Origin of the sequence: Streptomyces sp. P17, assembly GCF_032436805.1 — a bacterium.
Lineage (GTDB): Bacteria > Actinomycetota > Actinomycetes > Streptomycetales > Streptomycetaceae > Streptomyces.
Genome location: NZ_JAVRBF010000036.1, coordinates 1 through 54700, shown reverse-complemented (window position 1 = coordinate 54700; position 54700 = coordinate 1). Strand labels below are relative to the sequence as shown.

Genomic DNA, 54700 nt, shown 5'->3' with positions numbered 1-54700 from the left:
AGCTCGACATCCTCGGCCACGTCCGGCGAGGTGAGCAGCGGCTCCGGCAGCCAGGGGCCCACGTACGCCTCCTTGCGGCGCTTCATGCTGCGCAGGCGGTTGAGCGCCTGCCGGGTGGTCATCCGGACCAGGTAGGCCCGGGGGTCACGCACCTGGTCCAGGTCGAGTTCGACCCACCGCAGCCAGGTCTCCTGGAGAACGTCCTCGGCGTCGGCCGCCGAGCCGAGCATCTCGTAGGCGACGGTGAACAGGAGGCTGCGGCGGGCGACGAAGATCTCGGTCGCCTGGTCGGTGGCGTGATCACTCATGGTCGTTTCTCTCCCCAGTACGGGCGCGGACTAGGCCACGTGTTCGGCGGTGGCCTCGGTGCGCCTGGCCTCCAGGAGCTGGGCCCGCTTGGGGCCTCCCGAGACCTTGTGCAGGCGGTACGAGCCCGGCTTGTCCGCCTCGCCGGACAGATGCCCGACGATGCCCTTGCACACGAACTCCTTGAGCTTCGCGCCGGGGCGGCCGCCGATGTGGAACCACACCGCCAGGTCGTACCGGTGGGCGAACTGGAAGATGCCGGCCCGTCGGCCGATGCTGATGCACTGCCCCGCGAAGGCCTGGTTGAGGGTCGACGGCTCCTCCCCCGCGATCCGGCTGAGCACGGTGTCCGCGGCCCGCGCGCCGAGCGGTATCGCGGCCTGGCAGCTCATCCGCAGCGGCAGGTCCGACGGGGCCGCGGAGTCGCCGGCCGCGACGATACGTACGTCGTCCACGCTGGTCAGCGTCTCGTCCGTGAGCAGGCGGCCCACGGCGTCGGTGCTCAGACCGCTGCGCGCGGCCAGATCCGGTACACCGAACCCGGCGGCCCAGATGGTCACCGCGCTCGGCACCTCACGGCCGTCGTCCAGCCGTACGGCATCCCGCGTCACGGCGGTCGCCCTGCTGCCGGGCCCGTCGAGGACGATCACGCCGAGCCCGGCCATCCGCTTGCCGACGGAACGCCGGCCGCGCGCGTGCAGATACGGCCCGAGCTCCCCGCCGCACACGAGGGTGACGGCGCGCCCCTCCTCCGCCAGCTCGGCGGCGACCTCGATACCGAGCGGCCCGGCGCCGACGACCGTGACCGGGGCGGAGACGGGCGTGTCGAACAGGACCGTCCGCAGCCGCTCCGCCTCCTCGAGTGTGGCGACGGGACGGGCGAACTCGGCGGCACCGGGGACACCCGGATCGGCGCTGCCGCTCCCCACGGCGTAGACGAGACAGTCGTACGAGACCGTGCCCCCGGAAGCCAGGACCACCCCGCGCCCGGCGGCGTCGATCCGGCTCACGGAGTCGACGACGAGCCGCACCCCGTCGGCCAGCACCTCCCGGTACTCGGCCACGGCGTCATGGGACCCGCCCACCAGCTGATGCAGCCGCACCCGCTCGACGAAACTCGCCCGCGGATTGACGACGGTCACCCGCACGTCCTCGCGCTGCGTCAGCCGATTGGCCGCCATCACCCCGGCGTACCCGCCCCCCACGACAACGACCTCGATGCTCTCCGTCACGGTGCCTCCTCCGATTGCAGGGATTCGGCCTTCAGACACCGGCCGGGGAGCGGATGTGACAGGACGTGATCCAGATCACTCCGCTAGGACTCCTTCGCCTCCGGCCTTCGCGCCCTGTTCCACTCCCGCATCACCGCCCACGCGTCCGCCACCGGGCCCACATGCGTCAGCTTCTCGGGGTTGATGACCGAGCGGATCGTCTGGACGCGGCCGTCCGCGATGTCGATCGCCATGATGTTGATGACCTTGCCGTCCCGGTCCCGGAAGATCACGCCCGGCTGGCCGTTCACCTCGTGGGGCTCGGCCTGGACGCCGATCAGGCCGAAGGGCTGCGACAGCGAGACCAGCAGCCGGGACACGTTCTCGGCGCCCACGATGGCCCTGGCCCACTGCGGAGCCTTGCCGCCGCCGTCGCCGACCATCTGGACGTCCCCGGCGAGCAGTTCCCGCAGTCCGTCCACGTCCCCCTCGCGGAACGCGTCGAAGAACCGCTCCGCCAGCTCGTCCCGCTCCTTGCGGTCCGCCTCGAACCTCGGCCGCCCCTCGTCCATGTGCCGCCGCGCCCGTACCGCCAGCTGACGGCACGCCGCCTCCGAGCGGTCCACCGCCGAGGCGATCTCCGGGAAACCGAACCCGAACACCTCGCGCAGCACGAACACCGCCCGCTCCAACGGCGTCAGCCGCTCCAGCAGGACCAGCGCCGCCATCGACAAGGAGTCCGCGAGCTCCGCCGAGCGTTCCGGGTCCTCGTAGGGGTCGTTCAGCAGGGGCTCGGGGAACCAGGGGCCGACGTACGCCTCCCTGCGTACCCGTGCCGACCGCAGGACGTCGATGGAGATCCGGGTGACCACGGCCGACAGATACGCCTTTGTGGACGCCGGCCGCGTCTGCACGGCCTCCCAGCGCAGCCAGGCTTCCTGCACCGCGTCCTCGGCCTCACTGACGCTGCCGAGAATCCGGTACGCGATCGCGAACAGCAGCGTCCGCAGCTCCTCGAACTCCTCTGTACGGGTCACGCCGAGAACTCCTCTGATCGCCTCGAAGCACGTCGCCTCACGCCAACTCCTCCCTGAACCCCTGCCGCCACGACGGATACCGCAGCGTCCACCCCAGCTCCCGCTTCGCCTTGGCGTTGGAGAAGCCGCGGCCCTCCGTCATCATCACCACGGCGACCTCCCCCGCCAGCAGCCGCGCCAGCCACACCGGCACCCGCATCGGCGGCTTGGCACCCGCGCAGGCGGCCAGGTGCGGCAGCCACTCGGCCGCCGGGGCGGGTTCGTCGTCGACGATGTCGTACACGCCCGTCGCCCGCTGCTCCACCGCCAGCACGGTGGCGTCGGCCGCGTCGTCGAGGTGGATCCAGGAGCAGTACCCGGTACCCCGGCCGACCAACGGGAACTGCCGCTTCCGGACGAGCGCCACCTGGTCGTCGGTCGCGCCCGCGCCGTAGAACGCGCCGTACCGCAGGGCCGCGCCGCCCGCCTTCACGACCGACTCCTCGACATGCCGGATCGCCGCCATGACCGGCTCGGCCGGGGTGCCGGTCAGGGGGTCGGTCGGATCGTCCTCGGTCTTGATCCAGCCGCCCTCGCGGATGCCGTTCCAGGCGCCGTAGCTCTGCGCGACGACATGCGGCACGCCGGTCGCCTCGGCGGCGGCCAGCAGGTGGTCGGTGCCCTCGGTGCGCAGCCGGTTGGTGGTGGCGAACCAGCGGTCCATGTGCTTGATGTCGGGCTTCCCGGCGATCGCGGTCATCTGGTGCACGACCGCATCCGGCCGGGCGGTACCCACCGCCTCCCCGACCGACATCGCGTCGAGCCCGTCCATCACGACGGCCCGGGCGCCCAGCGCCTCCAGCGCGCCCAGCTTGGCCGCGTCGGTCGTCGTAGCCGTCACCTCATGCCCCCGCGCCACCAGCCGCGGCACCAGCCTCCGCCCCAGCATCCCGGCCCCGCCTGCCACGAACACCCGCATGACCCTCACCTGCCCCTGTTCCGAGAACGGCCTCTCACCCCTGGGACGAGACAGCCCCGCCGCCTGTGACATGCCCTCCGCAGCCTGGCCCTCATACCAGGCGACCAGCGCGTTCTCGACCTGCTGCACAGCCTGGACCGCCTGCCGGGACCGGCCCATCGGGAGTTTCCCGACGGCTACGACCGGGCGGCGGCCAGGGCCCGTGCCGTGCGCTGGCGGAGCGGCTCGGGCCGCGGTTCCTGCTGGACGACCAGGTGCAGGACGCCTCTCTCGGCTTCACCGTGGACGGCCCGGGGTGCGGGGCCGGCTGAGCAACTACGGCAGCCTCGCCGCGGTCACCGAGCCCGCGGTCACCGCCCTCTCGCGCAGCGCGGGTACGTCGGAATCGGCGGCAAGGACTCCGATGGCGCCCTCCGTCGCGAGGGCGTGCCGTACTGCCGTCGCGACCGCTTCGGGCACGTCCCCGGCCCGCGTCTCGCGCCGGCGCAACTCGCCGTCCCGGCGCAGGGAACGGGCCGCCGGGACCTCCACGTCGAGGCGGGCCAGCAGCCGGTTCGCCAGGTCCGCCACCGCCGCCGGCATACGGAAACCGGTGGTCAGCGGCACCAACTCCGCGTCCGGCTTGCCCAGATGCCCGAGTAGTTCCGTCCAGGACCGTGCCGCCCACGGCGTCGTCCCCTGCGCCAGATCCCCGAGCACCGTGAGCGAGCCGAAGGGTGCCCGGCGGGCGATCGCCCGGCACTCCATGGCGGACAGGTCCTGCGCCTCGTCGACGACGACATGGCCGTAGCCCGGGGGATGTTCGATCTGCCCGGCCAGTTCGTCGAGGAGGACCAGGTCCGCGGACGACCAGCGTGCCGACTTCCACGACCGCGGCGGCTTCTCCCACAGCCGCGCCTTCTGCTCCTCGGTGTCGAGGAGGCCGCCCGCCGCCGTCGCCAACGCCTCCGGCTCCGTAAGGAGTTCGGCGAGCACCTCCTCCGGCCGCACCCGCGGCCACACCGCGTCGACATACGGCCCGGCGCCCCGCCTCCCCGACATCCCGCGCACCCAGGCGTTCGGCCGCGGCCCCGACCGCCGCTCGGCCTGCCGCCGCAGGGCCCCCACGATCCGTGTCCGCACCCGCTCCCGGCCGACGTCGTACGGCAGCTCCTCGCCCCGCACCTCCCTGACGATCCGCGCCAGTTCGCCCTCGCCGACCCGCCAGCGGTACGAGCCGTCCGGCACGACCAGCGCACCCGCCCCCTCCTCGGCCCCCCGCGCGTACAGCGCCCGGCGCAGCACCTCCGCCATCCGGGCATCGTGCTTGAGAGCCGCCGCCCGCTCCTCGTCGGCGCCCCTGACCGGATGCCGGGCGATCTCCTCCAGGAGCGTCGACTGACGTACGCCCGTCTCGCCGAGGGCCGGGAGCACCTCGGAGATATAGGCGAGGAAGGTCCGGTTGGGGCCGAGGATCAGCAGGCCGGAGCGCTGGATGCGCTGGGGGTTCATTGAGACCGGTGACCGGATCGCACCGCTCAAGCCCGTCGAGAAAGTGCCGCCGCAGCGCGTCGACCGGCGATCCCGCCGTCTCGGCGGCCACGCGCGCCGCCTCGTCCTCGTGATCGGAGATCCGGTGCAGGACGAGATCCTCCTTGGCCGGGAAGTACCGGAAGAGCGTCGGCTTCGAGATCTCCGCCGCGGCGGCGACCTCCGCGACCGACACCGCGTCGAAGCCCTTCTCCAGGAAGAGCCGGATCGCCACCTCCGACACGGCCTCGTACATCCGCCGCTTCTTGCGCTCCCGCAGGCCGATCTCGCTCATGGGCCGAGCCTACGCAGGCGGGCGCGGCGTCAGGCGAGGGCGCGGGCCAGGAAGGGGTTCGCCGTGAGGCGGGTGCGCAGCCCGAGAGATCCGGTGGCGGTCGCCAGGGTCATCGCGTACGCGTCGACGGCACGGCGGACGTTGGGGGCGTCCAGACTCGCTCCGGTCACCAGGCGGTCCAGGTCGATGTACGCGGACCGCATGATCTCGATCCGGCGGTAGGCCCGCCAGTCGGCTCGCCAGTGGGCGGTGTACTCCGGTTCCAGCAGACGCACCCAGCGTTGCTGCATGCGCTCGCGGATCTCCGACCGGGTCGGGGTCAGGTGTATGTGCCGTACCAGGTCGTAGAGCGGGTCACCGACGACCGCCATCTCCCAGTCGATGATGGTCAACGGCGGGCCGTCGCCGCGGCGCACCAGGTTCCACGGGTTCAGATCGCCGTGCAGGAGGGCGGGCTTGCGCTCTCGCACTTGATGCCGGGCCAGGATCTGCCCGAGCCGCGGGCCGTCAGGCAGCCCGAGGAGCCGGGCGAACTGCTGCGACTCCCTCGGCAGCTCACCGACAAGCTCCACCAGCTGCTCGCTCAGCCAGGTGTAGAAGGGGACATGACCGGCGGTCGGGTCGACCTTCGTGTAGTCCACCTTCGTGAGCGCGCGCAACTGGTCCACGAGGCAGTCCGCCTCGTGCGGCCGCAGTCCGTCCACCGGATGCTCGGGGGGCAGCCCGCTGCTGAGGGGCGGCCCCGCGTAGGTGTGGATGGCGAACGGCTCACCCTGATAGCTCCGGCCCAGCGCCAGGGCCCTCGGCGCCGACACCTCGCACCGCGACTCCTCGATGACGCCGAGCACCGCGTGCTCGCTCAGATAGCCGCGCTCGCGTCGGCAGATGTTCGCGACCTTGCGGCGCACCACGACCGGAAAGCCCACGCCGGACACCTCGATCACGGAGTTGAGGTGCCCGGTCCCCTTGAAGACCCGGCTGGCCGGGGCCGCGCCCTCCGCGTGCAGCGCCTTGCGCACCGCGGAGTGGGGAAAGTCCGGGCGCTCCGGAACACGGCTGTCCGACATCCACACCAGGCGCTTGTTCCGCAGCGGCGAACCGTCGGCCCTGGCCTCTCGCCACCGGAAGAGGATCCCCTCGATCTCCGGCTCCCCCGGCAGGTTCCGGAGTTCGAGCGGACCGGCCGCCGCCGTCAGCGCCTCGTGCACCCGCGCGGTCGCCTCGTCCAGGCTCTTCTGGTCGGACGAGTCCCGCAGGGATTCCGCCGCGCGCATGACGTCCGGGTAGACCGACTGCGCCCGCTCGAAGGCGACGTAGTGGCGCAGGTCCTTGGCCAGACCGTCGACCGCCGCGGGCCGCATCCTCTCCATGGCCGCCGCCCAGGCGTCGATCACCTCGTCCCACTGGTGGGCGGGGTAGCGCGAGCGCACCAGGTGGGTCGCGAGGTCGTGCAGGGGATCGCCGTAGGTCGCCAGTTCCAGGTCGACGCAGATGAGGGGCGGGTCACCCGCGTACGACATGATCAGGTTCTCGCGGTGGAGATCGGTGTGCAGGAAGCTGTACGGCCGCCGGATCATCGCCGGGACCCGCTCGGCGAAGCGGGTCAGGGCCTCCTGGGGGATGCCGAGCGCCGCGAACAGTCCGCCGAAGGCATCCCAGTTGGGCTGCCGGATCTGCTGGTCGGCCAGGTGCGCCAGCGTCCGCAGAAAGCCTCGGCTGTCCCGGTCGTCGCGCGGCCAGCAGCCAGGCAGGGCCGGCATCGCCCGTCGGGGTACCTCGGTCGCCCTGGCCAGCAGGTCGGCCAGGGCCTTCACGAGCAGGGTGTCGAGGGGTTTGCCGTTACCGCACACGCTGGACAGCGGAACGCCCTCCACATAGCTGTGGATCGAGAACTCGCGTGCCCGGTAAAGGCACTTCGGGGACGGCAGGACGCCGTTCACGGCGTCGAGGATCGCCGCCTCGTCCTGCCAGGTCCTGATCACCACCGGCAGTGCGTCGGTACGGCGCATCCGAACCGTCACCGGCGTCTCGGAGTCGAGACCCAGGGCGTGCGCCACGTCGTCCGTGACCGGCAGGACGTAATTCTGGTTGTGGTGTCCGCGCGTCGGCCGGCCCTGCTGCGTGGCCCGCAGCACAAAGCTCCAGATCGTCTGCGAGACGGCGCGTTCCCCCAAGTGGGGAAAGGGAGAGGGTGGTGCGCCCACAGGTCGCTCCGGTGCATCGCGGGAGACGGAAGGTAAGGCCGAACATTAATCACGGGTTGTACCAGGCACGCCCTGATCCGGACTCGAACAGCCACGACGGGTGGTGGGCTGTACTGCCTCGACACGCACGCAGCGGAGCGCTGGCTCAGACGGTGCGGGAATGCTAGCGCACGGTGCCGGGGCTACCGGCGAGCTACCCGTCCGCCTCCGAGAGCCGGTGCCACACCGAGTCGAACCACGAGCGCATGGTGTCCACGAAGACGGATCCCGGGGAGTCCGGGTCGTCGTCCTTGACGTGGTGGGTCAGGGTGGCGCCGAGGCCCAGTACGTCGAGGGCCTCGATCACCTCGCCGGTGTCCAGCTCCATCCGGCGCTCGATGACCTCGTACATGCCGTGCAGGGCCTCGACGCCGCCCAGCAGATAGAGCTTGAAGGCGGGGACCAGCGGGACGCGCCGGATCTCCACCTGGGCCGACGGCACCAGCTCCTCGGTCTGCAGGTCCCTGAGCAGGCGCCGCAACGATGCCGAGGTCCTGCGGCTGGTCTCGCGCATCCGCTCGGCCGGTCTCGGATCGACCGGGTCGGACTTGGACCGGGGGTAGGGCATGGCCAGGCTCTCGTCGGGCAGCAGCATGCGCAGCGTGATGCTCTGGGGCCGCAGCTCGCGGCGTCGGATGCGCTCCGCCTGGAGACGGACGTGGGCCTCCAGTGACTCCGAGGTCAACGTGTAGACGTCCAGGGCGACATCGGGTCGCTGGAAGGCCTCGCTGATGAGCGGGCCGAGCGTCACGGGGGAGCTGCCGGAGGTGGCCGTCGAGGACTGTATGCGCTGGGTCTTGATCACCCGCGAGCCGCTGCCCCGGCGTGACTCGATCCAGCCTTCGCCGGCCAGCTCCCGCAGGGCGCGCTGAACCGTGTCGCGGGAGACGACGAATTCGTCGGCGAGATCACGCTGGGACGGCAGGGAGGCCCCCAACAGGTACGTCCCGTCGGTGATCCGGCTTCTGAGCACGCCAGCGAGCCTCTCGAACTCCTTGTCCACAACTGGACCGTACCGCCTGCCGTCCACTGCCGCGCCGGTTTCCGGCCAACTGGACTGCAGCTCAGGCAGATTGGTTAAGGGATCACTGGGGCAGGGCAGACCAACCTCAAGTCAACCAGTCCAATTGGACTGCAAGTTGAAGGCCTCAATCCGGATTGGCAGGAAGGTGGAGGGTTATGTCAGTCACGGCACCGCACCACCCGCAGCACCGGCTCGAGCGAGCCGACGATCACCGTCGCCCCGGCCGCGCGCAGCAGCCCCGCCTTGTGTTCGTCACGCGCGTAGCCCAGGAACGGAACCCCGGCGGCCCGCGCGGCGAGGCAGTCCGTGGGGGCGTCGCCGATCATCAGCGCGTCCTTCGGGGCCGCGCCCACCGCGTTCAGGGCGCGGTTGAGGCAGTGCGGGTCGGGCTTGAGGTGGTTGAGCTGCTGGGTGCGGCCGTAGATGTGTGGGCTGAAGCACGCCGTGAGGCTGCGGATCGCGAGATACGTGTGCACCACCAGCGGGGAGTTGTTGGTGGTGACGGCCAGGCGGACGCCGACCGCGGTCCAGGTCCGTATCAGGGGGTCGGCGTACGGGGTCGGCAGCGCGGAGGAGGTGGCCTTCAGCTCCTCTTTGGTCAAACGTTCCTCCAACTCGGCGGCCAGGTCACTGCCCGGATGCCGGCGGTCCACGGCGCGCAACACGACCTGCGAGTCGAGGGACTTGCGCTCGTCCTCCGTCAGCAGACCGTGCAGGCCGCGGCCCTCCAGCCACTCCACCAGCTCCATCGCCACCTTCTCCGCCTTGTGCCCGGCGAACAGACGGCAGACGGGCCCGTCGAAGTCCCAGAGCACCACTCGGGCTTTCTTGATCAGGCCCCTCAGCTCGGCGGGGTCGGGCTCGGTCCGGTCCGTCACGGCTTCAGTCTGGGTCTCAGAGGTCACTAGGAGAGTGTCAGGTCCGTCGTGATGGTTTCCCAGAGGGCGTCGAACCACTTCTGGGATTCCGCCACGAACGCCCCGTCCCGCTCCGCGGCCTGCTTGGCGAAGGAGAAGAGCAGCGACTGGGATCCCAGAGCGTCGTACATCTCCAGGGTCTTGCTCTCGTACTCCTCCGCCCGCTCGGTGACCACGTAGTACCCGATCAGCGCCTCCTCGCCGTTGAGCAGATACAGCTTCACCGGGGGCGTGAACGGCAGCGCGCGGAAGGTGACATGGACGTCGATGCCATGGGTGCTGCGCACCGCCTGGAGGTTGTGGCGCAGGACCTGGGCCTGGGCGTTGCGCATCTCCAGCCAGCGCTTGTGGACCGAGTCGTCGTCGGCGTCGCCCTCGACCAGGACGGGGAAGGCGAGCGTGATCTCGCGGGAGGGAAGCAGGATGCGGACGTCGATCGACTCCGGGCGGAGCGTGCCCTCGTGGATCCGGCGCAGCGGCTCACCGAGGGCCAGCATCAAGGTCTCGGCGGTGTGGCAGACGACGTCCACGCGGACCTCGCGGGCGGCGAACGCCTCGACCAGGCGGGGGCCGAGCCCGACCATCGTCGGCTTCGGCTCGCCGCGGGCCGGGGCCTGGGCGGCGATGCGCGGTGGGCTGCCCTTGCTGACGTTGCTGAGCAGGCCGTCCTCCTGGAGAGCGCGCAGGGCCTGGCGGACGGTGCCGCGCTCCACGTCGAACTCCTCGGCGAGTTCGGCCTGGGTGGGCAGACGGTCGCCCGCCTTGAGCTCTCCGGCGCGGATGCGCTCCCGCAGCACGTCGGCGATCTGCTGGGGGGAGACTCTGCTGCTGCCGTTCACTGCCACGTTCTCCTGAGTCACGACCAAACGCTACAACTCCACTCCATCTACGGGGAGTTGTTCGCGACTTGTTTATGAGTAGTAACCAAGTGGGGACAACATAAGCAGAGTTGGTACCAACTTGGTCGAGTTGGCGGAAGCTTTACCTCAGGTTGGGAAAACAGAAGGGGGAAACATCGTGCCTGCCATCGCCCTCCTCGCCGCGATCCTCGTCGTCGGCATCGAACAGACTGTCGAAGTCAAGTACGGCACCACCGGCATCGTCGGACTCCTGCTGCTCACCATAGGCATCAAGGCCAAGAGTCCGGCCGTCAGCTCCGCCGGGGCCGTCGTGCTCGCCCTGCTGGTCTCGGGGCCCGCCCTATGACCGGCGCACTCCCGGATCAACCGCCCCGGGGGACGATCAGCTTGTGAGCTCCAGCTCCGAACTGATCGTCTCCCACAGGGAGTTGAACCACAGATTGGACTGCTCCACGAACGTGGTGTCGCGCAGCCCGGCGCCCTGCTCGAAGGCGAACAGCATGGACTGGGTGCCCTCGGCGTCGTACATCTCCAGGAACTCGTGGTCGACCTCCTCCTCGCGACGCGTCACCGTGTAGTAGGCGAAGAGCGCCTCCGCGCCGTTGAGCAGGTACAGCTTCACCGGTGGGGTGAAGGGGAGCGCGCGAAAGGTGACCTGCACATCGATGCCGTGCGTCGCCCGCAGGGCCAGCAGATTGTGCTGGAGCACCTGGCCCTGGGCGTTGCGCTGGGCGAGCCAGCGGCGGCGCAGCCGGCCCGCGGCCGTGGCGTCCACGGGGGCCGGGAAGGCGAGGTCGATATGGCGGCTCGGCAGCAGGACGCGGACGTCGACCTTGGCCGGTTTCAGTCGTCCGGCGTGGATCTGGCGCAGTGGTTCACCGATGGCGAGGGTGAGGGAGATGGCGGTCAGACAGAGGGCGTCGATCTCGACGTGCGGGGCGGCGAAGGCGGCCCCTATCCGGGGCGCGAGGGCCACCATGGTCGGCTGCGGCGGGGCTCCGGGGCCGGTCAGCGTCCTGCCGAGGTCGGGGGCGACGGTGGCCGGGCTGCCCTTGGACACATTGGTGAGCAGATGCTCCGACTGCAGGATCCGCAGCGCCTGCCGTACGGCTCCCCGCTCCACGCCGAACTCCTCGGCCAGCCGGGCCTGGGTGGGCATGCGCTGGCCGGGCCGGAGTTCGCCGGATCTGATACGGCGGCGCAGCTCATCGGCCACCTCACGATGTGACGTCGGTGACCGCTGTGGCCTCTTCCGTCCATTGACGGAGGCGTGTTCCGGGTCCACGGCCAAACAGTACAACTTCCCGCCATCTTTGGGCAGTTCACCGGAAGGTGGTTATGAGACGCTTCTTCGCGGTCATAAGTACAGTGAAGTTGGTCGCCAACTTGAGCAACATGGTCAAACTTTCAGGGGGTTGGCGATCCGAGGATCAGGAACGGCTGGCCGGGCTCCCTTCCGGAGGGGAGCCGGGAGCCCGGTTCAGTCAGCACCACCGCACAACAACCACAACTGAAGAGCACGCTACGGATGAGTACGGAGGACAAGGCCTGTCGTCGGCGAAGGGAGCTCAGAACAGGTCCGGGCACCAAGGCCGCCTGGACGTACGCAGCAGGGCGTCGGCCACACGGGCGGCGCCCGCTCGTTCTTCCACGACCCGGCCGAGCGCGGCAAGCCGTACGGCGGACTCGTCGCCGAGCCAGAGGGTGGCGAGGTCGGAGAGGGTGAGGGTGAGGTCGGCGCTGTCGGTGGTGGCCGCGCAGGACCCGGTCCCGTCGGCGTCCGCCTCGATCCGGTACCGCCCTTCACCGGCGATCTCCAGCACCAGCGATCCCGCGCCCTCGTACGTCCGCGCCTCCATGGCCCGTACGACGTCCAGGATCCGCACCCACATCCAGTCGGCCTGGGTGGTGAGCCTGGCCGCTCGTGGATCGGGCAGGAAGTGCGGCAGCAGATCGTCGGGGGCCCGCCAGCCGGTCTTGACGGTGGTGATCCAGTCGATCGAGCACAGGTACCGCCACAGGGCGCGCTCGGCGGCCGGGGTGACGCCGATCAGCCACTTCACCTTCGCTGTGTTGAGCGGCTGCTTGCCGTCGCCCCAGTGATCGTCTGCCGTGTACGCCACCATGCCCTCGACCTCGCCGGCCGGCGAGCGGTACACGGCGTAGTGGGGCTCCAGGAAGGTGTTGAAGAACAGGACGGCGCCGGTGGTGAGCTGCCACCACAGGTCGTCGCGGCTGACGGCGCCCGGCTGGGTGCGGCGCAGGCGCTCATGGAGTTCGGGGCCGAGCTTGCGGACGTCCGGGGCGTCGACGAGGTCGATACGGCCGCCGTCCTCGGGCCCTGACCAGCGGGGGTCGAGGCCGGTGCGGGGTACGTCGATCGTCCACTCGGCCATGGTGGTGGCGGGGCCGAAGCCGTAGCGGCCGTAGATCGGGTACTCGGCGGCGATGAGGGTGGCGACGACGTCACCGCGCTCCTTGGCGGCGTTCAGGTCCTGCCGCATCATCCGGCTGAGGAGCCCCCGGCGGCGGTGGGTGGGGGAGACGGTGACGTTGGTGACGGCGTCGGACGGGACGGGGGCGCCGCCGACGGTCGTGAGCTGCTGGTCGAAGGAGCGGAAGGTGGCGACGCAGCGGTCTCCGTCGAAGGCGCCGAGGAGTCGGCCGGGGACGAACCAGGGTCGGCGGGCGGCCAGTTGCTCCTCGGTGAGGGTGGGTTCGCGCAGGAAGCCGGTGTTCACTGCGCGATGCCAGTCGGTGAGGTCGGTCTCGGTGATCGGTCGGACGTCGATGTCAGCGGCGCGGGTCATGGACTCACGGTAGGTCGGTGCCGGTGGGGGTGTCGCGGCGGTTTCCCTCGCGGTGGACGCAGCGGCACCCCGCAGGCACGGGTGGGTGCCGGTGGGGGTGTCGCGGCGGTTTCCCTCGCGGTGGACGCAGCGGCACCCCGCAGGCACGGGTGGGTGAAACCCCGCCCTGCGCCGGGCCCGTCTCACAGCAACAGGTCGTCCACCTGCGCCTCCCCCTCCCGGTACCGGCGGGCGATCTCCGCGCTGCTGTCGTCCGCCGTTCGCTGGAGGCGCTGTCGGCGCAGGGAGACCTGTTGCTCGTACCGCACCAGGCGGGCCATCGCCTCGGTCAGTTCCGTGTCCGTGCGCGCGGTCACGTCCGACAGTTCCACCTCCGCCAGCATCTCCGACGCCAGCCGCCGGTACTCCTCGCTGTGCGGTGTCCCCAGCGTGAGGTGGCGGGCCGAGGAGCGGTGCCGGGCCGGGGCGTCCCGGAGGATCTCCGGGAGCCGGTCCACGACGGACGCCGCGCCCAACGGCGACCGTCGTGCCAGCTCCGCCCGAAGGATGTCGATCCGCCCCTGCAACAGCCGTCGCACATAGCTCAGGTCCGCCTCGTCGCGCTGCGCGTCCCGCCGCAGCGTGCGCAGCTCGGGCAGGCTCAGGACCGTCAGACCGGGCTCGGGCGGTTCCACCGCGGTGCGCTGAGCGGGCGGCCGGAGCTGGGTCCGTTCTCCAGCGTGGGTCAACGGGACAGCCCCAGGCGGCTGCCCCGTACTCGGTGTGCTCATGTGCCTCTACCGTCCCCTCGACCGGCGTGTGGAAGCATCGTGCCACCCCAAGTGGCCGCTATGTGACCGAGTGCCCCCGATCGGCCCCAGATGGGGGGTTAAGGATCAAAAAGAAGCCCCTTGCATTCCGCTTCCGGCCGCACGGCATCATGGGGCCCATGCGAGCAGTGGTGCAGAGGGTGGACGGCGCGAGCGTCGTCGTCGAGGGGCAGACCGTCGGGGAGATCGTCGGGGAGGGGCTGTGCGTCCTCGTGGGCGTGACCCATGAGGACACCAAGGAGAAGGCGGCCCAACTCGCCCGCAAACTCTGGTCGATCCGCATGCTCCACGACGAGAAGTCGTGCAGCGACATCGACGCCCCGCTCCTGGTGATCAGCCAGTTCACGCTCTACGGCGACGCCCGCAAGGGCCGCAGGCCCACCTGGAACGCCGCCGCACCGGGCGACATCGCCGAGCCGCTCGTCGACGAGGTCGTGGCCCAGCTGCGCGCGCTCGGCGCGACGGTGGCCACGGGCCGCTTCGGTGCCCGAATGCGGGTCTCACTCACCAACGACGGCCCGTTCACCGTCCTGCTGGAGATCTAGGCCGTACTTCGCAGGTCGCCGAAAAGGTTCTCCGCATCGGCCTCACGGCGTCCGATCTCGACCGGGCCGGACCGAGACGGCCATCGCTGCTGCGGTTCCGACCGGCGAGCGATCAGCTACGACCGCTTGGTCTTCACGATCGGGTGACCTGCGAAGTACGGGTCTAGGGCTGATCTAGGGCTCCACGACGACTTCCTGTGCCGCCGCCGTCTCCCCGGCGACCAGCGGGGCGTCCGTCGGCACGTTCCGCTTCACCAGCGCCAGCGCCACAGGGCCCAGCTCGTGGTGGCGTACCGACGTCGTGATGAAGCCGATCTTGCGGCCCTCGGGCCCCTCGTCCGCGCGCCGCACCTCCGTGCCCGCGACCGGCAGATGGACCTCGCTGCCGTCGAGGTGGAGGAAGACCAGCCGACGCGGCGGCTTGCCGAGGTTCTGGACCCGGGCGACCGTCTCCTGGCCCCGGTAGCAGCCCTTCTGCAGATGCACCGCGGTGCCGATCCAGCCCAGCTCGTGCGGGATCGTGCGGTGGTCGGTCTCGAAGCCGAGGCGCGGGCGGTGGTGCTCCACGCGCAGGGCCTCGTAAGCGAGCAGTCCGGCTGCCGGGCCGGCCTTCCCGGCGTACGACTCCAGGTCCGCGCGCGGCAGGAACAGATCACGGCCGTACGCCGTCTCGCGTACGACGACGCCCTCGGGGACCTGGGCGATGGACCCGGCGGGCAGATGCACCACGGCGAAGTCGGCGGTCCGGTCGGTGACCTCGACCCGGTAGAAGAACTTCATGGACTCCAGGTACGCGATCAGCGCGTCCTGGGTGCCGGGCTCGACGTGGGCCCAGACCGTCGTACCGTCGTCCACCAGGTACAGCGCGTGCTCGATGTGGCCGTGCGCGGAGAGGATCAGCGCCTCGGTGGCCTCACCGGCGGGCAGATCGCTGACGTGCTGGGTGAGCAGCAGATGCAGCCAGCTCAGCCGGTCCTCACCGGTCACGGCGACGACCCCGCGGTGCGAGAGGTCGACGAAACCGGCACCGTCGGCGAGGGCGCGCTGCTCGCGGAACAGATCGCCGTAGTGGGCGGCGACGCCTTCGTCCACGCCCTCGGCGGGGACGGCGCCGGGCAGGGTCAGCAGAGGGCTCTTCATGGACGTAAGCCTACGACTCGGTAGTTGAATTCTTCAGCGAGCTCTTCCGGGCGCAGTCCTTGCACCGCCCGAAGATCGCGAAGTGCTTCATATCGGTCTCGAAACCGAAGGTGTCCCGCAGCTTGGCCGTGAACTCGGCGGCCACCGACACATCCGCCTCGATCACATTGGTGCAGTCACGGCAGACCAGATGGATGTGGTGGTGCCGGTCGGCGAGGTGGTACGTCGGCGCGCCGTGCCCGAGGTGCGCGTGCGAGACGAGACCGAGCTCCTCCAGAAGCTCCAGGGTCCGGTACACCGTCGAAATATTGACCCCCGACGCCGTCTTCCTCACTTCCGCGAGGATGTCGTCGGGGGTCGCGTGCTCAAGGGTGTCCACGGCTTCGAGCACGAGTTGCCGCTGCGGCGTCAGCCGGTAGCCGCGCTGCCTGAGGTCGCTCTTCCAGTCGGTGCTCACCACACCGTCGAGTCTAGAGCTACTTCAAGAAAGGCCTACTTGAAGAAGGCGATCCCGTCGTCGGGCATGTCGTCCGGGAGGGCCTTGGCCCAGCGTTCGACCTCCTCCGGGGTGACGACCTTCTTCAGATGCGCCGACATGTAGGGGCGCAGCTCGACCTCGGGGGTCTGCTTCTCGCCGACCCACATCAGGTCGCTCTTGACGTAGCCGTACAGGCGCTTGCCGCCGGTGTAGGGGGCGGAGGCGGCCGTACGGGCCACCGCGTCGGTGACCAGGTCGATCTGGGGCTTCTTGTCGGCCAGCTCGCCGTACCAGATCTCGATGACGCCGTCGTCCCGGGTCATCGTCACCTCGACCTTGCGGTCGGCGTCGATCCGCCAGAAGCCGTGCTCGGACTCCAGGGGCCTGACCTTGTTCCCGTCGTTGTCCAGCACCCAGGTGCGGGACTGGTACTCCAGGAAGTCCCTGCCGTCATGCGTGAAGGTGACCTCCTGACCGAAGTTGCACTTCTCGGAGCCGGGGAAGTCGTGCACGCCCGCGCCGGCCCAGTTGCCGAGCAGGAAGGCGAGCGGGACGAGGTCCTTGTGGAGGTCGGACGGGATCTCGATCATGGGTGGCAGTTCCTAGACGTGGGTCAGCGCTGGCCCTGGTACAGCTTCTTCACGGTCAGTCCGGCGAAGCCGAGGACGCCGATGGCGACCAGAACCAGCAGGATCTCGAAGAAGAGGATCACGGGACGCTCCTTGGTGAGCTACGGGCGTTTGCACAAGGCCGGGCCCCAGCTTACGCGGCCGGGGCCCGGCCCACTGTGCGAGGTCCCTCAGCCCAGCAGCTGGCTCTGCAGGGTGACCGTCTGCTGGAAGGGGACGGCCAGTGCCTCGCCCTTGCGGGACTGGACGACCAGGGCGAGGACGTCACCGGCGGTCAGGTAGGCCTGGCGGACCTGCTGAGCGCCGTACGGCTTCGTCTCCACGTACGCGTACCGCGTGACGTTCGGCGGGTTCTTGATCTCCGCGAACTTCTCGTCGAACTCGGAAAGGCCGTCACCGCGCACCCGGTAGGCCGGGCCGCCGTACGGGGCGACCTCGCCGGATGTCAGCTCCTCCACGACCGCCGCGGTGCCGAACTGCAGCAGGTAGACGCGGGTCTCCGTGCCGTCCTCGGTGGTCCAGCCGCGGGCCGCGATGTGCCGCAGTCCGTAGTCGAGGAGCTTCTGTCCCAGTTCCTTGCGGTGCGCCTTGTCGGGGAACTGCGCCAGGAAGTCCTTCGTCACCAGCCAGCCGTCGTCACCGCGCAGCGCCTTGTCCTCCGTCGCGCCCGCGGGCGCGGGCAGGAGCAGGACGCGCAGGTCCGCGTGGTGGGTGCCGGCCGGGTTCGACTCGGCGAACGGCCCGGGGCGGCCGGACGGCAGCGGCGGCCGGGTGAGCGTCGGGTAGTCCCAGCGCCCGTCCGACTCGGTCGCGAGCCCCGGTACGTCGGTCCGCTCCATCCGCGTGATGCCGTACGCCGATGCCGCGCCGACCGCCGCGAAGACGGCGACGGCGGCGGTCCAGCGCAGGGCGGCGCGCAGGAGGCGACGATCCTTGGGGGCGTGGGGCTCGCTCGGCGGCTCCGGCTCGCCCTGCGGCTCCGTCACCGTGACCGGTTCCGACAGCTGCTCTTCGTTGATGGTCATACCGCTTCTCCCGGCTCGGCGATGCGGTCGAGCTGGGCGCCGAGCAGCAGCGCGACCTCGTTGGTGTCGAGCGGCCTGACACCGTCCGCGGTGGCGGTGAGCAGGACGTTGCCCTGGTAGGCGGAGCAGAACAGGTAGTCCAGGTCCTCGTCCTCGCCCTTCGGCGACAGGAAGCACCGGGCGTTCTTGTACCCCTTGATCTTCGGGCCGCCGCGGAAGAGGCCCAGGGTGTCGAGGACCTCGGTCTGGAACTCCGAGCTGCTGCGAACGGTCGCCCGGTTCTCCATCTGGGACAGCACGATGCTGACCGTGGCCTCCGCACTGACGTAGCTGCGCATCGCCATGCCGGTGATCTGCGCCTTGTCGATCTGCTTCTCGACCTGCCGGCGCTGGGTGCGGGGCAGGTCGCGCAGTGACTCCTTGCGCAGGGCGGTGGCCTGGGCGCCGCTGAGCGCCACGTCGGAGCCGAACTCGCCGAGGTCGGGACCGCGGGTCCAGCCGTCGGTGCCGTACGGCACGAGCGTGCCGGCGAGCCCGGAGGGGGTCGCCGCCTTCGTGTCGGCGGGCTTGTCGTGCGGGAACTTCCACAGGGGCGCGCCCGCGTCCCGGTCGGCGTCCCGGACGGTCACCACGGTGTGGCCGACCCCGGCGACGAGGGCGCCGGCCAGCAGGACGGATCCGGCGACGGCGGCGACGCGGCCGGGGCGTACGCGCTTCTTCGCGGGCGGGTCCGCGGGCGGGGCCTGCAGTTCCTCGCCCTGGTTCTCGATCTCGCTCTCGATCTCGATCTCGCTCACAGCCGCTCCATCTGCCGCTCGGCCAGGCCCAGGACCGTCTTCTTGCTGATCGGTTCGGTGCCGTCGACCCAGATCTCCACGGCGATGTCACCGCGCCAGGCGTGGGCCTCGGCGCTGTACACCGGCTGGTAGCCCGGTTCGGTCTCCGGCTCGGTGTGGACGTAGGCCATGCCGTCCTCGGTCCCGGGGACGGTCCAGCTCTTGACGTTCGGGTCGTCGTTGGACCAGGGGCCGTCCCCGCCCGTGCCGTCCCACGTCGCCCAGTACTGGTTGCTCTCGACGGCGTCCGCGGCGGCGAGCGACTCCTCCTGGCGGTACTGGATCAGCCGGATCTCCACGCTGTAGGTGCCGGTCTCCCAGCCGGTGACCGCCGCGCGGCGGAAGGCGGGGGCCATGTTGGCGAACGCCTGGCCCGGCGTTCCGTAGGTGCTGGCGTAGTCGGACAGGTCCATCCAGCCGTCGGAGCCGTCGAGCCACGCGCCCTCCTTCGCTCCCGCCGGCTTCCTCAGCAGCAGCTTGCGCAGGTCGCCCTCGGTTCTGACCTGGCGGTCCTGCGAGGCGGACAGCGGTTCGGGGCCCTCGCCCTTCGCCTGCCTCAACTCCGGCTGGGAGAGCGAGGGCAGGCGGGGCGGCTCGCGGTCGGCCTGGACGAGGTAACCGGCGCAGGTGCCGGCCACGAGGCCGAGCACGGTGGCGCCGGTGAGCAGCAGGGCCGTACGCCCGCGGCGGCGCTCCCTGACCGCTTCTTCGGGTACTTCCACAACGTCCCCCCACAGAACGTGAAGCGCGCATTCCGTATGCGCGCTCACAGGAGACCCGTGGCCAAAGCTCATGGTTGCAAGCGGGTTGATTACGATTCGGCCATGGCGAAGAAGCTCGTGATCAAGGTGACGGCCGGGGCGGACGCGCCCGAGCGGTGCTCGCAGGCGTTCACGGTGGCGGCGGTGGCCGTGGCCAGCGGGGTGGAGGTCTCGGTGTGGCTGACCGGGGAGTCGGCGTGGTTCGCGCTGCCGGGGCGGGCCGCGGAGTTCGGACTTCCCCATGCTGCTCCGCTGGCCGACCTGGTCGAGTCGGTGCTGGCCGGGGGGCGGCTGACCCTGTGCACGCAGTGCGCGGCTCGCCGGGACATCACGGAGAAGGACGTCATCGAGGGCGTGCGGATCGCGGGTGCGCAGGTGTTCGTACAGGAGGCACTGGGGGACGAGACGCAGGCGCTCGTCTACTGAGACGCGCCTACAACCGGCGCCTCTTGCCGTCCAGTTCGTCCCACCACTCGTCGGACTTCGGGTCGCCGGAGGGGTCGTCCCACCAGCGGTCGTCGGGGCCCCGGCGGTTGGCGATCATCGCGGCCAGGGGTGGGATCACCATCGCCACCACGCACATGCCCACCGCCACCGGAACCGACCAGAGGCGTACGACGCCCCAGGCCAGGACGAACAGCGCGATGCAGGCGCCCATCATGGCGAAGTACTGGTGACGTCGCCGTGCGTACATACGTCCAGGGTAGGTCCGGACAGGCCGAAGGGCCGCACCCCGGCGTCCGACCCGGGGGTGCGGCCCTTCGGCCGTTCAGGGGTCGATCAGACCGCGATCGCGACCTCCGCGAGGCCGCCCTGCTGGGCGACGACGGTACGGTCCGCGGTGCCGCCGGGCACGAGCGCCCGTACGGTCCACGTGCCCTCGGCCGCGTAGAAGCGGAACTGACCCGTGGCGGAGGTCGGGACCTCCGCGGTGAACTCGCCGGTCGAGTCCAGGAGGCGGACATAGCCGACCACGGGCTCGCCGTCCTTCGTCACCTGACCCTGGATCGTGGTCTCACCGGGCTTGATCGTCGAGGCGTCGGGGCCGCCGGCCTTCGCTCCGCACATGTTGAACTCCTTGAGGGGTAAAGGTCGGGGCTTACTTGTTGGCGCCGAGTTCGATCGGCACGCCGACGAGGGAGCCGTACTCGGTCCAGGAGCCGTCGTAGTTCTTGACGTTCTCCACGCCGAGCAGCTCGTGCAGCACGAACCAGGTCAGCGCGGAGCGCTCACCGATACGGCAGTAGGCGATGGTGTCCTTGGCCAGGTCCACCTGCTCCTCGGCGTAGAGCTCCTTGAGCTCGTCGTCCGACTTGAAGGTGCCGTCGTCGTTGGCGTTCTTCGACCACGGGATGTTGCGGGCGCTGGGCACGTGGCCCGGGCGCTGCGACTGCTCCTGCGGCAGGTGGGCCGGGGCGAGCAGCTTGCCGGAGAACTCGTCGGGCGAGCGCACGTCGACCAGGTTCTGCGAGCCGATCGCGGCGACGACGTCGTCACGGAAGGCGCGGATGGCGGTGTTCTGCGGCTTGGCCTTGTACTCGGTCGCCGGGCGCTCGGGCACCTCGGTGCCGTCGACCAGCTCGCGGGCGTCGAGCTCCCACTTCTTGCGGCCGCCGTCGAGGAGCTTGACGTTCTCGTGGCCGTACAGCTTGAAGTACCAGTAGGCGTACGACGCGAACCAGTTGTTGTTGCCGCCGTAGAGGATCACCAGCGTGTCGTTGGCGATGCCCTTCGCCGACAGGAGCTTCTCGAAGCCCTCCTGGTCGATGAAGTCGCGGCGGACCGGGTCCTGCAGGTCCTTGGTCCAGTCGATGCGGATCGCGTTCTTGATGTGGTTCTTCTCGTAGGCGGACGTGTCCTCGTCCACCTCCACGATCGCGATGTTGCTGTCGTCCAGGTGCTCCTGGAGCCAGTCGGCGTCGACCAGGACGTCGCTGCGGCTCATGCTTGTTCTCCTCCGGGGCAGTTGCGGCGGGGCGTGCAAGTGAGAGGGGTGCGCGCGTTCCGGGTGCGGACGGCGCACGTGTGCCCTGGGCAGGGCGGCGGGGAAGGCGAGGAGTAGGTGCTCTTCGCTCAGAAGGGGCGACAGAGCATGGCGGCGACGCGGCACAGGTCTACTGCCCGCCGCTTCGTGAGATCCGCCTGTCGCTTCATAGCTGCGATCGTAGGGAGGGACGGGCGCGTGTGTCACCGGTGTGTCGCATGCTGAGACACGATCGTCCGGGATGCGGGATGGGCAGGGCGTCGAGGCCCGTTCCCTACGGCTTCCGGGGTCGTGTAGCCGTCGTCACATCTACGGTGCGGACAGCGCCGTCTCGCGTTTCGGACACCCGGTGTTCACCAAGGGCCCTATTACCCCGCGAGTCGGACGTTCGAACCCTTCACCGTGATCTCCACGCCGTTCTTCGCCGCCTCGACCTTGTCGAGCTGGATGCCGCCGGGGAGGCCGTCGATCCGCTGCTCGAAGTCGGTGATGTCCCGCGCCTTGGACTCGGCGATGTCGACACCGCCGAAGGAGGGCAGCGAGTCGGCGTGCACCTTGACCGTGTCGCCCTCGGCGGTCACCGAGCTGAGCACATGGACGGGGTTGGGGAGCTTCACGCCGAGGACGGTGGCCTCGACGGCGACCTTGATGCGGCCGTTGCCGCCGTCGGAGAGGCCGACGACATGGGCGGTGACGCCCGGTCCGACCTCGGTGGGCTCCGACTGGGCCGCCCTGAGCAGCTCGTCGTAGGTGATGGAGGCGGTGCCGGTGGCGGTGGCCGCGGTGGCGGAGCTGTAGTCCCCGGAGAACTGCACGCCCTTCATGTTCGCCCTGAGGCCGGCGATGCGGATGGTCTCACCGGTGCCGGCGGTGGCCTCGTAGTCGTCTATGCCGACCTCGACGTCCTCCAGCTCACCGCTGGCCATCTGGGTGAGGAAGGGGAAGCCCTTGATGGACACGTCCGGGGTGGCGGCGAGGTTCTCCGTGGTCTTCAGCCGGTCCGCCGCCTCGTCCTCGGCGAAGCCGACGGCGAGCCGGTCCGCGAGCACGAAGAGGCCGCCGAGGATGACGACGACGATCAGCGTTATCCGCAGTGCGCGCATGTTCCGGTGTTCCCCCACCTAGGCGGTCCCCTTGACGACCGGGTGGCCGCCTTTGGGGAGGGTAACCCCGCGTTCTCCGGTGGCCGGGAGTTTGTCGATCACCTGTGACAAGAGGTGCCGTGCCGGGGGCTGCCGCCCCCGACCCCCCGCTTCGGCCCTAGGGGGTGTTTTGAAAGTCCCGCACAGCACCCACGGCGCCCGGCACGCACCCTCGCCGCACCGGCCAAAGACCCAAGTACGTCCAGTACGAGGGCCTTCGTCCGGCACGCCGAGGGCACGCACCGAACACCGCGGGCACCGCACAGGACTTTCGAAACACCCCCTAAAGGGGCCTCGTCCTCGAACGCCGGACGGGCTGAAAGCAGTGACCGGCGCCGAGAAGCTTCCCCTACGCCAGCGCCCGCCCGAGCACGTAAACCGCCGGCGCAGCCGCCGCCAGCGGCAGTGCCACGCCCGCCGTGAAGTGGACGAACCTCGACGGGTAGTCGTAGCTCGCCACCCGGTGGCCGATCAGCGCGCAGACGGCCGCCGCCGCGCCCAGCAGCGCGCCTTCGGTCCCTACGTCCGTCATGCCGCCGACCGCGATGCCCGCCCCCGCCGCGGCGAGGAGGGAGACGGTCACGGAGGCCGGGGTCGGTAGCGGAAGGGCCCGGGCCACGAGGGCCACCGCCACCGCCGCCGCGCCCACCGTCACCGCGTCCGCCGCGGCCGCCAGATAGCCCGCCGCCACGATGGCCAGGGCCGCCGAGGCGACCGTTGCCATCAGGCCGTACATGCGCTCGTCCGGATCGGCGTGGGAGCGGAGCTGGAGGACCAGGGCCAGCAGGACCCAGACACCCAGGGTGCCGAGGATCGCCGACGGGGCCCGGTCCGCCACCAGCAGCGCCACGTCCGCAGTCAGCGCGCCCGCGAAGGCCAGCGCGATGCCCTGGCGGGCCGGCCACATGCCGTTGAGGCGGAACCAGCCGGCCGCCGTCACGGCCTGGAGGAGGACCAGCGGAACCAGCAGCGCATACGCGCCGATCGCCGCCGTGCCCGAGAGCAGCAGTCCCAGCAGCGCCGTCAGCGCCGCCGGCTGCATGCCGGGCTCGATGATCGGGGAACGGCCCTCCAGACGGGCCCGCTGCGCGTCGGTGACGCGGGCGTTGCCGCCGATGGTGGCGGGACCGTAGCCCGAGTCCTCAGGCGCGGGGGGCGGGGTCCCCGCGGGTTCGGGGGTCTCCGGGGGCAGCGGTGCCGCGTACGGCTCGTACCCCTGCTGCGGCAGATACGCCGTCTCCGCGGCAGACGCCGTCGCCTGGACCTGGGTCTCCCAGGTCTGCCCCTGCCACTGCTGCGTGTACTGCTGGGCGGCCTGCGGGTCGTCGTACCCCTGCCATCCCCGCTGCTGCCCGTAGGGGTCGTAGGCGTCGTACTGGCCGTCGTGCGGCCCCTGATACGGCTGGTCGGTCATCGCTCATCCTCCTGCGAACGGCGGGAGCACCTCGACCGTGCCGCCGTCGGCCAGCCGTACCGTCTCATGCCCGCGGGTGCCCACGGGGTCACCGTCGATGAGGAAGGAGCATCGCCGCAGGACGCGCGCGAGTTCCCCGGGGTGTCGCTCACGCACCGCGGCGAGCGCGTCGGCGAGCGTGGCCGCGTCGTACGCCTCCTCGGCGACCCCGGCCGCGGCCTTCGCGGCGGCCCAGTAGCGCACCGTGACCTTTGCCATCCCGTTCCTCTGTTCCTTCGGCTGCCGACAGGTTTCCTCGGCTGTCGACAGGGCCCAGGCTAGCCCGCCCGGCCGACAGCCCAGCGACCGATGCGGGCCAGCAGCTCGTCGGCGGCCGCGTGCTCCGCGTGGCCCATGCCGGGCTCCAGCCACAGTTCGCCGTGGTCACCGGAGGCCTCGGCCAGCATGCGCGGGTGGTCGACCGGGAAATAGCCGTCGCGATCGCCGTGCACGATCAGCAGCGGGGTCGGGGCGATCGCCGGCACCGACTCCACCGGGGAGAGCGGGACCGGGCTCCACCCCCGGTGATGGATGCGCGTACGGAGTCCGTAGCGGCTCACGATGCGGCCCTCGGGGCGGGTTACCAGCCAGTGCACCCGCCGCATAGGGGGCGTGCCCCGGTAGTACCAACGGGCGGGGGCACTGACCGAAACCACCGCGTCCGTACGCGCTTCCGTGCGCCCCTCGCGCATCGAACCGTCCGCTCCGTACAGCGCCCCGTGCCGCAGCGCCACGGACCCGCCCATGGAGAAGCCCACCGTCACCACGCGCGCGTGCCCGAGCTCCCGTGCCCAGGTCACCGCGGCCGCCAGATCGAGGACCTCCCTGTCCCCCACCGTCGACCGCCCGCCGGAGCGCCCGTGCCCCCGGAAGGAGAAGGTGACCACGGCTCCGTACTGCGCGAACGCCCTCGCCACGCGGCGCACGTGCGGGCGGTCCACATCGCCCGTGAAACCGTGCGCGATCACAAACACCGGGTCACCGGAAGGTGGAGTTCCGGCGTCGTATACGAGCGCACCCGGTTCGTATACGGAATCGATCGTCACTCCGTCGTCCGTGCGCAGAAACGTCCGCATAGGGGTGCGTCTGTTCGTCTCAGAGTTCGGAACAGTCGTCGAACGCGCCACATGACCTGCCGGACCAGTCCTCATGTGGGCTATTCTGCTGGGCAGAGGACTCGGGCAGCGAAGCCCCCGGGTCCTTTTGTGCTTTCGGAAGCGTTGTATACGACGCGGGAAACCGCAGGTGTACGGAGCCTTCGGGACGCAGAGCTGTACCGCTGTGCCGCAAACGTCCTCGCAGGGACCGAGGAGGAACCAGACGTATGAGTTCTCTGCTGCTCCTGACCAATGCCCTCCAGCCGTCGACGGAGGTGCTTCCGGCTCTCGGCCTGCTCCTGCACAACGTGCGAGTGGCCCCGGCCGAAGGCCCCGCCCTTGTCGACACCCCGGGCGCCGACGTCATCCTGATCGACGGCCGCCGTGATCTGCCGCAGGTGCGCAGCCTGTGCCAGCTGCTGCGCTCCACCGGGCCCGGCTGCCCGCTCATCCTCGTCGTCACCGAGGGCGGCCTCGCCGCCGTCACCGCCGACTGGGGCATCGACGACGTCCTGCTCGACACCGCAGGCCCCGCCGAGGTCGAGGCGCGGCTGCGGCTCGCCATGGGCAGGCAGCAGATCGTCAACGACGACTCCCCCATGGAGATCCGCAACGGCGACCTCTCCGTCGACGAGGCGACCTACTCCGCGAAGCTCAAGGGACGGGTCCTCGACCTCACCTTCAAGGAGTTCGAGCTCCTCAAGTACCTCGCCCAGCACCCGGGCCGCGTCTTCACGCGCGCGCAGCTGCTGCAGGAGGTCTGGGGCTACGACTACTTCGGTGGCACCCGGACCGTCGACGTCCACGTACGACGCCTGCGCGCCAAGCTCGGCCCCGAGCACGAGTCGCTGATCGGGACCGTCCGGAACGTGGGTTATCGATTCGTTACGCCCGAGAAGGGCGACCGTGCCTCCGACGAGGCGCGGGCCAAGGCAGCCCCGCAAAAGGCGGAGGATGCGGACGAGACGGCCGTCCTGGACGGCGTGGAGATCAGCGCGGACGCCTAGGAGTCCCGGACAGCGCTCAGGCAGGGCACAGGGAAGCTCCTTCACGCCCTGCCCAGAGCGGGTCCATCCGCGTAGACTCCGCGCGTGGCCAAGGTAACCAGGGATGATGTGGCGCGGCTGGCAGGGACGTCCACTGCCGTCGTCAGCTATGTCATCAACAACGGACCCCGGCCGGTTGCCCCGGCCACGCGCGAGCGTGTCCTCGCCGCGATCAAGGAGCTGGGGTACCGGCCCGACCGCGTCGCCCAGGCCATGGCCTCGCGGCGCACGGACCTCATAGGCCTGATCATCCCGGACGCGCGCCAGCCCTTCTTCGGGGAGATGGCGCACGCGGTCGAACAGGCCGCCTCCGAGCGCGGGAAGATGGTCCTCGTCGGCAACACCGACTATGTCGGCGAGCGCGAGGTCCACTATCTGCGGGCCTTTCTGGGCATGCGGGTCTCCGGTCTCATCCTGGTCAGCCACGCGCTGAACGACCTGGCCGCCGCCGAGATCGACGCCTGGGACGCCCGGGTGGTGCTGCTGCACGAACGCCCCGAGGCGATCGACGACGTCGCCGTCGTCACCGACGACCTCGGCGGCGCGCAGCTCGCCGTGCGGCATCTGCTGGAGCACGGCTACGACTACGTCGCCTGTATGGGCGGTACCGCCGAGACTCCGTCGGTCGGTGACCCGGTCTCCGACCACGTCGAGGGCTGGCGGCGCGCGATGGACGAGGCCGGGCTGCCGACCGAGGGGCGGCTGTTCGAGGCGCCGTACAACCGCTATGACGCGTACCAGATAGCGCTGGAGATCCTCGCCGGGCCGTCCCGCCCTCCGGCGATCTTCTGCTCGACCGACGACCAGGCCATCGGCGTGCTGCGCGCGGCGCGCGAGCTGCGGATCGACGTCCCCGGGGAGCTGGTGGTGGCCGGCTTCGACGACATCAAGGAAGCGGCCCTGGCGGATCCGCCGCTGACGACGGTCGCGAGCGACCGGTCCGCCATGGCCCGGGCCGCGGTCGATCTGGTGCTGGACGACGGGCTGCGGGTTGCCGGGTCCCGGCGGGAGCGGTTGAAGGTGTTCCCGTCGCGGCTCGTGGTGCGGCGGTCCTGCGGCTGCGCCTAGCCGCCTTTACAACGGGCATACGCGGTTCTGTCGGGCTTCTCAGGGAGCGCTCAGGGAGCTCTCATGGTGGGCCGACATGCTCATTGCCATGACCGAGAGCTTCCGCCGCGACGGCGAGTACGAGCAGTACGAAAACCCGTACCAGGGCGCTCAGCAGCACGCTTCCGCCCCTGTGAACCCGGAGTGGCCGCCCCCGCCGGCCTACCAGCCCTCGGCTCTCCTCACCGAGGCACCGCGGAAGAGGAAGCGGAACCGGGGTCCCATCGCCCTCCTCGCCGCCGTCGCGCTGGTCGCCGCGGCCGTGGGCGGCGGTACCGCGTACGCCGTCCAGGAGCTGACCGGCAGCGACACCGTCGCCGCGAGCACCACCACCACGAGCGTGGTGCCGTCCAGCAAGAAGGGCGACATCGCGGCCATCGCCGAGGCGGTCAGCCCCAGCATCGTCGAGATCAGCGCGACGTCGAACTCCGGGGAGTCCACCGGCTCCGGCGTGATCATCACCAGTGACGGCGAGATCATCACCAACAACCACGTGATCTCCGGCGCCTCCTCGATCAAGGTGACGACCAGCGACGGCAAGGAGTACACCGCCGAGGTCGTCGGCACCGACAGCAGCAAGGACCTCGCCCTGATCAAGCTGGAGAACGCCTCCGGGCTGAAGGCGGCGAGCCTCGGCAACTCCGACAGCGTGCAGGTCGGCGACACGGTCGTGGCGATCGGCTCGCCCGAGGGCCTGACCGGCACCGTGACCAGCGGCATCGTCTCGGCGCTCGACCGCGATGTCACCGTCTCCACCGACGAGGGCCGGCAGCAACAGCGGGGCGGCGGAGGCTGGCCGTTCGAGTTCGGCGGCCAGGAGTTCAACGGCGACACCGGCTCGTCCACGACGACGTACAAGGCGCTCCAGACGGACGCCTCGCTGAACCCGGGCAACTCCGGCGGCGCGCTGATCGACATGAGCGGCAGCATCATCGGCATCAACTCCGCGATGTACTCCTCGGCTTCGGCCTCCTCCGACGCCGGCAGCGTGGGCCTCGGCTTCGCCATCCCGGTCAACACCGTCAAGTCCGACCTCGCGAAGCTGCGGTCGGGCTCCCAGAACTGAGGGGTACGTCATGATCAAGCAGGTCTCCCGCGCGGTGGCCGACACCGATCCGGCAGCCTTCGCCCTGGCCCTGGAGGTGGCGTACGAACTCCACGCCCCCTCCGCGAGGGCCCCGGAGCTGGCCACGGGCCGTACGACCGCCCGCCGCGCCCGCCGCCGTACGACGGCCCGAGCCTGATCCGTCCCTCAACGCACCCGCGGTGAACATGCGAGGCTGAATGCGTTGAACCGTCCCTCCGCACCCGAGGAACCCGAAGCCCATGAGCCCCGCCGATGGCGACCGTGACCCGCAGCGCATCCTGATCGTCGACGACGAGCCCGCGGTGCGAGAAGCCCTCCAGCGCAGCCTCGCCTTCGAGGGGTACGACACGGAGGTCGCCGTCGACGGCGCCGACGCCCTGGAGAAGGCGACGGCGTACCGTCCCGACCTGGTGGTCCTGGACATCCAGATGCCCCGCATGGACGGTCTGACCGTCGCGCGCCGCATCCGAGGGACGGGCGACACGACCCCGATCCTGATGCTGACGGCCCGCGACACGGTCGGCGACCGGGTGACCGGCCTCGACGCGGGGGCGGACGACTACCTGGTCAAGCCGTTCGAGCTGGACGAGCTGTTCGCACGGGTGCGGGCGCTGTTGCGGCGCAGCTCATACGCGGCGGCGGCCGGTGCGGGCGCGGTCGAGGACGACGAGGCCCTCACCTTCGCCGGCCTGCGCATGAACCTGGCGACGCGAGAGGTGACGCGGGGCGGGCGGCCGGTGGAGCTGACCCGCACGGAGTTCACCCTGCTGGAGATGTTCATGGCACACCCGCGTCAGGTGCTGACGCGGGAGCAGATCCTCAAGGCGGTGTGGGGCTTCGACTTCGAGCCGTCGTCGAATTCGCTGGATGTGTACGTCATGTACCTGCGCCGCAAGACCGAGGCGGGCGGCGAGCCGCGCCTCGTCCACACCGTGCGCGGGGTCGGGTACGTGCTGCGACAGGGCGGCGCCGAGTGAGAAGGGTGCTACGGCGCTTTCGGGCGCTGCCGATCCGGGCGCGGTTGTCGTTGCTGGTGGCGGCGGCGGTGGCGTTCGCGGTGGCCGCGGTTTCGGTGACGTGTTGGTTCATTGTGCAGGGGAAGCTGTATGAGCAGGTCGACGACGATCTGAAGAAGGCGTCGTTGAGGATGCCCGGGCAGCTCCAGGACGCGCTCGACAACTGCACCGAGACCCCGTACGGCACCGGCCTCTTCAGGAACACCTACTCCCAGCTGGTCCAGGAGGACGGAACGGTCTGCATCCTCCAGGACTCCGCGGCAACGGTGAAGGTCACCCAGGCCGACAAGGACGAGATCAAGAACGGCGACACCGACAAGATCTACTTCCGCAACGGCACCACCGGGGACGGCACGGACGTTCGCGTGCTGACCCGGCCTATGGGCGGCACCCGCACCGCCACCGGAGAGACGGGGCCCAATGTCGGGCTCGTCGTCGCCGTATCCCTGAAGAGCACCGAGAAGACGCTCAACGACCTCGCCCTCATCCTCCTCCTCGTATCCGGCATCGGAGTCCTGGGCGCCGGAGCCGCCGGTCTGGCAGTCGCCCGCGCAGGCCTCCGCCCTGTCGACAAGCTCACCGAGGCAGTCGAACACGTGGCCCGTACCGAGGACTTGAGCGTCCGTATCCCGGTGGAGGAGGAGAGCGAGGACGAGGTGGCCCGTCTCTCCCGTTCCTTCAACTCGATGACGTCCTCCCTGGCCAGCTCCCGAGAACTGCAGCAGCAGCTGATCGCGGACGCCGGCCACGAGCTGCGCACCCCCCTCACCTCCCTCCGCACGAACATCGAGCTCCTCACCCGCAGCGAGGAGACGGGCCGCCCGATCCCCCCGGAGGACCGCAAGGCCCTGATGGCGTCGGTCAAGGCGCAGATGACCGAACTGGCCGCGCTGATCGGCGACTTGCAGGAGCTGTCCCGCTCGGAGGGGCAGCGGGGCGAGCGCGTCCAGGTCGTGTCGATGGAGGACGCCGTCGAATCCGCCCTGCGCCGGGCACGGCTCCGCGGCCCGGAGCTGACGATCACCGCCGACCTCCAGCCCTGGTACGTCCGCGCGGAACCGACGGCGCTGGAGCGGGCGGTGGTCAACATCCTGGACAACGCGGTGAAGTTCAGCCCCGAGGGCGGCACGGTCGAGGTCGTGCTGACCGACGGCGTCCTCACCGTCCGCGACCACGGGCCGGGCATCCCCGCCGAGGAACTCCCCCACGTCTTCGACCGCTTCTGGCGCTCCCCCAGCGCCCGCGCCCTCCCCGGCTCGGGCCTCGGTCTCTCCATCGTGGCCCGTACGATCCAGCAGGCGGGCGGCGAGGTGTCGCTGGCCCGGGCCGAGGGCGGCGGCACGGTGGCGACCGTTCGGCTGCCGGGGGCACCGGTGCCGCCGCCGGAGAGCCCGGACTCCAGGAGCGTCAGGAAGCCGTAGGCGTCCAGTCGCCCAGCCAGTCCGCGTTCTCCTGGTCCGCGGCCTGGGCGTCGGTGAGCTGGGGGCGGTCGCTGCTCGCGGAGCCCGCGCCCGGCCCGGTGTTCTTGTACTCGGCGAAGCGGTCGTTCTTCCAGGAGAAGCCGCCCATGTCGGACCAGGGCGTGGACTTGATCGCGGCGCTCAGGGTGCTGTTGCGGACCGTCGTCTGGGGGCGGAGGGTGGCGTCGCCGCCGGCGTGCCAGTTGCGGCCCAGGAAGAAGCTGGCGTTCGATACGTCGCCGTTGACCGTGGAGCGGTTGATCAGGAGGCCCTTGCGGTCGGCGGCGGTGCTCGGGGCGGTGATGTAGCCCGCCGAGGTGCCGTTCCAGCGCTTCTTCAGGGTGATGATCGACTGGTCGATCACCGCTGTCGCACGGCCGAAGATGAAGTCGACGTTGCCCGTGATGTAGGAGTTCCGCACATAGACGCGGCCCAGCTTGTCCGCCGACGCCGTGTCCAGCAGCAGCGTGTCCTGGTCGCCGTTGATGATGAGCGAGTCCAGGAAGACCTTGTCGGCCGCCGTGCGCAGGGCCACCGCCTGGTGGCCGCTCAGGCTCTGGTTCGCGGCCTCGTCGAAGTCGTTGGTGATGGTGAGGTTGCGGGCCTGGAAGTCGTCCGCCTCCGCCGCGACCGTGGCGCTGCCCGAGGTGCCGTAGGTGCCCGAGCCGTCCGGCTTCGGGGTGCCCGACGCCTTGTTGTAGACGATCACCGTGTCCTTGCGGCTGCCGCCCGTGCCCTGGATGGTGACGTGCGGCTTGTTCGCCGGGACCTTGACCGTCTCGCGGTATGTGCCCGGCTTGACGGCGATGACGACCCGGGAGGGGTTGTTCGCGGGTACCGCGTTCACGGCGGCCTGGACGGTGGAGTACTGGCCGCTGCCGTCCTTGGCGACGGTGAGGGTGGTCGCGGCAGCTGCCGACGTAAAGGTGCCTATGGAACTGCGCGGGCCCGTACCGGACTTGAGCAGCGACGGCACGTCCGCCGTCCTGTCCAGCGTGTACGCGTAGTACGTCTTCGGGTCGAAGGCGGTGCCGCCGGACTCGTTACGGCCGCTCGTGCCCACGAAGGTGTTCCCCTTCTGGACGATCGCCGCCGTGCTGTCCTTGATGACGGGGTTGTTGACGCCCTGGAAGTAGGAGTTCTCCAGGACCATCTTCGTCCTGCCGCGGGAGTAGTTGCCGTAGGAGGACGTGATGGTGGTGCCCGACGTGTCCTCCAGGAAGTTGTTGTACAGGTGGGCGCGGGCCGCGTTGTCCGTGGACGGGTTGCGCTGTTCCGTCTCGCGGAACCAGTTGTGGTGGATCGTGATGTCGGTGACGACGTTCTCGGTCCAGCCGATGCCGAACGTCTTGTTGTTGTTGCTCAGCTTGTTCCAGGAGACGGTGATGTTCGTGCTGTCCTTGCGGACGTCGATCAGGCCGTCCGCCATGCGACTCAGGTCGTTGTGGTCGATCCAGACGTGGTGCGCGCCGTCCATCTGGATGGCGTCGAAGTCGTGGTCCTTGTCGTTCCAGGTGCCCTGGTACGAGTCCCGGATCGTCAGGTTCCGGATGATCACGTTGTGCACGCCGGTGCCCAGGAAGAACCCGCCGCCGACGATCTGCCCGGAGGTTCCGGACCCGACGATGGTCTTGTCGCTCGCGACCTTGATCTCTTTCCCCACGGGGTTCATGTTGATCGTCGCCGCTACGACGATGACGTACGGCTCGGCCGCGGTCGCGTACTTCTCCAGGTCCGCGAGGGTCTTCACGGTGACCGTCTTGCCGTCCCGGCCGCCGTAAGTGCCTTTCTGACCCAGGGAGTTGACAGAGGCGAAACCGTCCGCGGTGGCGGTCGCCCAGGCGGGGGTGGCGGCTGAGGCCTCCTCGGCTCCGGCGCCGATCCCGAACACCGACCCGTACGCCAGCGTGCCGGCCGCGGTCAGCGCCAGGGGGACGCCGATGGCGAGAGCCGTGTTGCGCCTGCGGTGCCGGGGGCGGCCGGTGCCTCTGTCGCGGGGTGCGCTCATGGGGAGTTCCATTCCGTGCGGGGGTGGCTGACCTCAGGTGGGTTGCCGCACGGAACGGAAAGGTTGCCGCGGCTACGGCTACGCGCTGCTCAATCTCGGCGCCTTACGTCTCATCGGTGTGCGTGGGGCGCCCGTCACACTCAGGTCCCAGCCAGAAGACTTGCTCCACGATGATCTGCGGGTCTTCTACGCGCGGCACGAAGGTGTACTTCAGCCATCCGTTGCCGAGATCGAAGAAGAGGCCGCGGGCGCCCTTTGGCTCGCTGGAACGGATAGGCATGACCCACATTCCGTCGGGGAGGCCGTCAGCAGTCGCGATGCCTCGGACATACGGATCCTTCGCCGTGACCAGTTCAGCGCGCGCCGCATTGACCATGTCCCCGTGTACGTCCTCATCGACGACTTCGACGGTCAAGGCGCCGTCACCCTCTTCACCGGCCCCCGCCCCGACAAGGCCGACTGGGAGGACATCCACCGCGTCCCGTACGGCTCCGACGTCACCATCCCCGAAGCTCCCGCCAAGGGCTTCGTGATCGGCGAGGCCATCACCGGGCCCAAGCGGAGTTGAGGACCAGCACCACGGAAGAGAACGAGGAAGGCGGTGACGGCCCGCAGGCCCGTCACCGCCTTCGCCGCGAGCGGAAGTCCTACCGCCCCTTTGCGATTCAGCCCACGATCGTGATCCGGTTCGTCACCGGCGGCGAGAGAGGGCTGGCCGCCGAGGAGTTGGCCAGCAGGTACTTCTCCAGCGCCGTCAGGTCATCCGAGCCGACCAGGTCGTTGGTGCCCTGGCCCAGCGTGGTGAAGCCGTCGCCGCCGCCCGCGAGGAAGCTGTTGGTGGCGACACGGTAGGTGGCGGCCGGGTCGATCGCGGCGCCGTTCAGCTTGATGGAGTCCGTCACCACACGGTCGGCGCCGGTCTTCGTCATGTCCAGCGTGTACGTCAGACCCGCCGACGGCTGAAGGATCTTCGGCGACGCCGCGTTCGAGCCGCTGACCTGCTCCTTCAGCACCTGGATCAGCTGCGCGCCGGTGAAGTCCTGAAGGTTCACCGTGTTGGAGAACGGCTGGACCGTGAAGCCCTCGGCGTAGGTCACCACGCCGTCGCCCTCGGTGCCCTTGGCCGCGTAGGTCAGCCCGGCCCGCACACCGCCCGGGTTCATCAGCGCCAGGTCGGTCTCCGGGTCCAGCTGCTTGCCGTGGGCGAGCTGCGCGTCCGCGATCAGGTCGCCCATCGGGGACTCGGCGCCGGTGTTCGGGACGTCGGCGGAGATGTAGCCGATCGGGCGGTTGCCGATGGGCGCCGCGAGGGTGTTCCACTTGCTGATCAGCTCGGTCATGTCGGTCGCCTTGGCGACGTCCCGGGTGACCACCTGGTTCGCCGACTTCACGGCCGTACGGGCGATGTCACCCGTCCAACGGTCGTACGTCAGCGTCGTGTCCGTGTAGAGCCGGCCGAAGGACGCGGCCGAGGTGACCGTGCGCGGCTGGCCCGCCGGGTCGTTGATGGTGCAGGCGTAGGCCGCGTGGGTGTGGCCGGTGACCAGCGCGTCGACCTTCGGGGTGACGTTCTTGGCGATGTCGACGATCGGACCGGAGATCCCGTCACCGGCGCCCGGCGAGTCGCAGTCGTAGTTGTACGCCGTCGAGGCGGGGGCCCCGCCCTCGTGGATCAGCGCGACGATCGACTTCACGCCCTGGCGCTGGAGCTCCTTGGCGTACTTGTTGATCGTCTCGACCTCGTCCTTGAACTTCAGGCCCTTGACACCCTCGGCGGAGACGACACCCGGGGTGTCCTCCAGGGTCACGCCGATGAAGCCGATCTTGACGTCCTTCTTCTTCCACACCCAGTACGGCTTGAGGATCGGCTTGCCGGTCTTCTCGTTCAGGGCGTTCGCCGCGAGGTAGGGGAAATCGGCGCCCTCGAACTCCTCGCCCTCGACGTAGCAGCCCTCCGTCGGGTGGCAGCCGCCCTTCTGGAGGCGGGACAGCTCGGCGGAGCCCTCGTCGAACTCGTGGTTGCCGACGCTGCTGACATCCAGGTCGAGCTTGTTCAGCGCCTCGATGGTGGGCTCGTCATGGAAGAGGCCCGAGACCAGCGGGGTGGCGCCGACCAGGTCGCCGGCGGCGGCGGTGACGGAGTACTTGTTGCCCTCGCGGGCCTGGCGCAGGTGGGTGGCGAGGTACTCCGCACCGCCCGCGTTGATGGTCTGGGTGGTGCCGTCCCCGTTGAGTTGGGTGACCCGGCCGGAGGAGCCGGACGGCGGCTCCAGATTGCCGTGCAGGTCGTTGAACGACAGCAGCTGGACGTCCTGGTAGCGGCTCGACGTGTAGCCGCCGCCCTTCCGGTCGCCGTCCTCCGCGGTCGCCGTCGCCGGCAGCGCGGCAGCCAGGGCGCCTGCGGTGGCGAGGCCCGCCGCGGCGGTCAGGATCAGATGCGTCCGGCGTCTGCGGCGGTGCTGCGGCTGCGTGGACATGGCTGGCATACGCCCCCCTGTGAGTCGTATGAAGCGGAAGAGAGTCATGACAGGGCAGTGACTGCCCGGGCGCAGCCTAGAGTCAACGCGCGTAGCGCGGAAGGTGGTTCCGGGTTACATCCTGGTTTCCCTTTTGCCGCCGGTTCGCCGTGACCTCGGCTTACCCTCGTACGCATGACCAGCGACGACATCGCACGGCCCGGTGGGGGCCGCTCCATCGAGACCTATTCCGCGCTCTCCCCCGACCAGACCGAGGCGGTGCTCGCCCTGCTCGCCGAGGCCGCCGCCGTCGACGGCCAGCAGGCGGTGTCCGAGCAGGGGCGGCTGCAACTGCGCGGCGGTGAGCGCGAGGGCGTGCGGCATCTGCTGCTCACCGTCGACGACGAACTCGTCGGTTACGCCCAGTTGGAGGACACCGACCCGGTGGAGGCGCCGGCCGCCGAACTGGTCGTCCACCCCGCGCACCGCGGGCACGGCCATGGGCGGGCGCTCGGCTCGGCCCTGCTCGCCGCCTCCGGCAAGCGGCTGCGGGTGTGGGCGCACGGCGGGCACTCGGCGGCCCGGCATCTGGCGCAGGTCCTGGGGCTGACGCTGTTCCGGGAACTGCGGCAGATGCGGCGGCCGTTGGCCGGGCTCGATCTGTCCGAGCCGGGTCTGCCCGAGGATGTGACGGTACGTACCTTTGTGCCCGGCCAGGATGACGCGGCCTGGCTCGCCGTGAACGCCGCCGCCTTCGCGCACCACCCCGAGCAGGGCTCCCTCACCCAGCGCGACCTCGACGACCGGATGGCCGAGCCGTGGTTCGACCCGGCCGGGTTCTTCCTCGCGGAGCGGGCGGGCGAGCTGATCGGCTTCCACTGGACCAAGGTGCACGCCGAGGAGGGACTCGGTGAGGTGTATGTCCTCGGCGTGCGTCCCGGCGCGCAGGGCGGCGGCCTCGGCAAGGCGCTCACCGCGGTGGGCCTTCGGCATCTGGCGGAACAGGAGTTGCCGACGGCGATGCTGTATGTCGATGCCGACAACAAGGCGGCGGTGTCGGTGTATGAGCGGATGGGGTTCGAGACGTATGAGACGGATCTGATGTATCGGACGGAGACGTAGACGCTTGTCGGTCAGCCGCGGCGCCGTCGTGGCTGGTCGCGCCCGCGCGGCGGAGCCGCAAACCGATACGGCCCGCGCCCCTGGGGACGTGCTGGTTCCCTCGTCCACATCGCGCACCCCGCCAGGGCTGCCGTCAGCACCACGCCCCACTGCTGATGGGCGTCCGCCCACCGCGGGTCGTCCACCGTGACGAAGAGGTCCCAGGGCTGGAGCAGCATCGCCAGTACGGCCACCGTGAGCAGCCCCGCGGCGGCGCTCACCCCGGGTTCCGGCTCGTCGCTCCGGCGAATCGCGACCGCCGCTCCGGCCAGCGCCAGCGCGCACGCGGCGCCGGCCTCCAGGGTGACCGCACCCACCGGCGGCCGCAGCTCGGACGGCACCAGCAGCACCGCCGCCGTCCACCACAGCGCGGCGAACGGGGCGACCAGCGCCAGGCGCAGGGCCTGGCGGACGGGCCGTCGGGTGGGCACGGTGGCGGTGGTGTGGCGGGCCGGGTCGTCCAGGAGGAAGGCCAGGCCGAGGGCGAAGGAGAGGGCTGCGGCGCGCAGGGCGTTGAGGGCGAGCCAGGGGCTGAAGGCGTCTTCCAGCAGCCGCGAGGTCCCGGCGATCAGCAGTCCTACGGCGGCCCCCGCACCGAGCGCCCGCCGGGGCAGCGTCCGCCCGGCATACCGGATCACTCCTCGCACCCGTCCTTCTCCGTGATCCCCTTCACCCCGAGCAGTTCGGCGGCCCGCGCCGTCGTCACCCCGGGAGCCGTCAGCTCGGACCAGTGTTCCTTCACCCGCGCGCTGACCTCACCACGAGGGCGGGTCAGCAGCGTGCGGACGACATCGGTCTGCGCCGCCGACATCGACAGCGGTTCCGTCGGCTGCAGCACGATCGCCGAGCCGGAGACGCTGTCGTCGAGGCGGACCTTGCGCAGCTCGTCCACGGGTCGGTCCTGCCAGCCGAGGGCGAGCCACATCACGGTGACCATCCGCCCGTCGCACATCTCACTGCCCGCCTGTTCACTGCCCGCCACCAGAACGGCGGCGACGGCCGAGGAGAACTCCGGGACACGCGGGCCGCCCCACCGGGTGCCCACGGTGACCTCGTACGCGGCGCCGGAGGGCGGGAGCGCGCCGTCGCCGGAGAGTCCGTAGCGGGCCTCCACGCGCTGGCGGACGAGGAGCTTCTGGTCGGGGGCGGTGCCACCGGCGAGCCCCGATACCTCGTCCACCACCTGCGCCCAGGTCCCGACCCGGGGCTCCCACTCCGGATACGCGCAGTACGTCGACCGACCGCGCTGCACACACGTCTGCTCCGGATCGACCGTGGCCCTTTCGCGGGCCGCCGTCAGCGAGGCCGGTTCCCCGCCGGACTGGGCGACCGCGCCGACCAGCACCAGGGCCATCGCCCCGCCGAGGGCGGCGTACCCGGTCTTCAGGCGTCGGCCGCCACCGGCCAGCACCGCGAGCACTCCGGCCGTGAGGCCGAGGCCCAGCAGGTACAGGGCGTGCCAGGCGGCCGGGCGGCCCAGCAGGTCGGAGGGGAGCGTCTCGGAGCTGCTCTCGCCGACGACAGGGGTCAGCCAGCGCGTGGCGGACTCGTCGCCGCCCGGGGCCACCCCGAGCACAAGGAAGAACAGAAAGAACACGACCAGCAGCGGGCCCACGAACGCCGACTTCAGCACCCGGGCCAGCAGCACCCCGACCGTCCCGAACAGCAGCACGGTGAGCGGTCCGACGAGCAGCTCGCCGGGCGAACCGTGCCCGACGGCGCCCGGCTTGAGCGCCTCCCAGCCGAACTGCACGCCCACACAGACCGCGGTCAGCAGCGCCGCCGGTACGACGGAGAGCACATGGGCGACCGTACGGCGCCAGGCCGGGACGACCAGCACGTCGAAGTGGCGGTCGGTGTCCCGGCGCCGGGAGCGCAGTACGGCCAGGTTCACGGCCAGCATGACCGCGAGCCCGACCAGCAGGGGCGAGCCCTGGGTGTCGCGGTCGGCGTCCTGGAGTGCGGGGAAACCGTCGTAGGAGTCGAGGGTCTGCCACACGATCCAGGCGAGGTACACCGCGAAGGCGACCAGGACCGGGAGCGACAGCAGGAGTTTGCGCGCCTCGAAGCGGGCGAGCGCGAAGACGGCCGCCCAGGAGTCGCGGGGTTCGGTGCGCACGGCGAGGGGCGCCGGTTCGACGAGCGTGCTCATGCGGTCACCGCCAGGCCCTGGCCGTCGAGGGTGAGCAGATAGCCGTCCTCCAGGGTGGGTTCGAGGAGGTCGGCGCCGGGCGGGGGATCGCCCACGTTGCGGAAGGTGCCGGCGCCGGTGCGCCAGCCCGCCTTCGCGTCCGGGGCCCGTTCGGCGCTGCTCCACACCCGCCCTGCCGCCCGCGCGGTCAGCTCGGCGGGGGTGCCGTCGAAGTGGATCCGGCCGCCGGCCATCACCAGCACCCGGTGGCAGAGCATCGCCACGTCCTCGGTCTGGTGGGTGGACAGCAGCACGGTCCGGCCCTCGCCCGCGTGGGCGATCAACTCCCGGAACCGCATGCGCTGTTCGGGGTCGAGACCGACCGTGGGCTCGTCCAGGACCAGGAACCCGGGGTCACCGACGAGGGCGGCGGCGAGCGCGACGCGCTGCCGCATACCGCCGGACAGCTTCTTGATCCGCTTGCCGCGTACGTCGCCGAGGTCGACCTCGTCCAGCACGCGGCGCACCTCGCGGTGGCGGGCGGCGCGGTTGTTGGTCTCCTTGAGGATCGCCACGTAGTCGACGAACTCGAAGGCGGTGAAGTCCGGGTGGAAGCCGGGCGTCTGCGGCAGATAGCCGAGCCGCCGCCGGACCTCCTGCCGGCCGCGCGGGGAGCCTGGGTCGTGCCCGAGCACCGTGAAGTCCCCGCGCTGGGCGGGCACGGCGGTGGCGAGCACCCGCAACAGGGTGGTCTTTCCGGCGCCGTTGGGCCCGAGCAGCCCGGTCACACCCGGGGTCAGCCGCAGCGACACCTCGTCGAGGGCGCGGGTTCCGCCGTAATGGAGGCTGAGCCCGGAGGCGGAGACGGTGGAGGTCATACGGCGCTCCCGTGGAACACGTCGAATCGGTCACGTACGAGGTAGAGAAGGCCGACCGCGAGGGCGGCGACCGCTGCGGCGGCGCCCTGTCCGGCGGCGGTGAAGGGGATGAGCGGTCCGTCGCCGCTCGCGTCGGCCGCGGCGATCAGCGCCACCCACGCCCCGCCGACCAGGGACGGCGCGAGGACCGGCCCGAGGCGGGGGGTCAGCGCGAGTGCGGTGGCGGTGAGGGCGAGCGCGGGCAGCAGCCAGGCCAGGGCGCGCAGGCCGTAGTCGGGAAGGGCGAGGGTCGCCAGGCCGTTGAGGCCGAGTCCGGCGGCGAGCACGGCGAGGGTCCGGATCATCAGCAGCTTGAAGCCGTGCACGGGGGCGACGACCGCCATCTCGTACGTCGGGTCCAGCGCCGGGCCGTACGACAGCGCGACCCCCGCGAGCGGCAGCAGTGGTGCCAGGGCGAGGAACAGCGTCGGCGAGCCGGCCGAGTGCACCACCCCGACCGTCGTCAGCAGCAGGAACACCACCGCCGCCAGCCAGGAGCGGCGCAGCACGGGCGTCGCCGCGAGCAGGCGCGCGGTGTGGTCGGCGACGCCGAGCCGCACCAGCAGCCCCTCGAACAGGCCGGGGCGGGGCGCGTCGAGCTCGGCGTCGAGCCGCTCCCAGCCGGCGTCGACCGGACCGCTGACCTCGGCCAGCACGGAACGGCACCGCGCGCAGGCGGCCAGGTGGGTGTCGGCGGACCAGAGCAGGGGCGCCGCCAACTCGGCGCGCGCATAGGCCCGCAGGTCCTCTTCGGATACATGCCAGGTCATGCCAGCGCCTCCCGCAGTTGCTTACGGGCCCGCATCGCCCGCGTCTTGACGGTCCCCGGCGGAATCCCCAGCAGTACGGCCGCCTCGCGGGTGGTCAGCCCGTCGACGACCGTGGCCTGGAGGACCGCCCGCAGCTCCGGTGACAGCCGCACCAGGGCGCCCGCCAGATCCCCGTGCTCAACCCCCGCGAGCACGCGGTCCTCGGCGGACACCTCCTCCCGGTGCCGCAGCCGCGCCAGTGCCTGCCGCAGCCGGCCCCGCGCCCCGTCGCCGCGCAGCGCGTCGATCAGCCGCCGCGACCCGATCCGCCACAGCCACCCGGCGACGTCCCCGTCCTCCCGGTACTTGGCGGTCCCCCGCCACACCGCGAGAAACGTCTCCTGTACGACGTCGTCGACGATCCCGGGGTCGGCGCACCGGCCCCGCAGGCGTGCGGTCAGCCAGGGCGCGAACCGCCGGTACAGCTCCTCGAAGGCGCGCCGGTCCCCGTCCGCCGCGACAGCGCGCAGCAGGTCCCCGTCGCTTCTCGTTTCGCTCACGTCCCCTCATCGGACGAGCCCGGCTGTTCGGTTCACGACATCACGGCTTGACTTTCGGACTCCACTTCCACCCCCCTTTCACTACTCAATTAGTGAAAGGGCGGTGGAGCGAAGTGGTCGAGTACCGCGTCGACCGGCGCAGCGGCGTCGCCACCTACCTGCAGATCGTCCAGCAGACCCAACAGGCCCTGCGCCTGGGCCTGCTGACACCGGGCGACAAGCTCCCCACCGCGCGGGAGGTCGTGGAGGCGACGGCCATCAACCCGAACACCGTTCTGAAGGCCTACCGCGAGCTGGAACGCGAGGGCCTGGTCGAGGCCCGCCGGGGGCTCGGCACGTTCGTGAAGAAGTCGCTGGGCCCGGCGCCCGCCGACTCCCCGCTGCACACGGAACTCACGGACTGGGCGGTACGGGCCCGCGCGGCGGGCCTGGAGCACGACGACGTGGCGGCGCTCTTCACCGCCGTACTGGAAGAACACTTCAAGGGGGACGAGGCGTGACGGATATCGCCATTGAGGCGGCGGGGCTGAGCAAGAGATTCGGCGCCTGGAAGCGCCCCCCAGGGGCGCGGCCGAGCCGACCCTGGAAAAGCTCGTCCTCGCCCACCTGCGCTCCCCCGAGGCCCCGGCCCTCACCCTGGACGACGCCCAGGAGGCGGCCGTATGACCGCCGTGACCGTGCGGACGACCGCCGCCGCACCGCGCTCCCGCGGTCCGCGCGGGCTGGTCTGGATGATGCTCCGGGTGCATCAGTCGGCGCTGCTGTTCTGGCTGATGCTGGTGGCCGTGGTGGTGGGCGGGCTGCTGTGGGCCCACGGTCCGGGCGCGGACGCCGCCTGGGAGGAGTACCGGGACATGGGCTGCGGCTCCGGGGAGCCGGGCCTCGGCTGCGACCTCACGGGCCCCGCCTTCGGCCGGTACGACGACATCGTCAGCGTCAGCGGCTCGCTGATTGCTGTTCGGGCGGGCGCCGGCGGCCGGCGTCGCCCTCGTGGCCTCGCTGGTCCTCTTCAACCTGCTGGAGAGGCACCGCGGGAGCCTGTGGCCGACGATCACCCGCGACAGAGCGGACTGGGAGGTGCCCCGCTCGGTCTTCCAGGTGACCGCCTCCCAGACCCCGGCTGGACTTCCACCCCGGTCCCACTTCTGGCCACTCCAGTACGTGGAGAGCGGCATCCTCCTCGCCGTCGCGGCCGTCGCCGTGCTGACCGCCTTCTCGCTGCTGCGCCGCCGCACCGCCTGAACTCCGGAGCCGCACGTCCCTCCTACGGGTGGAGGGACGTGCGGCCCCGGCATGTAGACGTCCGGGAGCCGCCGCCCGGTGTCCCACACGCCATGTCTCCGTAACCATTGGTTCAGACGGACTTGCGACGCTCGGCGAATGAAGCCCGCCGTGCCAGAGCCTTCGCCGCCTCCCGAGGGGACCGCGGGGAACGGGGATGCCCGACGTCTCGCCCTCACGCTCCCGCCTGCGTCTTCCGACGCGCCCGTATCCCTGGATGCGCGGAAGAATGGGTCCATGAGTCAGCAGAACGCCCAGGCACAGGTTCAGCACCCGCAGCCGTCCGTCGGTTCCATCGCCGCCCACCGGTCGCGCACCGTGGCCGGTTCGATGTCCGACCTCGAACCCGACATCGACGCCGACCTCGACGCCTACGAGGAGGCGCCGACCGACGGCGCACCCCTGCCCCAGGGCCGCTTCCTCGACCGGGAGCGCAGCTGGCTGGCGTTCAACGAGCGGGTTCTCGAACTCGCCGAGGACCCGAACACTCCGCTGCTGGAGCGGGCGAACTTCCTGGCGATCTTCGCCAGCAACCTGGACGAGTTCTTCATGGTCCGGGTGGCCGGTCTGAAGCGCCGTATCGCCACCGGCGTCGCCACCCGGTCCGCCTCCGGGCTGCAGCCGACCCAGGTGCTGGAGATGATCTGGGCCCGCTCGCGCGAGCTGATGGCCCGGCACGCCGCCTGCTTCCACGAGGACGTCGCCCCCGCGCTCGCGGAGGAGGGCATCCACCTGGTCCGCTGGAGCGAGCTGACGGAGAAGGAGCAGGCCCGCCTGTTCACCCTCTTCCGGCACCAGATCTTCCCCGTGCTGACCCCGCTGGCGGTCGACCCGGCGCACCCCTTCCCCTATATCTCCGGCCTGTCGCTGAACCTGGCCGTCGTGGTGCGCAACCCGGTCAGCGGGCACCGCCACTTCGCCCGCGTCAAGGTGCCGCCGCTGCTGTCCCGCTTCCTGGAGAGCTCCCCCGGCCGGTACGTCCCCATCGAGGACGTCATCGCCGCGCATCTGGAGGAGCTGTTCCCGGGCATGGAGGTGCTGGAGCACCACGCCTTCCGCATCACGCGCAACGAAGACCTTGAGGTCGAGGAGGACGACGCCGAGAACCTTCTGCAGGCCCTGGAGAAGGAGCTCATGCGGCGCCGCTTCGGGCCGCCGGTGCGCCTGGAGGTCGAGGAGTCCATCGACCGCGAGGTCCTGGACCTGCTGGTGCGCGAGCTGAAGATCACCGAGGCCGAGGTGTACCCGCTGCCCGGCCCGCTGGACCTCACCGGCCTGTTCCGGATCGCGTCCCTGGACCAGCCCGAGCTGAAGTACCCGAAGTTCGTCGCAGGCACCCACCGCGATCTCGCCGAGGTCGAGTCGGCGTCCGCGCCCGACATCTTCGCGGCGCTGCGCAGCCGGGACGTCCTGCTGCACCACCCGTACGACTCCTTCTCCACCTCCGTGCAGGCGTTCCTGGAGCAGGCGGCCGAGGACCCGGACGTCCTCGCCATCAAGCAGACCCTGTACCGGACCTCGGGTGACTCCCCCATAGTCAACGCGCTCATCGACGCGGCCGAGGCCGGCAAGCAGGTGCTTGTCCTGGTCGAGATCAAGGCCCGCTTCGACGAGCACGCCAACATCAAGTGGGCCAAACGCCTTGAGGAGGCGGGCTGCCATGTGGTCTACGGCCTCGTCGGCCTGAAGACCCACTGCAAGCTGTCCCTGGTGGTCCGCCAGGAAGGCGACACGCTACGGCGCTACAGCCATGTCGGCACCGGCAACTACCACCCGAAGACGGCACGCCTGTACGAGGACCTCGGTCTGCTCACCGCGGACGCTCAGGTAGGCGCGGACCTCTCGGACCTGTTCAACCGGCTGTCGGGCTACTCCCGCCGGGAGACGTACCGCCGGCTCCTCGTCGCCCCCAAGTCCCTGCGCGACGGCCTGATCTCGCGGATCAGCAAGGAGGTCCAGCACCACCGTGCGGGGCGTCCGGCGTTCATCCGGATCAAGGTCAACTCGATGGTCGACGAGGCCGTCATCGACGCTCTGTACCGCGCGTCCCAGGCGGGCGTGCCGGTCGACATCTGGGTGCGCGGCATCTGCGCGGTGCGCCCGGGTGTGGCGGGCCTTTCGGAGAACATCCGGGTCCGCTCGATCCTCGGCCGCTTCCTCGAACACTCCCGGGTCTTCGCCTTCGGCAACGGCGGCGAGCCCGAGGTGTGGATAGGCAGCGCCGACATGATGCACCGCAACCTCGACCGCCGCATCGAGGCTCTGGTCAGGGTCACCGACCCGGCCCACCGGGCGGCCCTCAACCGGTTGCTGGAGACCGGCATGTCCGGCACCACCGCCTCCTGGCATCTCGGCCCGGACGGCGAGTGGACCCGGCACGCGACCGACGCGGAAGGCCAGCCCCTGCGGAACGTCCAGGAGATGCTCATAGACGCCCGGAGGCGCCGGCGTGGCACAGCAACACCTTGACCCGACGAACCCCACGGCCGTGCCGGTGACCGGGGAGGCCCTTGAGACCTACCTGCGCACCCAGGCCATGGAGTTCCTCCGCGCACTGCGGCTGCACCGGGAGACCGGCGGCGGCGACGGAGGATCTCCTGGGCGGGCTAAGTCACGGGCCGGGGAGAACGGTTCGCAGGAGGGGGTCGACGCGGCCCGGGCCCTGCGCCGCTCGGCCCGCCGCATCAGCGGCAGCCTCCACACCTTCCGCCCCTTCCTCGACCCCGACTGGTCGGAACGCATCCGCCCGGAACTGGCCTGGCTCTCAGGCACCCTGGCCATGGAACACGCGTACGCGGCCCGCCTGGAACGCCTCCTGCTGGCACTGCACCGCCTGTCGGGAGCAACGGTGTTCCCGACCCAGCCGGGGGCACCGCGGGACACGGGGGCGACGGCGAGCGCAACGCCCGGCCGTGGCAGCAGCACGGCCGACGCATCGGCGGCGGGCCGCGGCGCCGGTACGGCCGAGGCAGCGCCGGGCGGCCGCGCGAGCGCGGCTGACGGGGCCGCGAGTCGCGGTGGCGCAGCCTCAGGCGGTGGCGCCGGGACGACAGACGCCGCTGCGGGCAGTCGTGCCGCTGGGGCGGCGCCCGTCCCACTGAAAGCGGCACCTGGCAACGCCGGCCACCCCTCCCACCCCACGGCCACGACGGAACGCGGCAAGCTCACAGCCGACGCACCCAGCACCACCGGCCCCGCACCCCACCCGCCCGCCCCCACAGAGCGCGGCAACCTCACAGTCGGCGCCGCCAAAGCCGGCGCCCTCCTGGAGCGCCAGCTCACCCTCGCCCGGACGCGAGCCCACAGCAGCGCCCTCCAGGCCCTCGGCTCCTCCCGCTTCCACGCGGTCGCCGACAACATCGCCGTACTGGCGAGCGAGGTCCCCCTCACCCCGACCGCCTCCACCGCCGACCTCCGCCCCCTCGCCGCGGCCGCCGAGGAACGCCTCACGGACGCGGTGAGCGCCCTCCCCCTGGTCACCGCGGGCCACCCGTACAACGCCGAGGCCCTCATCCACGGCCTCTCCCCCGACCCGGCCCCGCACCCCCAGGACGCCCCCTGGCACCAGGTCCGTCTCCTGCTCCGCCTGCACCGCTACGCCCGGGAGGCCCTCCTCGGCGAGGACGCCCCCCTGGACGTACGCCTGCTCACCGCGGGCCAGGCCCTGGACCGCCACCGTGACGCCTCCGAGGCCGCGGCGGCAGCGGCGGCAGCGGCCCGCACCCCCCGTATCGCCCCGGCCACGGCATACGCCCTCGGCGTGCTCCACGCCGACCAGCGGCACGAGGTCGAGGCGGCCCGCTTCGCCTTCCAGCAGTCCTGGCAGACCTGGCAGAAGCAGAGGATCAGCACGCCCTGAAGGCAATGAAGGAGGCCGGCGCCCCGGTGACCGCATCGAACGACTCCACCGTCCAGGCGGCCGGCTGCGTCCTGTGGCGGCGCTCCCCGGTCGACGGCGGGCTGGAGGTCTGCCTGGTCCACCGGCCGAAGTACGACGACTGGTCCCACCCCAAGGGCAAGCTGAAGCGCGGCGAGGAACCGCTCGCCGCGGCCCTGCGCGAGGTCGGTGAGGAGACCGGTTACCGGGCCGTCGCCGGCGCCGGGCTCTCCACGCTGACCTACATGGCCGGCGGCCGCCCCAAGCAGGTCCGCTACTGGGCGGCCGAGGCCGGCCCCGGCACCTTCGTGCCGACCACCGAGGTGGACCGCATCCTGTGGCTCTCCCTCACCGATGCCCGGCGGCGCCTCACCCAGGCCCGTGACCAGGCCCTGCTCGACGAGCTCGTTCGATCATTCGAACACACATAGCAAAACGCTCCGTCCGCAACGAGAACGCCTGCAAGGACAAGACCTCGCTGGGCCGATCGGGGGGCCGCCGTCACACTCCGTACCGCCCGGGATGAGGGAAGCGGCTCGACTGCCTAGAGTTGTCAGCCGCGGGCCTCCAGGACGGGACCGACCCGTGTCCCCAACGTAAGCGTTCCGTGACCTCACCGCACCGTCCCCAGGGGTTCACCCCTCGTTCATTTACGGCCATCGGCGCCTTCACCTGTTCTGCCTAATTTCGGCCTTACGCGGTGTGGCGCGCAGTTCGACAGACACGCAACCGCATCACCAAGACTTCGCACGCCGCCGGATTCAGGACGGCGGCTCCTGGAAGGAACTCCCTCAAGTGAAGCTTCAGCGCATGAACCGGCGGGCCCTCGCTCTCGGTGCTCTTGCCGTCTCCGGCGCCCTGGCCCTCACGGCGTGCGGCTCCGACGACACGGGCACCGGCAACGGCGGCGACGCGACCTCCAGCGCGCAGGCCGGCAACATCAAGTGCGACAACGCCAAGGGCCAGCTGCTCGCCGACGGCTCGTCCGCGCAGAAGAACGCGATGGACGCGTGGGTGAAGCAGTTCACCGCCGCCTGCCAGGGCGTCCAGATCAACTACAAGGGCGGCGGCTCCGGCGCCGGTGTCACCGCGTTCACGCAGGGCACGGTCGCCTTCGCCGGCTCCGACTCGGCGCTGAAGCCCGAAGAGGTCACCGCCTCCAAGAAGGTCTGCGGGGGTGGCCAGGGCATCGACCTGCCGATGGTCGGCGGCCCGATCGCCGTCGCCTACAACGTCGAGGGCGTCGACAACCTCGTCCTGGACGCGCCGACCCTGGCGAAGATCTTCAGCGACAAGATCAAGAACTGGAACGACCCGGCGATCGCGAAGCTGAACCCCGAGGCGAAGCTTCCCGACCTGAAGATCCAGGCGTTCCACCGCTCGGACGAGTCCGGCACCACGGACAACTTCACCAAGTACCTGATCGCCACCACCCCGGACAACTGGAAGTACGAGGGCGGCAAGGCCTGGACCGCCCCCGGCGGCCAGTCCGCGTCCGGCTCCTCCGGTGTCGCCCAGCAGGTCAAGCAGACCGCCGGCGCGATCAGCTACATGGAGCTCTCCTACGCCAAGGACGCCTCCGTCGTCGCCATCGACACGGGCGCCAGTGAGCCGGTCCAGGCCTCCGTCGAGACCGCCACGACCGCCATCGCGGACGCCAAGGTCGTCGGCACCGGCAAGGACCTGTCCCTGGAGCTCAACTACGGCACCAAGGCCGACGGCGCCTACCCGATCACCCTGGTGACGTACGAGATCGTCTGCGACAAGGGCAACAAGGCGGAGACCCTGCCGACCGTCAAGGCGTTCCTCGGCTACATGGCCAGCGAGGACGGCCAGAAGATCCTCGCCGAGAACGACTACGCCCCCATGCCCGACGACATCATCACCAAGGTCCGCGAGACCGTCGCGGGCCTGAGCTGACCTGAGTGTGCGGTCCGGTCCCCCGCGGGACCGGACCGCACCGTCCGGTGCACCGCCGCCAGGAGCCCTCCACCAGACAGGGCGCCGCAGACCGGAGAACCCGATGGACATAACCACGAAGAGCACTCAAGCCCCCCCTCCCCCACCGCAGCCAACCGTGGCCGAGCGCAAGCGCAACGCCCGCGGCGCCACCCGACCCGGAGACCGTGTCTTCCTCGGTCTCGCCCGTGGCTCGGGCATCTTCCTGCTGGTGATCATGGCCGCCATCGCGGTCTTCCTCACCTGGCGGGCCGCCGTGGCCATCAGCAAGGACGAGGGCAACTTCCTCACGACCTTCGAGTGGAACACCGCCGGCACCGAGCCGGTGTTCGGCATCGCGGTCCTGGCCTACGGCACGGTCGTCTCCTCGATCATCGCCATGGTCATCGCGGTCCCGATCGCCGTCGCCATCGCGCTGTTCCTCACCCACTACGCACCGCGCAGGCTGAGCGGTCCGATCGCCTACGTGATCGACCTGCTCGCCGCCGTGCCGTCCATCGTGTACGGCCTGTGGGGCGCCCTGATCCTCGTACCGCAAATGGACGGCCTGTTCGGCTGGCTGAACGACTACTTCCGCTGGACCGGCATCTTCTCGTGGGAGGAAGGCCCGGCCCGCTCGATGCTCACCGTCGGCATCCTGCTCGCGATCATGATCCTGCCGATCATCACCAACGTGAGCCGCGAGGTCTTCAACCAGGTCCCGCAGATGCACGAAGAGGCCGCCCTGGCTCTCGGCGCCACGCGCTGGGAGGTCATCCGCATGGCGGTGCTGCCCTTCGGCCGCTCCGGCGTGATCTCCGCCTCGATGCTCGGCCTCGGCCGCGCGCTCGGCGAGACGATGGCCGTCGCCACCGTGCTCTCCCCGGACTTCCTGATCCACGGCAGCCTGCTCAACCCGGGCGGCGGCACCTTCGCCCAGAACATCGCCAGCAAGTTCGGTGAGGCGGACAACTTCGGCCGTGACGCGCTGATCGCCTCCGGTCTCGTCCTGTTCGTCATCACCCTGCTGGTCAACGGCGCGGCCCGATGGATCATCGCCCGCCGCAAGGAGTACTCGGGGGCCAACGCATGAGCACCACGACAGTTCAGCACCCGAGCTCGCTCCAGGGCGCGCGTCTGCCGAAGTGGTTCGCCTGGGCACTCGCCGCCGGCTCCGTCGCCGTCTCCGTCGGCCTCTGCGTGGCCACCGGTGTCGAGAGCAAGATCCAGTGGGGCCTGATCGCCGCGATCCTCTTCCTGCTCGGCATGTATGTCATCGCCGGCAGCGTCGAAGGCCGCCGCCAGGCCCGGGACCGCATCGCGACCTCGCTGGTCTGGGTCGCCTTCCTGATCGCCGTCGTACCGCTCGCCTCGCTGGTCTGGGAGACCGTCAAGCGCGGTACGAAGGTCCTCGACATGTACTTCCTGAGCCACTCGATGGGCGTCGTCGCCGACACCGAGCCGGGTGGCGGTATCTACGCCGCCATCATCGGCACCCTCGAGCAGGTCGGCATCGCCACGGTGATCGCCGTGCCGATCGGTGTGCTCACCGCGATCTACCTGGTCGAGTACGGCCGCGGCCACCTGGCCCGCGCCGTCACCTTCTTCGTCGACGTGATGACCGGTATCCCGTCGATCGTCGCCGGTCTGTTCATCCTCAGCCTTCTGCTGATCTTCGACATGAGCTTCTCCGGCTTCGCGGGCGCCCTCGCCCTCGCGATCCTGATGATGCCGGTCGTGGTCCGCTCCACGGAGGAGATGCTCAAGCTCGTCCCGAACGAGCTGCGTGAGGCATCCTTGGCCCTGGGCGTGCCCAAGTGGCGCACCATCCTGAAGGTGGTCCTGCCGACCGCGATCGGCGGCATCACCACCGGTGTGATGCTGGCGGTCGCCCGTATCGCCGGTGAGACCGCGCCCGTCCTGCTGCTGGTGTTCGGCAACCCGTTCATCAACAACAACCCCTTCGAAGGGGCGCAGGCGTCGCTGCCGCTGTACATCTACCAGCAGTACGCGAACAGCGCGGGCTCGGAGGCGGCGTACGACCGCGCCTGGGCCGCGGCTCTCACCCTGATCGCCTTCGTGATGATCCTGAACCTGGCGGCCCGCGGTATCGCCCGCTGGAAGTCCCCGAAGACCGGTCGCTGACCGCGGCCATACAGCGACCGATCGCAAGACTTTCCCGAAAGAAGCAGTGATACCCATGGCCAAGCGAATCGACGTAAGCGGCCTCACCGCCTACTACGGCGCCTTCCGCGCCATCGAAGACATCTCGATGACCGTCGAGCCCCGCTCCGTGACCGCCTTCATCGGCCCCTCCGGCTGCGGCAAGTCCACCTTCCTGCGCACCCTCAACCGCATGCACGAGGTCACCCCCGGCGGCCGGGTCGAGGGCAAGGTCATGCTCGACGACGAGAACCTGTACGGCGCCGGGGTCGACCCGGTCTCCGTGCGGCGCGAGGTCGGCATGGTCTTCCAGCGCCCGAACCCGTTCCCGACGATGTCGGTGTACGACAACGTCGCGGCCGGCCTGAAGCTGAACGGTTCGTACAAGAAGTCCCAGCTCGACGACATCGTCGAGAAGTCCCTCAAGGGCGCCAACCTCTGGAACGAGGTCAAGGACCGCCTGAACAAGCCCGGCTCGGGCCTGTCCGGTGGTCAGCAGCAGCGTCTGTGCATCGCCCGCGCCATCGCGGTCGAGCCGAAGGTCCTGCTGATGGACGAGCCCTGCTCCGCCCTCGACCCGATCTCCACCCTCGCCATCGAGGACCTGATCGGCGAGCTCAAGGAGCGCTTCACGATCGTCATCGTGACGCACAACATGCAGCAGGCGGCCCGTGTTTCCGACCGCACCGCCTTCTTCAACCTGGCGGCCGTCGGCCAGCCCGGCAAGCTGATCGAGATCGACGACACGGAGCGCATCTTCTCCAACCCGTCGGTCCAGGCCACCGAGGACTACATCTCGGGCCGCTTCGGCTGACAGACCCCTCGCGGTGCTGCATGGCGGTGCCACCGCGAGGCAGATAAGGGCCCGCCCCCCGGCTTCCGGGGGGCGGGCCCGTGTCGTTTCTCCAGCAGCTCTGCCGTGACGTTTCTGCAGTGCGCCTGCTCGTCGGTACGTCCGTTCCGCTACAGGAAGGCGAGGTGCACGACCCCGAACGCGGCCGCGGCCACGAGCGCGGCGGCCGGCATGGTGATGAACCACCCGAGGACGATGTTCTTCGCGACCCCCCACCGCACGGCGTTCAGTCGCTTGGTCGCGCCGACGCCCATGATGGCGGAGGTGATGACGTGGGTGGTCGAGATCGGCGCCTTGAACAGGAACGCCGTGGTGAACATGATCGACGCACCGGTGGTCTCGGCCGCGAAGCCCTGCGGCGGGTCCAGCTCGATGATCTTCCGTCCCAGCGTCCGCATGATCCGCCAGCCACCGGCGTAGGTGCCCAGCGACAGCATCACGGCGCAGACGATCTTCACCCAGACCGGGATGGGATCGCCGTAGTCCTCGACATCGGCGATGACCAGCGCCATCACCACGATGCCCATGGTCTTCTGCGCGTCCTGCAGACCGTGTCCGAGCGCCATACCGGCCGCGGACACCGTCTGCGCTATACGGAAGCCGCGCTTGGCCTTGTGCGGGTTGGACCGCCGGAAGATCCACATGATGGCGGTCATGACGAGATAGCCGACCCCGAGCCCCACCAGCGGCGAGATGAACATCGGGATGACCACCTTCTCCAGCACACCGCTCCAGTACACGGTGGTCCCGCCCGCGAGCGCGGCCCCCACCATGCCGCCGAACAGCGCATGCGAGGACGACGACGGCAGCCCGAAGTACCAGGTGATGAGGTTCCAGGTGATGGCACCGACGAGTGCCGCGAAGAGGATCCCCATCCCCTTCGAGCCCTCGGGCGTCTGGATCAGACCCTCACTGACGGTCTTGGCGACACCGGACCCCAGAAAGGCGCCGCCGAGATTCATCACCGCGGCCATGAGCAGCGCGGCCCGAGGAGTGAGCGCCCGGGTGGAGACGGACGTGGCGATGGCGTTCGCCGAGTCGTGGAAGCCGTTGGTGTACGTGAAGAAGAGCGCGACCGCGATGGTCACGACCAGAGCGAAGGTCTCCATGGAGGCGCCTCAGGACTCCTTCACGGCGATGGTCTCCACCGTGTTCGCCACGTGCTCGAAAGCGTCGGCCGCTTCTTCCAGGACATCCACGATCTGCTTGAGCTTGAGGACCTCGATGGCGTCGTACTTGCCGTTGAAGAGATGCGCGAGCAGCTTGCGGTGGATCTGGTCGGCCTGGTTCTCCAGCCGGTTGACCTCGATCCAGTACTCGGTGAGGTTGTCCATGGTCCGCAGGTTGGGCATGGCCTCGGCGGTCAGCTCCGCGGCTCGGGCGAGCACCTCGATCTGCTGCTCGACGCCCTTGGGCAGTTCCTCGACGTTATAGAGGACGACCAGGTCGACGGCCTCCTCCATGAAGTCCATGATGTCGTCGAGGGAGGACGCGAGTTTGTAGATGTCCTCACGGTCGAACGGTGTGATGAACGAGGAGTTCAGCTGGTGGAAGATCGCGTGCGTGGCATCGTCACCTGCGTGTTCCGCGGCCCGCATACGCTCTGCGATCTCGGCCCGGCCGGCGGTGTCCGCCCCGAGCAGTTCCATGAGGAGTTTCGAGCCCGTGACGATGTTGTCCGCGGACGCGGCGAACATGTCGTAGAAGCTCGTCTCCCTTGGGGTCAGACGAAAGCGCACGTGGGGTCCTCAGGGTGCTTCGGTTTCGGTCAGGCTGATGCTAGGCGCATCATCCGGCCACGGCTAATGGGCCGTCCCCCAGTGTCGCCCATCAGGCACAGTGATCAGCACGGGGGCGTACCAAGGGCCCTATACCCAGCAAAGTTCGGTACGATATACCCAGTAGGGGTATATGTCTGGAGGACGCGATGACGACGACCGAGGCCGGCGCCACGGCGCCCTCCGAGCACGCCGCACACGGCGAGCACGCCACGCACGGCTACCACAAGCAGAAGGACGAGCACCTCAAGCGGCTGCGCCGGATCGAGGGCCAGATCCGGGGCCTGCAGCGGATGGTCGACGAGGACGTCTACTGCATCGACATACTCACGCAGGTATCGGCATCGACGAAGGCCCTGCAGTCCTTCGCCCTCCAGCTCCTGGAGGAGCACCTGCGCCACTGCGTCGCGGACGCTTCCGTCAAGGGCGGCGACGAGATCGACTCGAAGGTGGAAGAGGCGACGAAGGCGATCGGCCGCCTGCTGCGGACGTAAGGCCGAAAATCATCGGGAGCAGGAGCCGGCGTCGTCGCGCTCCTCCCCCACCCTCAGCACCTGATCAATGCTCTCCATACTGAGCCGGTCCTCGGCGGCCGAGGCCGCGATGATGAGCTCACCGCACAACTCGATCTCGGCGAGGGCCACGTGGTCCTGCACTGCCGTACCGCCGACCGGAGCCACGCGCATCACCTCTTCTCTGCCGTTACCGACTTCCTAGAGTAGGGAGCGGTCTACACACCGCGCATGGCACGGACGGGCTAGTCCTTGACGACCGTCGAGGATCCTCACTCCTCGGCGATGCGTCCGGCGTAGATGTCGTCGCGGTCGGGCAGGCGTACGTCGACCGGGATGCCGAAGTCGAAGAGCAGGGTGGTGGAGGCGACGTCAACAGCGTCCTTCTGCTGCCCATTGACGAAGCTGAACCGATGCCGGACCTTGCGGATCCGTCCCTCCTCGTCGAGATACACGTCAAAGGGGACCCGCGAGGTGGCGAACCCTTTCGCCGCGGCGGCGAGGGCGTCCCGGGACCCGTCGGAGGCGAGTTCGGCGGCGCGCCGCAGATCGGCGGTACCGCGATAGTGCGTCACGTCGGCCCCGCCCACCTGCTCGTCCCCCACATAGCTGACCGACTGCGCGCCGAGGAGGAGTTCAGCGGCGGCGAAGGGATCGGTGGCCCCGCCGGTGACGAGATTCCCGTCCGACATGGAAGCGGTCTCCACCCGCACCCACTTGTCGGCGGGGACGCCGGCGCCGCGGTTCTTCATGAAGAGAGCGCCAGGGGCGAGGAGTTCGGTGATGGGCCGAGGGGAGGTGTCTCCCGCGGGACCCTGCGGCAGCAGCACCTTGAGCCGCCCGACGTGCCGGCGGAAGTCGTAGACGCCCTCGCCCCGGATGGTGACACGGGTCCCGCCGGTGGCCATCTCCATGGAGGTGCGGGCCTTGGAACTCCGCGCATCGATCAGCACGGAGGCGGCCCGCCGCACAACATCGGCAGGCTCCCCGCCCCGCCCGTCATCAAGAGGGGCCCCACATCCACTGACGGCCACGACCCCCGCCGCGACAACCGCCCCCCGCCGCCTGAACCGCCGCTCCGCCATCGCCTGCCTACCCCCCAGCCGGTACGTTCGTCACGGGCCCCCCGTCGTCCCGCCTAACGACGACAACGAGCCCCCCGTCACGCAGCGACCTCCCATAGAAGCCCATGACCAACCGTCGGTACGGTTGACCCCGTGGCCCACGACCAAGCCCCACCTCCACCCCCCACCCACCGCACAGCCACCATCGAACAGGGCCCGTTCTGCGCGGCCCAGTGCACCTGCGGCTGGAAAGGCCCAGCAAGAAGGGCAAGAAGCCGGGCCAGGAGGGATGCGGAGGCGCATACGGCGGGTTGAACAACTTCGAGCTGAATCGGCACCTGGTGCCGCGGCAGGCAACGTCTGCCCGTCAAGGAGCGGCGTCCGGTGCGATGCTCTCGGCGTGCCGGCCGGAAGCCCTCGTACTGGATGTACCTGGGCTTTCGGCCGGTGCGGCGAGAGTGCGTGCC

At 70.3% G+C, this 54700-nt stretch carries 59 protein-coding genes and 2 pseudogenes (1 of these 61 cut by a window edge); 21 read left to right on the top strand and 40 right to left on the bottom strand.

All coding sequences use genetic code 11. The features are described from left to right. The 10 genes and pseudogenes from RMT89_RS23340 to RMT89_RS23295 all read right to left on the bottom strand — a co-directional run. Positions 1–308: the 5' portion of an RNA polymerase sigma-70 factor gene (locus RMT89_RS23340; protein ID WP_315885721.1), read on the bottom strand. Its footprint begins 589 nt before the window's first position; only the first 308 of its 897 coding nucleotides appear in the window; the start codon lies at positions 306–308; the stop codon falls past the left edge of the window. A 30-nt stretch (positions 309–338) separates the two neighbouring features. After that, positions 339–1538, bottom strand: a complete 1200-nt coding sequence (locus tag RMT89_RS23335; RefSeq protein WP_315885720.1) for an FAD-dependent oxidoreductase — start codon at positions 1536–1538, stop codon at positions 339–341. An 83-nt stretch (positions 1539–1621) separates the two neighbouring features. Next, positions 1622–2554, bottom strand: a complete 933-nt coding sequence (locus RMT89_RS23330; RefSeq protein WP_315885719.1) for an RNA polymerase sigma-70 factor — start codon at positions 2552–2554, stop codon at positions 1622–1624. Positions 2555–2591: 37 nt separating this feature from the next. Next, positions 2592–3512 carry an NAD(P)-dependent oxidoreductase gene (locus RMT89_RS23325; RefSeq protein WP_315885756.1) on the bottom strand — a complete coding sequence of 307 codons (921 nt, stop codon included), beginning with the start codon at positions 3510–3512 and terminating at the stop codon, positions 2592–2594. A 327-nt stretch (positions 3513–3839) separates the two neighbouring features. Beyond that, positions 3840–5000: pseudogene (locus RMT89_RS23320) on the bottom strand (AAA family ATPase); the annotation flags it as partial. Continuing rightward, positions 4993–5316: pseudogene (locus RMT89_RS23315) on the bottom strand (TetR family transcriptional regulator); the annotation flags it as partial. The pseudogenes RMT89_RS23315 and RMT89_RS23320, both read right to left, overlap by 8 nt. Positions 5317–5345: 29 nt before the next feature. After that, positions 5346–7490, bottom strand: a complete 2145-nt coding sequence (locus RMT89_RS23310) for an aminoglycoside phosphotransferase family protein (RefSeq protein ID WP_315885718.1) — start codon at positions 7488–7490, stop codon at positions 5346–5348. Positions 7491–7713: 223 nt separating this feature from the next. Then, complete coding sequence (locus RMT89_RS23305) at positions 7714–8562, bottom strand: winged helix-turn-helix domain-containing protein (RefSeq protein ID WP_315885717.1); 849 nt, start codon at positions 8560–8562, stop codon at positions 7714–7716. A 179-nt stretch (positions 8563–8741) separates the two neighbouring features. After that, positions 8742–9461: an HAD family hydrolase gene (locus RMT89_RS23300; protein WP_315885716.1), complete on the bottom strand. Its 720-nt coding sequence runs from the start codon at positions 9459–9461 to the stop codon at positions 8742–8744. A gap of 26 nt (positions 9462–9487) precedes the next feature. After that, on the bottom strand, positions 9488–10366 hold the full coding sequence (locus RMT89_RS23295; protein ID WP_315885715.1) for a GntR family transcriptional regulator: 879 nt from the start codon (positions 10364–10366) through the stop codon (positions 9488–9490). Positions 10367–10517: 151 nt separating this feature from the next. On the opposite strand from RMT89_RS23295, the gene RMT89_RS23290 reads away from it, so the two are divergent. Next, positions 10518–10706: a hypothetical protein gene (locus RMT89_RS23290; protein ID WP_315885714.1), complete on the top strand. Its 189-nt coding sequence runs from the start codon at positions 10518–10520 to the stop codon at positions 10704–10706. 36 nt (positions 10707–10742) lie between these two features. Here RMT89_RS23290 and RMT89_RS23285 read toward each other — a convergent pair whose 3' ends face one another. The 3 genes from RMT89_RS23285 to RMT89_RS23275 all read right to left on the bottom strand — a co-directional run bounded on the left by RMT89_RS23285 (position 10743) and on the right by RMT89_RS23275 (position 13940). Next, positions 10743–11651, bottom strand: coding sequence for a GntR family transcriptional regulator (locus RMT89_RS23285; RefSeq protein WP_315885713.1), 909 nt, complete (start codon positions 11649–11651; stop codon positions 10743–10745). 277 nt (positions 11652–11928) lie between these two features. Then, a complete protein-coding gene (locus RMT89_RS23280; RefSeq protein WP_315885712.1) occupies positions 11929–13170 on the bottom strand; it encodes a GNAT family N-acetyltransferase in 1242 nt (413 codons plus the stop codon). Positions 13171–13352: 182 nt separating this feature from the next. Next, positions 13353–13940 (bottom strand): aerial mycelium formation protein, encoded by a 588-nt coding sequence (locus RMT89_RS23275; RefSeq protein WP_315885711.1) that lies wholly within the window; start codon positions 13938–13940, stop codon positions 13353–13355. A 158-nt stretch (positions 13941–14098) separates the two neighbouring features. Here RMT89_RS23275 and dtd point away from each other — a divergent pair, with 158 nt between their 5' ends. Continuing rightward, positions 14099–14524 (top strand): D-aminoacyl-tRNA deacylase, encoded by a 426-nt coding sequence (gene dtd, locus RMT89_RS23270; protein ID WP_315885710.1) that lies wholly within the window; start codon positions 14099–14101, stop codon positions 14522–14524. 174 nt (positions 14525–14698) lie between these two features. Here the strand turns inward: dtd and RMT89_RS23265 are convergent, their stop codons facing one another. From RMT89_RS23265 to RMT89_RS23240, 6 genes are all read right to left on the bottom strand, one after another. Beyond that, positions 14699–15664, bottom strand: a complete 966-nt coding sequence (locus RMT89_RS23265; protein ID WP_315885709.1) for a folate-binding protein — start codon at positions 15662–15664, stop codon at positions 14699–14701. 10 nt (positions 15665–15674) lie between these two features. Then, positions 15675–16124: a Fur family transcriptional regulator gene (locus RMT89_RS23260; RefSeq protein ID WP_315885708.1), complete on the bottom strand. Its 450-nt coding sequence runs from the start codon at positions 16122–16124 to the stop codon at positions 15675–15677. Between the two features lie 32 nt (positions 16125–16156). Next, on the bottom strand, positions 16157–16732 hold the full coding sequence (locus RMT89_RS23255) for an FABP family protein (protein ID WP_315885707.1): 576 nt from the start codon (positions 16730–16732) through the stop codon (positions 16157–16159). 209 nt (positions 16733–16941) lie between these two features. Next, positions 16942–17796 carry a hypothetical protein gene (locus RMT89_RS23250; protein ID WP_315885706.1) on the bottom strand — a complete coding sequence of 285 codons (855 nt, stop codon included), beginning with the start codon at positions 17794–17796 and terminating at the stop codon, positions 16942–16944. Further along, positions 17793–18593: a hypothetical protein gene (locus tag RMT89_RS23245; protein WP_315885705.1), complete on the bottom strand. Its 801-nt coding sequence runs from the start codon at positions 18591–18593 to the stop codon at positions 17793–17795. The genes RMT89_RS23250 and RMT89_RS23245 overlap by 4 nt, the downstream gene beginning before the upstream one ends. Next, positions 18590–19354 carry a hypothetical protein gene (locus RMT89_RS23240; RefSeq protein ID WP_315885704.1) on the bottom strand — a complete coding sequence of 255 codons (765 nt, stop codon included), beginning with the start codon at positions 19352–19354 and terminating at the stop codon, positions 18590–18592. Before RMT89_RS23240 ends, RMT89_RS23245 begins: the two co-directional genes overlap by 4 nt. Positions 19355–19456: 102 nt before the next feature. Here RMT89_RS23240 and RMT89_RS23235 point away from each other — a divergent pair, with 102 nt between their 5' ends. After that, the gene (locus tag RMT89_RS23235; protein ID WP_315885703.1) at positions 19457–19819 is read left to right on the top strand and encodes a DsrE family protein; all 363 of its coding nucleotides are present in this window, start codon (positions 19457–19459) and stop codon (positions 19817–19819) included. Between the two features lie 7 nt (positions 19820–19826). Here the strand turns inward: RMT89_RS23235 and RMT89_RS23230 are convergent, their stop codons facing one another. The 8 genes from RMT89_RS23230 to RMT89_RS23200 form a co-directional block, all read right to left on the bottom strand. Then, on the bottom strand, positions 19827–20087 hold the full coding sequence (locus RMT89_RS23230) for a DUF3099 domain-containing protein (protein WP_315885702.1): 261 nt from the start codon (positions 20085–20087) through the stop codon (positions 19827–19829). An 86-nt stretch (positions 20088–20173) separates the two neighbouring features. Then, on the bottom strand, positions 20174–20461 hold the full coding sequence (locus RMT89_RS23225) for a DUF1416 domain-containing protein (protein ID WP_315885701.1): 288 nt from the start codon (positions 20459–20461) through the stop codon (positions 20174–20176). Between the two features lie 31 nt (positions 20462–20492). Next, entirely contained in the window at positions 20493–21338 is an 846-nt protein-coding gene (locus RMT89_RS23220) for a sulfurtransferase (RefSeq protein ID WP_315885700.1), read from the bottom strand. 128 nt (positions 21339–21466) lie between these two features. Then, on the bottom strand, positions 21467–21547 hold the full coding sequence (locus RMT89_RS46035; RefSeq protein WP_350751515.1) for an Ms5788A family Cys-rich leader peptide: 81 nt from the start codon (positions 21545–21547) through the stop codon (positions 21467–21469). A gap of 198 nt (positions 21548–21745) precedes the next feature. After that, positions 21746–22480: a DUF2993 domain-containing protein gene (locus tag RMT89_RS23215; protein ID WP_315885699.1), complete on the bottom strand. Its 735-nt coding sequence runs from the start codon at positions 22478–22480 to the stop codon at positions 21746–21748. A 388-nt stretch (positions 22481–22868) separates the two neighbouring features. Further along, positions 22869–23933, bottom strand: coding sequence for a hypothetical protein (locus RMT89_RS23210; RefSeq protein ID WP_315885698.1), 1065 nt, complete (start codon positions 23931–23933; stop codon positions 22869–22871). Between the two features lie 3 nt (positions 23934–23936). Beyond that, complete coding sequence (locus tag RMT89_RS23205; protein WP_315885697.1) at positions 23937–24191, bottom strand: MoaD/ThiS family protein; 255 nt, start codon at positions 24189–24191, stop codon at positions 23937–23939. Positions 24192–24250: 59 nt separating this feature from the next. Beyond that, positions 24251–25123, bottom strand: a complete 873-nt coding sequence (locus RMT89_RS23200; protein ID WP_315885696.1) for an alpha/beta fold hydrolase — start codon at positions 25121–25123, stop codon at positions 24251–24253. A 173-nt stretch (positions 25124–25296) separates the two neighbouring features. Between RMT89_RS23200 and RMT89_RS23195 the strand changes: the two genes are divergently transcribed. From RMT89_RS23195 to RMT89_RS23170, 6 genes are all read left to right on the top strand, one after another. After that, complete coding sequence (locus tag RMT89_RS23195; protein ID WP_315885695.1) at positions 25297–26076, top strand: response regulator transcription factor; 780 nt, start codon at positions 25297–25299, stop codon at positions 26074–26076. Between the two features lie 84 nt (positions 26077–26160). Then, entirely contained in the window at positions 26161–27183 is a 1023-nt protein-coding gene (locus RMT89_RS23190) for a LacI family DNA-binding transcriptional regulator (RefSeq protein WP_315885694.1), read from the top strand. An 88-nt stretch (positions 27184–27271) separates the two neighbouring features. After that, positions 27272–28288, top strand: a complete 1017-nt coding sequence (locus RMT89_RS23185; RefSeq protein WP_315885693.1) for a trypsin-like peptidase domain-containing protein — start codon at positions 27272–27274, stop codon at positions 28286–28288. Positions 28289–28298: 10 nt separating this feature from the next. Continuing rightward, on the top strand, positions 28299–28466 hold the full coding sequence (locus RMT89_RS23180; RefSeq protein WP_315885692.1) for a hypothetical protein: 168 nt from the start codon (positions 28299–28301) through the stop codon (positions 28464–28466). Between the two features lie 82 nt (positions 28467–28548). Further along, on the top strand, positions 28549–29286 hold the full coding sequence (locus tag RMT89_RS23175) for a response regulator transcription factor (RefSeq protein ID WP_315885691.1): 738 nt from the start codon (positions 28549–28551) through the stop codon (positions 29284–29286). Continuing rightward, the gene (locus RMT89_RS23170; protein ID WP_315885690.1) at positions 29283–30746 is read left to right on the top strand and encodes a HAMP domain-containing sensor histidine kinase; all 1464 of its coding nucleotides are present in this window, start codon (positions 29283–29285) and stop codon (positions 30744–30746) included. The genes RMT89_RS23175 and RMT89_RS23170 overlap by 4 nt, the downstream gene beginning before the upstream one ends. Here the strand turns inward: RMT89_RS23170 and RMT89_RS23165 are convergent. Together RMT89_RS23165 and RMT89_RS23160 are read right to left on the bottom strand one after the other, a co-directional pair. Next, positions 30733–32793, bottom strand: a complete 2061-nt coding sequence (locus RMT89_RS23165) for a pectinesterase family protein (RefSeq protein WP_315885689.1) — start codon at positions 32791–32793, stop codon at positions 30733–30735. The two genes, RMT89_RS23170 and RMT89_RS23165, sit on opposite strands and share 14 nt — an antisense overlap. Before the next feature lie 103 nt (positions 32794–32896). Continuing rightward, positions 32897–33169 (bottom strand): hypothetical protein, encoded by a 273-nt coding sequence (locus RMT89_RS23160; protein WP_315885688.1) that lies wholly within the window; start codon positions 33167–33169, stop codon positions 32897–32899. A gap of 6 nt (positions 33170–33175) precedes the next feature. Here RMT89_RS23160 and RMT89_RS23155 point away from each other — a divergent pair, with 6 nt between their 5' ends. Further along, positions 33176–33361, top strand: a complete 186-nt coding sequence (locus tag RMT89_RS23155; RefSeq protein WP_315885687.1) for a hypothetical protein — start codon at positions 33176–33178, stop codon at positions 33359–33361. A gap of 97 nt (positions 33362–33458) precedes the next feature. Here the strand turns inward: RMT89_RS23155 and RMT89_RS23150 are convergent, their stop codons facing one another. Further along, entirely contained in the window at positions 33459–35279 is a 1821-nt protein-coding gene (locus RMT89_RS23150; protein WP_315885686.1) for a bifunctional metallophosphatase/5'-nucleotidase, read from the bottom strand. Positions 35280–35444: 165 nt separating this feature from the next. On the opposite strand from RMT89_RS23150, the gene mshD reads away from it, so the two are divergent. After that, on the top strand, positions 35445–36371 hold the full coding sequence (gene mshD / locus RMT89_RS23145; RefSeq protein WP_315885685.1) for a mycothiol synthase: 927 nt from the start codon (positions 35445–35447) through the stop codon (positions 36369–36371). Positions 36372–36382: 11 nt separating this feature from the next. Here mshD and RMT89_RS23140 read toward each other — a convergent pair whose 3' ends face one another. From RMT89_RS23140 to RMT89_RS23120, 5 genes are read right to left on the bottom strand one after another with little or no spacing between them, the layout of a single operon-like run. Continuing rightward, positions 36383–37057, bottom strand: coding sequence for an ABC transporter (locus RMT89_RS23140; RefSeq protein ID WP_315885684.1), 675 nt, complete (start codon positions 37055–37057; stop codon positions 36383–36385). Then, complete coding sequence (locus RMT89_RS23135; protein WP_315885683.1) at positions 37045–38562, bottom strand: ABC transporter permease; 1518 nt, start codon at positions 38560–38562, stop codon at positions 37045–37047. Before RMT89_RS23135 ends, RMT89_RS23140 begins: the two co-directional genes overlap by 13 nt. Continuing rightward, positions 38559–39419 carry an ABC transporter ATP-binding protein gene (locus RMT89_RS23130; protein ID WP_315885682.1) on the bottom strand — a complete coding sequence of 287 codons (861 nt, stop codon included), beginning with the start codon at positions 39417–39419 and terminating at the stop codon, positions 38559–38561. The genes RMT89_RS23135 and RMT89_RS23130 overlap by 4 nt, the downstream gene beginning before the upstream one ends. Next, positions 39416–40228 carry a zf-HC2 domain-containing protein gene (locus tag RMT89_RS23125; protein WP_315885681.1) on the bottom strand — a complete coding sequence of 271 codons (813 nt, stop codon included), beginning with the start codon at positions 40226–40228 and terminating at the stop codon, positions 39416–39418. Before RMT89_RS23125 ends, RMT89_RS23130 begins: the two co-directional genes overlap by 4 nt. Next, positions 40225–40767 (bottom strand): RNA polymerase sigma factor, encoded by a 543-nt coding sequence (locus tag RMT89_RS23120; RefSeq protein ID WP_315885680.1) that lies wholly within the window; start codon positions 40765–40767, stop codon positions 40225–40227. Before RMT89_RS23120 ends, RMT89_RS23125 begins: the two co-directional genes overlap by 4 nt. Before the next feature lie 113 nt (positions 40768–40880). On the opposite strand from RMT89_RS23120, the gene RMT89_RS23115 reads away from it, so the two are divergent. Beyond that, positions 40881–41267, top strand: coding sequence for a GntR family transcriptional regulator (locus RMT89_RS23115; protein WP_315885679.1), 387 nt, complete (start codon positions 40881–40883; stop codon positions 41265–41267). A 248-nt stretch (positions 41268–41515) separates the two neighbouring features. Here RMT89_RS23115 and RMT89_RS23110 read toward each other — a convergent pair whose 3' ends face one another. Then, positions 41516–41665, bottom strand: a complete 150-nt coding sequence (locus tag RMT89_RS23110) for a hypothetical protein (protein ID WP_315885678.1) — start codon at positions 41663–41665, stop codon at positions 41516–41518. A gap of 53 nt (positions 41666–41718) precedes the next feature. Here RMT89_RS23110 and RMT89_RS23105 point away from each other — a divergent pair, with 53 nt between their 5' ends. The 8 genes from RMT89_RS23105 to pstB all read left to right on the top strand — a co-directional run bounded on the left by RMT89_RS23105 (position 41719) and on the right by pstB (position 50840). Then, positions 41719–42009 (top strand): hypothetical protein, encoded by a 291-nt coding sequence (locus tag RMT89_RS23105; RefSeq protein ID WP_315885677.1) that lies wholly within the window; start codon positions 41719–41721, stop codon positions 42007–42009. 276 nt (positions 42010–42285) lie between these two features. Further along, complete coding sequence (locus RMT89_RS23100) at positions 42286–44517, top strand: RNA degradosome polyphosphate kinase (protein ID WP_315885676.1); 2232 nt, start codon at positions 42286–42288, stop codon at positions 44515–44517. After that, positions 44498–45907 (top strand): CHAD domain-containing protein, encoded by a 1410-nt coding sequence (locus RMT89_RS23095; RefSeq protein ID WP_315885675.1) that lies wholly within the window; start codon positions 44498–44500, stop codon positions 45905–45907. The genes RMT89_RS23100 and RMT89_RS23095 overlap by 20 nt, the downstream gene beginning before the upstream one ends. A gap of 5 nt (positions 45908–45912) precedes the next feature. After that, positions 45913–46356 (top strand): NUDIX hydrolase, encoded by a 444-nt coding sequence (locus RMT89_RS23090; protein WP_399498469.1) that lies wholly within the window; start codon positions 45913–45915, stop codon positions 46354–46356. 364 nt (positions 46357–46720) lie between these two features. Next, positions 46721–47845, top strand: a complete 1125-nt coding sequence (pstS, locus tag RMT89_RS23085) for a phosphate ABC transporter substrate-binding protein PstS (protein ID WP_315885673.1) — start codon at positions 46721–46723, stop codon at positions 47843–47845. Between the two features lie 103 nt (positions 47846–47948). Continuing rightward, complete coding sequence (gene pstC / locus RMT89_RS23080) at positions 47949–48956, top strand: phosphate ABC transporter permease subunit PstC (RefSeq protein ID WP_315885672.1); 1008 nt, start codon at positions 47949–47951, stop codon at positions 48954–48956. Beyond that, positions 48953–50008 carry a phosphate ABC transporter permease PstA gene (gene pstA, locus RMT89_RS23075; protein WP_315885671.1) on the top strand — a complete coding sequence of 352 codons (1056 nt, stop codon included), beginning with the start codon at positions 48953–48955 and terminating at the stop codon, positions 50006–50008. The genes pstC and pstA overlap by 4 nt, the downstream gene beginning before the upstream one ends. A 55-nt stretch (positions 50009–50063) precedes the next feature. Then, positions 50064–50840: a phosphate ABC transporter ATP-binding protein PstB gene (gene pstB / locus RMT89_RS23070; protein WP_315885670.1), complete on the top strand. Its 777-nt coding sequence runs from the start codon at positions 50064–50066 to the stop codon at positions 50838–50840. A gap of 149 nt (positions 50841–50989) precedes the next feature. On the opposite strand, the gene RMT89_RS23065 is transcribed toward pstB, so the two are convergent. Together RMT89_RS23065 and RMT89_RS23060 are read right to left on the bottom strand one after the other, a co-directional pair. After that, on the bottom strand, positions 50990–51988 hold the full coding sequence (locus RMT89_RS23065) for an anion permease (protein ID WP_315885669.1): 999 nt from the start codon (positions 51986–51988) through the stop codon (positions 50990–50992). Positions 51989–51997: 9 nt separating this feature from the next. Further along, complete coding sequence (locus RMT89_RS23060) at positions 51998–52618, bottom strand: DUF47 family protein (protein ID WP_315885668.1); 621 nt, start codon at positions 52616–52618, stop codon at positions 51998–52000. A gap of 188 nt (positions 52619–52806) precedes the next feature. On the opposite strand from RMT89_RS23060, the gene RMT89_RS23055 reads away from it, so the two are divergent. After that, a complete protein-coding gene (locus tag RMT89_RS23055; RefSeq protein ID WP_315885667.1) occupies positions 52807–53151 on the top strand; it encodes a metal-sensitive transcriptional regulator in 345 nt (114 codons plus the stop codon). A 9-nt stretch (positions 53152–53160) separates the two neighbouring features. Here RMT89_RS23055 and RMT89_RS23050 read toward each other — a convergent pair whose 3' ends face one another. Beyond that, entirely contained in the window at positions 53161–53343 is a 183-nt protein-coding gene (locus RMT89_RS23050; protein WP_315885666.1) for a hypothetical protein, read from the bottom strand. Between the two features lie 98 nt (positions 53344–53441). Beyond that, positions 53442–54254 carry a hypothetical protein gene (locus RMT89_RS23045; RefSeq protein ID WP_315885665.1) on the bottom strand — a complete coding sequence of 271 codons (813 nt, stop codon included), beginning with the start codon at positions 54252–54254 and terminating at the stop codon, positions 53442–53444. Between the last annotated feature and the right edge of the window lie 446 nt (positions 54255–54700).

Excerpts from the sequence above, each read along its gene's own strand:
- RMT89_RS23325 (WP_315885756.1), bottom strand. The coding sequence starts at position 3,512 with ATGCGGGTGTTCGTGGCAGGCGGGGCCGGGATGCTGGGGCGGAGGCTG.
- RMT89_RS23280 (WP_315885712.1), bottom strand. The coding sequence starts at position 13,170 with ATGACCCGCGCCGCTGACATCGACGTCCGACCGATCACCGAGACCGAC.
- RMT89_RS23275 (WP_315885711.1), bottom strand. The coding sequence starts at position 13,940 with ATGAGCACACCGAGTACGGGGCAGCCGCCTGGGGCTGTCCCGTTGACC.
- dtd (WP_315885710.1), top strand. The coding sequence starts at position 14,099 with ATGCGAGCAGTGGTGCAGAGGGTGGACGGCGCGAGCGTCGTCGTCGAG.
- RMT89_RS23265 (WP_315885709.1), bottom strand. The coding sequence starts at position 15,664 with ATGAAGAGCCCTCTGCTGACCCTGCCCGGCGCCGTCCCCGCCGAGGGC.
- RMT89_RS23255 (WP_315885707.1), bottom strand. The coding sequence starts at position 16,732 with ATGATCGAGATCCCGTCCGACCTCCACAAGGACCTCGTCCCGCTCGCC.
- RMT89_RS23250 (WP_315885706.1), bottom strand. The coding sequence starts at position 17,796 with ATGACCATCAACGAAGAGCAGCTGTCGGAACCGGTCACGGTGACGGAG.
- RMT89_RS23235 (WP_315885703.1), top strand. The coding sequence starts at position 19,457 with ATGGCGAAGAAGCTCGTGATCAAGGTGACGGCCGGGGCGGACGCGCCC.
- RMT89_RS23230 (WP_315885702.1), bottom strand. The coding sequence starts at position 20,087 with ATGTACGCACGGCGACGTCACCAGTACTTCGCCATGATGGGCGCCTGC.
- RMT89_RS23225 (WP_315885701.1), bottom strand. The coding sequence starts at position 20,461 with ATGTGCGGAGCGAAGGCCGGCGGCCCCGACGCCTCGACGATCAAGCCC.
- RMT89_RS23220 (WP_315885700.1), bottom strand. The coding sequence starts at position 21,338 with ATGAGCCGCAGCGACGTCCTGGTCGACGCCGACTGGCTCCAGGAGCAC.
- RMT89_RS46035 (WP_350751515.1), bottom strand. The coding sequence starts at position 21,547 with ATGAAGCGACAGGCGGATCTCACGAAGCGGCGGGCAGTAGACCTGTGC.
- RMT89_RS23215 (WP_315885699.1), bottom strand. The coding sequence starts at position 22,480 with ATGCGCGCACTGCGGATAACGCTGATCGTCGTCGTCATCCTCGGCGGC.
- RMT89_RS23210 (WP_315885698.1), bottom strand. The coding sequence starts at position 23,933 with ATGACCGACCAGCCGTATCAGGGGCCGCACGACGGCCAGTACGACGCC.
- RMT89_RS23205 (WP_315885697.1), bottom strand. The coding sequence starts at position 24,191 with ATGGCAAAGGTCACGGTGCGCTACTGGGCCGCCGCGAAGGCCGCGGCC.
- RMT89_RS23200 (WP_315885696.1), bottom strand. The coding sequence starts at position 25,123 with ATGAGGACTGGTCCGGCAGGTCATGTGGCGCGTTCGACGACTGTTCCG.
- RMT89_RS23195 (WP_315885695.1), top strand. The coding sequence starts at position 25,297 with ATGAGTTCTCTGCTGCTCCTGACCAATGCCCTCCAGCCGTCGACGGAG.
- RMT89_RS23185 (WP_315885693.1), top strand. The coding sequence starts at position 27,272 with ATGACCGAGAGCTTCCGCCGCGACGGCGAGTACGAGCAGTACGAAAAC.
- RMT89_RS23180 (WP_315885692.1), top strand. The coding sequence starts at position 28,299 with ATGATCAAGCAGGTCTCCCGCGCGGTGGCCGACACCGATCCGGCAGCC.
- RMT89_RS23175 (WP_315885691.1), top strand. The coding sequence starts at position 28,549 with ATGAGCCCCGCCGATGGCGACCGTGACCCGCAGCGCATCCTGATCGTC.
- RMT89_RS23165 (WP_315885689.1), bottom strand. The coding sequence starts at position 32,793 with ATGAGCGCACCCCGCGACAGAGGCACCGGCCGCCCCCGGCACCGCAGG.
- RMT89_RS23160 (WP_315885688.1), bottom strand. The coding sequence starts at position 33,169 with ATGGTCAATGCGGCGCGCGCTGAACTGGTCACGGCGAAGGATCCGTAT.
- RMT89_RS23150 (WP_315885686.1), bottom strand. The coding sequence starts at position 35,279 with ATGCCAGCCATGTCCACGCAGCCGCAGCACCGCCGCAGACGCCGGACG.
- mshD (WP_315885685.1), top strand. The coding sequence starts at position 35,445 with ATGACCAGCGACGACATCGCACGGCCCGGTGGGGGCCGCTCCATCGAG.
- RMT89_RS23135 (WP_315885683.1), bottom strand. The coding sequence starts at position 38,562 with ATGAGCACGCTCGTCGAACCGGCGCCCCTCGCCGTGCGCACCGAACCC.
- RMT89_RS23130 (WP_315885682.1), bottom strand. The coding sequence starts at position 39,419 with ATGACCTCCACCGTCTCCGCCTCCGGGCTCAGCCTCCATTACGGCGGA.
- RMT89_RS23125 (WP_315885681.1), bottom strand. The coding sequence starts at position 40,228 with ATGACCTGGCATGTATCCGAAGAGGACCTGCGGGCCTATGCGCGCGCC.
- RMT89_RS23100 (WP_315885676.1), top strand. The coding sequence starts at position 42,286 with ATGAGTCAGCAGAACGCCCAGGCACAGGTTCAGCACCCGCAGCCGTCC.
- RMT89_RS23090 (WP_399498469.1), top strand. The coding sequence starts at position 45,913 with ATGAAGGAGGCCGGCGCCCCGGTGACCGCATCGAACGACTCCACCGTC.
- pstC (WP_315885672.1), top strand. The coding sequence starts at position 47,949 with ATGGACATAACCACGAAGAGCACTCAAGCCCCCCCTCCCCCACCGCAG.
- pstA (WP_315885671.1), top strand. The coding sequence starts at position 48,953 with ATGAGCACCACGACAGTTCAGCACCCGAGCTCGCTCCAGGGCGCGCGT.
- pstB (WP_315885670.1), top strand. The coding sequence starts at position 50,064 with ATGGCCAAGCGAATCGACGTAAGCGGCCTCACCGCCTACTACGGCGCC.
- RMT89_RS23065 (WP_315885669.1), bottom strand. The coding sequence starts at position 51,988 with ATGGAGACCTTCGCTCTGGTCGTGACCATCGCGGTCGCGCTCTTCTTC.
- RMT89_RS23055 (WP_315885667.1), top strand. The coding sequence starts at position 52,807 with ATGACGACGACCGAGGCCGGCGCCACGGCGCCCTCCGAGCACGCCGCA.
- RMT89_RS23050 (WP_315885666.1), bottom strand. The coding sequence starts at position 53,343 with ATGCGCGTGGCTCCGGTCGGCGGTACGGCAGTGCAGGACCACGTGGCC.
- RMT89_RS23045 (WP_315885665.1), bottom strand. The coding sequence starts at position 54,254 with ATGGCGGAGCGGCGGTTCAGGCGGCGGGGGGCGGTTGTCGCGGCGGGG.